Origin of the sequence: Mycobacterium sp. ITM-2016-00318 (assembly GCF_002968285.2) — a bacterium.
GTDB lineage: Bacteria > Actinomycetota > Actinomycetes > Mycobacteriales > Mycobacteriaceae > Mycobacterium.
Map to the genome: position 1 here is coordinate 1,765,637 of NZ_CP134400.1, position 57,671 is coordinate 1,823,307.

43 protein-coding genes and 3 pseudogenes (2 of these 46 running past the window's edge) are annotated in these 57,671 nt (G+C 63.3%); 22 read left to right on the forward strand and 24 right to left on the reverse strand.

Annotation, left to right across the window (positions count from 1 at the left end):
• Together C6A82_RS08565 and C6A82_RS08570 are read left to right on the forward strand one after the other, a co-directional pair.
• Nucleotides 1-552: the final stretch of a rhodanese-like domain-containing protein gene (locus C6A82_RS08565; protein ID WP_311101866.1), read on the forward strand. Its footprint begins 810 nt before the window's first position; only the last 552 of its 1,362 coding nucleotides appear in the window; the start codon falls outside the window, past its left edge; its stop codon occupies nt 550-552.
• A complete protein-coding gene (locus C6A82_RS08570; RefSeq protein ID WP_105345185.1) occupies nt 549-1,814 on the forward strand; it encodes an MFS transporter in 1,266 nt (421 codons plus the stop codon). The genes C6A82_RS08565 and C6A82_RS08570 overlap by 4 nt, the downstream gene beginning before the upstream one ends.
• A 55-nt stretch (nt 1,815-1,869) precedes the next feature.
• Here the strand turns inward: C6A82_RS08570 and C6A82_RS08575 are convergent, their stop codons facing one another.
• Genes C6A82_RS08575 through C6A82_RS08585 form a run of 3 tightly spaced genes read right to left on the reverse strand, consistent with a single transcriptional unit; the run spans nt 1,870 to nt 3,298 of the window.
• Nucleotides 1,870-2,496, reverse strand: coding sequence for a maleylpyruvate isomerase family mycothiol-dependent enzyme (locus tag C6A82_RS08575; protein ID WP_105345186.1), 627 nt, complete (start codon nt 2,494-2,496; stop codon nt 1,870-1,872).
• Nucleotides 2,493-2,981: an SRPBCC family protein gene (locus tag C6A82_RS08580; protein ID WP_105345188.1), complete on the reverse strand. Its 489-nt coding sequence runs from the start codon at nt 2,979-2,981 to the stop codon at nt 2,493-2,495. Before C6A82_RS08580 ends, C6A82_RS08575 begins: the two co-directional genes overlap by 4 nt.
• Entirely contained in the window at nt 2,978-3,298 is a 321-nt protein-coding gene (locus tag C6A82_RS08585) for a helix-turn-helix transcriptional regulator (protein WP_105345190.1), read from the reverse strand. Before C6A82_RS08585 ends, C6A82_RS08580 begins: the two co-directional genes overlap by 4 nt.
• Before the next feature lie 955 nt (nt 3,299-4,253).
• Here C6A82_RS08585 and C6A82_RS08590 point away from each other — a divergent pair.
• Nucleotides 4,254-4,463, forward strand: a complete 210-nt coding sequence (locus C6A82_RS08590) for a hypothetical protein (protein ID WP_105345192.1) — start codon at nt 4,254-4,256, stop codon at nt 4,461-4,463.
• 10 nt (nt 4,464-4,473) lie between these two features.
• On the opposite strand, the gene C6A82_RS08595 is transcribed toward C6A82_RS08590, so the two are convergent.
• Both C6A82_RS08595 and C6A82_RS08600 read right to left on the reverse strand, forming a co-directional pair.
• Nucleotides 4,474-5,229: a GAF and ANTAR domain-containing protein gene (locus C6A82_RS08595; RefSeq protein WP_105345209.1), complete on the reverse strand. Its 756-nt coding sequence runs from the start codon at nt 5,227-5,229 to the stop codon at nt 4,474-4,476.
• 72 nt (nt 5,230-5,301) lie between these two features.
• Nucleotides 5,302-6,009: a GAF and ANTAR domain-containing protein gene (locus tag C6A82_RS08600; RefSeq protein WP_105345193.1), complete on the reverse strand. Its 708-nt coding sequence runs from the start codon at nt 6,007-6,009 to the stop codon at nt 5,302-5,304.
• A gap of 224 nt (nt 6,010-6,233) precedes the next feature.
• Between C6A82_RS08600 and C6A82_RS08605 the strand changes: the two genes are divergently transcribed.
• Nucleotides 6,234-6,638, forward strand: a complete 405-nt coding sequence (locus C6A82_RS08605; RefSeq protein WP_233216920.1) for a helix-turn-helix domain-containing protein — start codon at nt 6,234-6,236, stop codon at nt 6,636-6,638.
• Between the two features lie 48 nt (nt 6,639-6,686).
• On the opposite strand, the gene C6A82_RS08610 is transcribed toward C6A82_RS08605, so the two are convergent.
• Nucleotides 6,687-6,929, reverse strand: a complete 243-nt coding sequence (locus C6A82_RS08610; RefSeq protein ID WP_255419236.1) for a 4-hydroxyphenylacetate 3-hydroxylase C-terminal domain-containing protein — start codon at nt 6,927-6,929, stop codon at nt 6,687-6,689.
• A 366-nt stretch (nt 6,930-7,295) separates the two neighbouring features.
• Here C6A82_RS08610 and C6A82_RS08615 point away from each other — a divergent pair, with 366 nt between their 5' ends.
• Complete coding sequence (locus C6A82_RS08615; RefSeq protein WP_233216921.1) at nt 7,296-7,466, forward strand: hypothetical protein; 171 nt, start codon at nt 7,296-7,298, stop codon at nt 7,464-7,466.
• A gap of 62 nt (nt 7,467-7,528) precedes the next feature.
• On the opposite strand, the gene C6A82_RS08620 is transcribed toward C6A82_RS08615, so the two are convergent.
• On the reverse strand, nt 7,529-8,674 hold the full coding sequence (locus C6A82_RS08620; RefSeq protein ID WP_199193769.1) for an alpha/beta hydrolase: 1,146 nt from the start codon (nt 8,672-8,674) through the stop codon (nt 7,529-7,531).
• A 158-nt stretch (nt 8,675-8,832) separates the two neighbouring features.
• Between C6A82_RS08620 and C6A82_RS08625 the strand changes: the two genes are divergently transcribed.
• From C6A82_RS08625 to C6A82_RS08650, 6 genes are all read left to right on the forward strand, one after another.
• Nucleotides 8,833-9,729: a helix-turn-helix transcriptional regulator gene (locus C6A82_RS08625; protein WP_105345196.1), complete on the forward strand. Its 897-nt coding sequence runs from the start codon at nt 8,833-8,835 to the stop codon at nt 9,727-9,729.
• A 173-nt stretch (nt 9,730-9,902) separates the two neighbouring features.
• Nucleotides 9,903-10,280: a cyclophilin-like fold protein gene (locus C6A82_RS08630; RefSeq protein WP_142405951.1), complete on the forward strand. Its 378-nt coding sequence runs from the start codon at nt 9,903-9,905 to the stop codon at nt 10,278-10,280.
• Nucleotides 10,281-10,335: 55 nt separating this feature from the next.
• Nucleotides 10,336-10,824 carry a cupin domain-containing protein gene (locus C6A82_RS08635; RefSeq protein ID WP_105345198.1) on the forward strand — a complete coding sequence of 163 codons (489 nt, stop codon included), beginning with the start codon at nt 10,336-10,338 and terminating at the stop codon, nt 10,822-10,824.
• A 19-nt stretch (nt 10,825-10,843) separates the two neighbouring features.
• Nucleotides 10,844-11,635 carry a carboxymuconolactone decarboxylase family protein gene (locus C6A82_RS08640; protein ID WP_233216922.1) on the forward strand — a complete coding sequence of 264 codons (792 nt, stop codon included), beginning with the start codon at nt 10,844-10,846 and terminating at the stop codon, nt 11,633-11,635.
• 36 nt (nt 11,636-11,671) lie between these two features.
• The gene (locus C6A82_RS08645; protein ID WP_105345201.1) at nt 11,672-12,715 is read left to right on the forward strand and encodes a zinc-binding dehydrogenase; all 1,044 of its coding nucleotides are present in this window, start codon (nt 11,672-11,674) and stop codon (nt 12,713-12,715) included.
• A 124-nt stretch (nt 12,716-12,839) separates the two neighbouring features.
• Nucleotides 12,840-13,622 carry an SDR family oxidoreductase gene (locus C6A82_RS08650; protein ID WP_105345202.1) on the forward strand — a complete coding sequence of 261 codons (783 nt, stop codon included), beginning with the start codon at nt 12,840-12,842 and terminating at the stop codon, nt 13,620-13,622.
• Nucleotides 13,623-13,777: 155 nt separating this feature from the next.
• Here the strand turns inward: C6A82_RS08650 and C6A82_RS08655 are convergent, their stop codons facing one another.
• Nucleotides 13,778-13,969 carry a hypothetical protein gene (locus C6A82_RS08655; protein WP_142405952.1) on the reverse strand — a complete coding sequence of 64 codons (192 nt, stop codon included), beginning with the start codon at nt 13,967-13,969 and terminating at the stop codon, nt 13,778-13,780.
• A gap of 1,566 nt (nt 13,970-15,535) precedes the next feature.
• Between C6A82_RS08655 and C6A82_RS08660 the strand changes: the two genes are divergently transcribed.
• Complete coding sequence (locus C6A82_RS08660) at nt 15,536-15,814, forward strand: hypothetical protein (protein WP_142405953.1); 279 nt, start codon at nt 15,536-15,538, stop codon at nt 15,812-15,814.
• A 26-nt stretch (nt 15,815-15,840) separates the two neighbouring features.
• A pseudogene (locus tag C6A82_RS08665) lies at nt 15,841-16,186 on the forward strand (nitrilotriacetate monooxygenase); the annotation flags it as partial.
• Between the two features lie 521 nt (nt 16,187-16,707).
• Here C6A82_RS08665 and C6A82_RS08670 read toward each other — a convergent pair.
• The gene (locus C6A82_RS08670) at nt 16,708-16,938 is read right to left on the reverse strand and encodes an MbtH family protein (protein WP_105345207.1); all 231 of its coding nucleotides are present in this window, start codon (nt 16,936-16,938) and stop codon (nt 16,708-16,710) included.
• A gap of 240 nt (nt 16,939-17,178) precedes the next feature.
• Entirely contained in the window at nt 17,179-25,413 is an 8,235-nt protein-coding gene (locus C6A82_RS08675) for a non-ribosomal peptide synthetase (protein ID WP_311101748.1), read from the reverse strand.
• Nucleotides 25,414-25,558: 145 nt separating this feature from the next.
• On the opposite strand from C6A82_RS08675, the gene C6A82_RS08680 reads away from it, so the two are divergent.
• From C6A82_RS08680 to C6A82_RS08690, 3 genes are all read left to right on the forward strand, one after another.
• Nucleotides 25,559-26,344: an ABC transporter ATP-binding protein gene (locus C6A82_RS08680; RefSeq protein WP_105342335.1), complete on the forward strand. Its 786-nt coding sequence runs from the start codon at nt 25,559-25,561 to the stop codon at nt 26,342-26,344.
• The gene (locus C6A82_RS08685) at nt 26,341-28,671 is read left to right on the forward strand and encodes an FtsX-like permease family protein (protein WP_105342337.1); all 2,331 of its coding nucleotides are present in this window, start codon (nt 26,341-26,343) and stop codon (nt 28,669-28,671) included. Before C6A82_RS08680 ends, C6A82_RS08685 begins: the two co-directional genes overlap by 4 nt.
• Nucleotides 28,672-29,485: 814 nt before the next feature.
• Nucleotides 29,486-31,087: a protein kinase family protein gene (locus tag C6A82_RS08690; protein ID WP_311101749.1), complete on the forward strand. Its 1,602-nt coding sequence runs from the start codon at nt 29,486-29,488 to the stop codon at nt 31,085-31,087.
• Between the two features lie 25 nt (nt 31,088-31,112).
• Here C6A82_RS08690 and C6A82_RS08695 read toward each other — a convergent pair.
• Nucleotides 31,113-31,232, reverse strand: a pseudogene (locus tag C6A82_RS08695) (ATP-binding protein); the annotation flags it as partial.
• Nucleotides 31,233-31,247: 15 nt separating this feature from the next.
• Nucleotides 31,248-31,589 (reverse strand): hypothetical protein, encoded by a 342-nt coding sequence (locus tag C6A82_RS08700; protein ID WP_199193584.1) that lies wholly within the window; start codon nt 31,587-31,589, stop codon nt 31,248-31,250.
• Between the two features lie 697 nt (nt 31,590-32,286).
• Between C6A82_RS08700 and C6A82_RS08705 the strand changes: the two genes are divergently transcribed.
• Entirely contained in the window at nt 32,287-34,782 is a 2,496-nt protein-coding gene (locus tag C6A82_RS08705; protein WP_105341790.1) for a cellulase family glycosylhydrolase, read from the forward strand.
• 259 nt (nt 34,783-35,041) lie between these two features.
• Here C6A82_RS08705 and C6A82_RS08710 read toward each other — a convergent pair.
• Together C6A82_RS08710 and fdxA are read right to left on the reverse strand one after the other, a co-directional pair.
• Nucleotides 35,042-35,537 (reverse strand): annotated as a pseudogene (locus C6A82_RS08710) (universal stress protein); the annotation flags it as partial.
• Nucleotides 35,538-35,582: 45 nt separating this feature from the next.
• Nucleotides 35,583-35,936, reverse strand: a complete 354-nt coding sequence (gene fdxA, locus C6A82_RS08715) for a ferredoxin (RefSeq protein ID WP_311101750.1) — start codon at nt 35,934-35,936, stop codon at nt 35,583-35,585.
• A 254-nt stretch (nt 35,937-36,190) separates the two neighbouring features.
• On the opposite strand from fdxA, the gene C6A82_RS08720 reads away from it, so the two are divergent.
• The gene (locus C6A82_RS08720) at nt 36,191-37,183 is read left to right on the forward strand and encodes an Acg family FMN-binding oxidoreductase (protein ID WP_105341965.1); all 993 of its coding nucleotides are present in this window, start codon (nt 36,191-36,193) and stop codon (nt 37,181-37,183) included.
• 405 nt (nt 37,184-37,588) lie between these two features.
• On the opposite strand, the gene dosR is transcribed toward C6A82_RS08720, so the two are convergent.
• Nucleotides 37,589-38,242, reverse strand: a complete 654-nt coding sequence (gene dosR, locus C6A82_RS08725) for a hypoxia response regulator transcription factor DosR/DevR (RefSeq protein ID WP_105341963.1) — start codon at nt 38,240-38,242, stop codon at nt 37,589-37,591.
• Between the two features lie 404 nt (nt 38,243-38,646).
• Between dosR and C6A82_RS08735 the strand changes: the two genes are divergently transcribed.
• Complete coding sequence (locus C6A82_RS08735; RefSeq protein WP_105341967.1) at nt 38,647-40,278, forward strand: GAF domain-containing sensor histidine kinase; 1,632 nt, start codon at nt 38,647-38,649, stop codon at nt 40,276-40,278.
• A gap of 141 nt (nt 40,279-40,419) precedes the next feature.
• Here C6A82_RS08735 and C6A82_RS08740 read toward each other — a convergent pair whose 3' ends face one another.
• Together C6A82_RS08740 and C6A82_RS08745 are read right to left on the reverse strand one after the other, a co-directional pair.
• Nucleotides 40,420-41,640: an alpha/beta hydrolase gene (locus C6A82_RS08740; protein WP_105341961.1), complete on the reverse strand. Its 1,221-nt coding sequence runs from the start codon at nt 41,638-41,640 to the stop codon at nt 40,420-40,422.
• Between the two features lie 175 nt (nt 41,641-41,815).
• Complete coding sequence (locus C6A82_RS08745; RefSeq protein WP_233216983.1) at nt 41,816-42,037, reverse strand: hypothetical protein; 222 nt, start codon at nt 42,035-42,037, stop codon at nt 41,816-41,818.
• A 425-nt stretch (nt 42,038-42,462) separates the two neighbouring features.
• Between C6A82_RS08745 and C6A82_RS08750 the strand changes: the two genes are divergently transcribed.
• Entirely contained in the window at nt 42,463-42,603 is a 141-nt protein-coding gene (locus C6A82_RS08750) for a WS/DGAT domain-containing protein (RefSeq protein WP_311101869.1), read from the forward strand.
• 98 nt (nt 42,604-42,701) lie between these two features.
• Nucleotides 42,702-43,706: a glycosyltransferase family 4 protein gene (locus C6A82_RS08755; RefSeq protein WP_199193813.1), complete on the forward strand. Its 1,005-nt coding sequence runs from the start codon at nt 42,702-42,704 to the stop codon at nt 43,704-43,706.
• Nucleotides 43,707-44,262: 556 nt separating this feature from the next.
• Here the strand turns inward: C6A82_RS08755 and C6A82_RS08760 are convergent.
• The 6 genes from C6A82_RS08760 to C6A82_RS08785 all read right to left on the reverse strand — a co-directional run bounded on the left by C6A82_RS08760 (nt 44,263) and on the right by C6A82_RS08785 (nt 54,766).
• Complete coding sequence (locus C6A82_RS08760; RefSeq protein ID WP_105346152.1) at nt 44,263-44,679, reverse strand: hypothetical protein; 417 nt, start codon at nt 44,677-44,679, stop codon at nt 44,263-44,265.
• Between the two features lie 485 nt (nt 44,680-45,164).
• Entirely contained in the window at nt 45,165-47,621 is a 2,457-nt protein-coding gene (locus tag C6A82_RS08765; protein WP_233216985.1) for an MMPL family transporter, read from the reverse strand.
• A gap of 5 nt (nt 47,622-47,626) precedes the next feature.
• On the reverse strand, nt 47,627-48,319 hold the full coding sequence (locus C6A82_RS08770; RefSeq protein WP_142405979.1) for a thioesterase II family protein: 693 nt from the start codon (nt 48,317-48,319) through the stop codon (nt 47,627-47,629).
• A gap of 4 nt (nt 48,320-48,323) precedes the next feature.
• A complete protein-coding gene (locus C6A82_RS08775; protein WP_105346157.1) occupies nt 48,324-52,541 on the reverse strand; it encodes a type I polyketide synthase in 4,218 nt (1,405 codons plus the stop codon).
• Entirely contained in the window at nt 52,538-54,286 is a 1,749-nt protein-coding gene (locus C6A82_RS08780; protein WP_233216986.1) for a fatty acyl-AMP ligase, read from the reverse strand. Before C6A82_RS08780 ends, C6A82_RS08775 begins: the two co-directional genes overlap by 4 nt.
• 216 nt (nt 54,287-54,502) lie before the next feature.
• A complete protein-coding gene (locus C6A82_RS08785; protein WP_105346158.1) occupies nt 54,503-54,766 on the reverse strand; it encodes an acyl carrier protein in 264 nt (87 codons plus the stop codon).
• A gap of 281 nt (nt 54,767-55,047) precedes the next feature.
• Between C6A82_RS08785 and C6A82_RS08790 the strand changes: the two genes are divergently transcribed.
• Nucleotides 55,048-56,865: a long-chain fatty acid--CoA ligase gene (locus tag C6A82_RS08790; RefSeq protein WP_105346162.1), complete on the forward strand. Its 1,818-nt coding sequence runs from the start codon at nt 55,048-55,050 to the stop codon at nt 56,863-56,865.
• A 19-nt stretch (nt 56,866-56,884) separates the two neighbouring features.
• Here the strand turns inward: C6A82_RS08790 and C6A82_RS08795 are convergent, their stop codons facing one another.
• A protein-coding gene (locus tag C6A82_RS08795; protein WP_105346163.1) for an SDR family oxidoreductase crosses the window boundary here: on the reverse strand, nt 56,885-57,671 show its 3' portion. 65 nt of this gene lie beyond the right edge of the window; the window shows 787 of its 852 coding nt (coding positions 66-852); its start codon lies off the right edge, out of view; the stop codon is at nt 56,885-56,887.

Genomic DNA, 57,671 nt, shown 5'->3' on the forward strand with positions numbered 1-57,671 from the left:
ATCGATGGCCGCCCGTTCGACCGCTTCGCCGTAGCTCATGTGGGTAGGGCGATCTCCATACCATTGCGGCCGGTGTTCGCCTCCTGGCTGGGCTGGCTCGCGCCGGCCGACCGTCCGCTGATCATCGTGCGCGACCCGGATCAAGACCCTGCCGAGATTGCTTGGCAGGCCGCGAAAATCGGCTACGACAACATCATCGGCGAACTCGACGGAGGAATGGCGGCGTGGACCGCAGCGGGTCGCGACACGGCAAGCATCCCGTTGGCCGGGGCCGGACATATCGATGGCCGCCGCGTCCTGGACATCCGCCAGCGATCCGAATACCTCGATGGACATCTGCCCGGCGCGATGCATGTCGAACTCGGCGACATCTCACACCGGGCAGCAGAGATACCCGACGAACCCATGGTGGTCATGTGTGGGCACGGTGAACGTGCCATGGGCGCCGCCAGCCTGCTCGCAGGTACCGGCCACCACGGTCTCGTTGTGCTCGACGGCGGACCCCAGGACTGGGCCGCGGCCACAGGTCGCCACTTGGACACCGGCGGGTGAGCGCGACTGACCGTGAGCCCCGACTCGGGTTGCGCGCCAACCTATCCCAATTCTGTCTGCTCGTCGCAGTCAACGCTCTCGTCGGAGGCATGGTCGGCCAGGAACAAACCGTGCTGCCCCTGCTGGCCAAGCAGGAATTCCACCTGACCGGCTACACGTTCCTGCTCACCTATGTGTTCGCATTCGGCATCACCAAGGCCGCCACCAACTACCTCGCCGGCACCTGGTCAGACCGCTTTGGACGCAAGCCCGTGTTGTTGGTCGGCTGGCTGCTCGCCATTCCGGTTCCGCTGCTGTTGATTTGGGCGCCGTCCTGGGGATGGGTGGTAGCGGCCAATGTGCTCCTAGGCATCAATCAAGGCCTGACCTGGTCAACCACGGTGGTCATGAAAATCGACCTCGTTGGCCCCAGACAGCGGGGCCTCGCCATGGGCTTCAACGAGGCCGCGGGCTACGGCGCCGTTGCGCTGACCGCCGTCTTGGCCGGCTACCTCGCCGCCCACTATGGTCTGCGGCCCGCGCCGTTCCTGCTCGGCCTGTCGTATGCGCTGGTCGCCCTGGGCCTGTGCGCTGTGTTCGTCCGCGAGACCCGCGGTCACGCCCAGCTGGAAGCCACCCGTTACGACAACAGCAGCCCCGACGCCGAGTTGACCAACCGCCAGATCTTCCTGCGCACCAGCTTCACCGAACCGGCACTGTCCTCGGCCAGCCAGGCCGGTCTCGTCAACAACCTCAACTTCGGCCTGTCCTGGGGCCTGTTCCCGATCCTGTTCGCCACCACCGGCATGCCGGTCGACCGCATCGGCATCCTGGTCGCCGTCTACCCCGCGGTGTGGGGGGTCGGGCAACTGGCCACCGGCGCCTTGTCGGACAGGTGGGGCCGTAAGCACCTGATCACCGCTGGGATGCTCATCCAGGCAGTCGGACTTGCGCTCATCGCCACCGGCACCTCGTTCACCTGGTGGCTCGCGGCCACCGCCCTCCTTGGTGCGGGTACCGCGATGGTCTACCCCACCCTGCTTGCGGTCGTTGGCGATGTCGCACACCCGCTGTGGCGGGCACGCTCCGTCGGCGTCTACCGACTGTGGCGTGACAGCGGATATGCAGCTGGTGCCGTGGTCGGCGGCATCACCGCCGACCTGTGGGGGCTGCGCATCGCGATCTGGGCCGCCGCCGCCATTACTGTCGTCTCCGGGCTCACTGTTGCGCTGCGCATGTACGAGACCCACCCTGCTGCAGATAGATTCAAAACCGTTCACTGAAGTGCCAATGGTTGCACCATCCGCCGCCGTCGATGCGCTACGAGGGTGATCGCAGTCAGAGCCGTTCGGCGAGTGTGGCTTGCCCACCGCCCGTCAGTTCGTCGAGGGCCGCGCGGCGGCCAGTCATCGCCATGAGGAGTGCCTCACCCGAACCGACAACTTCAGGTCCGCTGCCATGAGTCCAGTCGACGTCGGTCGCCTGCAGTCTTAACCCGCGGATGCGTTTTCCAGCGCCCAGGCGGGGATTACTAGGTACGAGCGGCAGGATCCGCTGGAGCCGATCAACTGGCACCGTACGCGGGCGGCCGAGGGCGCGGCGGATGTCCTGGTGGTGGATGGTGCCGTCCACAAGGGCGATCATTCCCTTGAACCCGGCGGTAAGCCCCTGGGGATGGAGATGTCTGCGCAAGAAGTCCATCAAGTCGTCCGTTGACAGCGGCGCGAACTCCTTGACTCCCACTTCGTTGGCATGGATGACCCGGCCGTTCGCGAACCGCTCGAGCAGGCCGAGGATGCTTAGCTCCTCGTAGCTGACGACATGGGCGACAACGTCTTTCACTGTCCAGCTGTCGCAGAGGCTGGCGGCGTTCCACTCCTCGGGAGTCAGCGTTTGAAGGAACGAGGCGAGGTCGGATCGCTCTTCATACGCCATGTGCATCAGAGACTTCGTGTCGGCACTCATCGCGACGCCTCCGCCATTGCCAAGTCGACGTAGCGGTGGAGATAGAGCGGCCACCCGGCTTCGCCATCGACTCCGTCGGCGACGGCTTGCCAGCCGACGCCGTGGCGGTCAAGGTGTCGGTGCTCCAACTCGACCCGGGTGCTCTCGGTGGATTCGGCGAGAAATCGCACCTCAACCTCACTCGACCGGGCGGGATCGCTCTCAAGTTGCCAGGTCGGCCCGATGTCCCACGAAAAAACCACCCGAGATGGCGGCTCGTAGACGAGCACTCGCGCCCATTCGCACCGGCTGCCATCGACCCCGACGTCGTAGATGTGGCCTCCTGCACGCGGCTCGAATACGGTTTCGGCGATCGGTACCGCAAGTAGGTTGTGTTCGCGCGGCTTGATGGCGTCGAATCGATCTACGAACAGGGCAAAAGCCCGCTCGATACCAGCGCTAACGACGACGCTTTTCCGTACCGGCTCTACCTTCGACGACGTCACGATTCGCCTCCTTCTTCATTGGCAATCAATTTGTATGCGTCTAGAGCCTTGCTCCAGAACACGTCCAACTCCGCTCTTAACGCCTCAACGCCCTTCGGATTCAGCTGATAGATGCGTCGCGTTCCGGCAGCCCGATCCTCAACCAGACCAGCGCATTTCAATACTTTTAGATGCTGCGAGACTGCAGGCCGACTTATCGGAAGCCCACGGGCCAGCTCGCCCACCGCCATCGGTCCCGCCGCCAAGCGCCTGAAGATCGTTCGTCGGGTGCCATCAGCCAGCGCCGCCCAGGGGTCAGCAACTTGGTAAGTGGTCACGAACGGTAAGTCTACACTTAACTAGACATCGACACGTCAAGCAACCGCCCCTTCGGTCGCATCCTCCCGAGGTCGGCCCGCCTCGGTACTTGCCCATGAGCCGGAGTCTAGGAACGGCCTCGGACAAACCGGCGTGGCCGTGTCCCGCGCTCAGGCTGGCCGTGGTAGCCCGAACGCCCGTTCGGTGTGTCCTAGCCGTGTCCTAAGACTCTCGACCACGGGCAAATACGCACTGGACACATGAGCACGGACCAAGCCCGCCGACGTGGACTTATCCGCACGCAGTAGACGCTGCGCCACAGCCCAGCACACGCTGATTCACACTGGCAGTGTGGGGGTCAGGGGTTCGAGTCCCCTTAGCTCCACTTATTTCCGCAGGGCAGAGCGCTGTTCTATAGGACGAAGTCTACATTCTTGACGACAATAGAGCCGCTACTGACGACAGTAGGCGAATGTCGCGACCCCCACATTGTCGGTTGAGTACTGGACAGTCGGATTCGAATGACCTGGCGACATGGGCCTATGAGTACGGCGGCGGCGCAAACTCAGGTCATCGCTTGGGCCCGCGACATGGTTGATGATTATCGGTACGCAGTCCACGCGACTGGCTAGCACGAGATTGTGCCATCGCGGGGGCATGAGATTATCGGTCGACGTGGGCAGACGTCTGGCTTTGCTTATCCTCAAAGTCAGTAATCGCATCAATTAGCCTGTCTCACAGGCTGTCTCGAGGGCGATAGTTCTGCAGAATGAGACTGAACTAGGACCGCAGCAGGGCCGTTAACCGCTGTGTTAGCCATTTTCGGGCAGCGGGAAGGTCTCCGTCTATTAAGAGCTGGGCGGATACCGCTTAGACGATGCGGGAGGCGGGCAGCATCTGATCGCAGACGACGGTCGATATCGCGTATGCGCGGCGCATCAATGACAGCTGGATCCGCGGCGCGACTCCGACGCCGTGGCGGCTGAGTCCGGCGTGGCTGCAGCCGTGTTGGCCAGATTCTTGGATGCAGGAATCACGGACCAGTCTTCCTGCACGCTGAACCCCGCCGCCTCAGCTCTTGGCGAACTTGTCCTGGTCAACATCGGCAAGAAATTTCACGAGATAAACGGCGTTGATCACTGTTCGGAATGCCTGATGACATCCACCATGTCGAAATCATCGTGACCGCCGCACGTCACGATGGAGGCGCCCCCACCATCTGCGTCATCGCCGCCAGGATGGTCTGGCGGCCCGCGGGTTCGGTGATCAGGCGACGGGACAGCTCGGTCAGGTGCTCGCCGTGGGTTCGCGCGTAGCGGCGCAGCAGCGCGAATGCATCGTCCACCGACATCTCTAGGCGCTGAGAGAGGAAACCTTTGGCCTGATCGACCACGATCCGGCTGGTCAACGCGGCGTTGACCTGAGGGAGCACGGTCGCCGGGGCGGGTGGGCGTTCCAGGATCGCCACGCTGGCAACATGTGCCAGCGTCTGGGCCACCAGCAGATCGGCGTCGTTGAGCTCCCCGACGCTGGTGCCGAACAAGCCCAGGGCACCTAGCACGGTGTTGGCTGCGCGCATCGGCACCGCGTGCACCGAGGGGAAGCCCGCGTCGGTGGCGGCCGCCACGAACCGCGGCCAGCGCGCCGCCTGGGTGTGCACGTCGGCCACCGAGATGGACTGCCCGGTGGCGTAGCAGTCCAGGCAGGGGCCCTGGTCGGACTGCAGCTGGAACAACTCCAGGTCGTGGAGCTTTTCCGAGGTGGCGGCCATCAGTTGCAAACGGCCGCGCGGGGAGGCGAGCAGCAATCCCGCCGCCGCGACATCCAGCAGCTGCGCGCACTGCTCGGTGAGCTCGGTTAGCAGGTCAACAACGTCGTAGTCGTGGAGCAGACTGTCCACCAGCGATACCACCGCGTCCAGGACGCGGGGTTCACGAGGTATCTCGGTCACTATCGGCTCCATTCTGCGCCGGTCACCGCCCGTCGGCAACGGAACTGGTGTCGGGCGTGCGATGACCGCACATCAGTCGGCCTGCAAGCGTAGTCGGCGAGCCAGGATGTCGCGGGCGACATTGGTGGCGCTTCGGCCGGTGACATAGGCGTGCGCGCGCAGCCGCACCAGGGCCACCGTCGGCTCGACCTCAAGCTGGGCCACCAGCATCCCGGTGGCCTGATTTACCTCGGCCCGCGACAACGTGGTCAGCTCGGCCCAGGAATCGCTGTCGGGGTCGCCAACCGCGGCCTGCATATCCTCTGCGAGGAGATCCAGCAGCGGTATCTTTACCAGCTCGGCCGCCACCAGCGCACCGGCCAGCTGCTCGGCATCCAACAGATCGGGGTCGGACCGAAACAGGTCCAAGGCTCCCAGGTATTGGCCGGCTACCACCACCGGCATCGCGTAAACGCCGCGAATCTGATGCGCCAGCATCGCCGTTCCATACGCCGGCCACCGAACAACATCGGGATCGGCCAGATCGGCCACCATCACTGGCGCGCGGTGTGCCACCGAGTCCAGGCAGGGCCCCTCACCCAGGGTGAACTGCAACTCGTCATACGCCCGTGCCGACGCCCCGCTGGCCCCCAGCGTGCCAACGTTGATCCCGTTGAAGACCAACGAAATTGCCGCCGCGTCGATGTCGAACAATTCCACGCAGGCCTCACACAGCCGATCGGCGGCCCTGACGCCCCGCCGGTCGCCGACGGCGGTAAGCAGCTGCTCGTGAATCGCCACCCCTAACCAAGCACGAGGCCGTCAAGGTCAGCCCAGGACCCCCCCGGATGGTGCGGAAGTAGCGTCATCCCACCTTGTCCCATCCCGATCGCACTGACCGCAGAGCGCTGACCACGACCCCAGCAGCCTCGACAATAACCCGTTGTCAACCTCCGCCTCCCTCGAGACGGAAACCGGCACCATGCCGAGGTGATCGACATGCCGACAACGAAGGAAATAACGAGATGACCGCGATGACCAAGCACGACGCCATCAACGCCGCGATGGGCCTCGCGGAGGACGTTGCCGAGGGGCGGCTCGATCCGGCGGTGCTCAAGCAGCAGGCGGTAACCGAGCTGCGTGCACTGTTCGGCACCGTGGTTGGGCCAGATGACCCGGCCTGGGACGTACAGGCCGACGTCGCCCGCCAGGCGATCGCGCTCGGCGCGCTGACTGCTGATGAACTCAGCGAGTGGGCGGCGGTCATGCGTCGCCGCACCGGAGGGACGCTGAGCGGGTCCGGCTTCGACGAGACCCTGCGTTGCATGCGGGAGAAGGGCAACAACGCCACCGACATCGCCAAGATGCTTGGAGTCTCCCGAGCTACGGTGTACCGGTACCTCGCCGGGAACCAGTCGCTTTCGGTGTAGATCCATCGGCGCGGTGGTTGCGCCCAGCCCATCGGCGGAGGGCGAGTGTCATTCAATTCCCGCTAGTCTGAAGACGTAGTTGACGGCTGCAGAGGAGTCGGAGGAGCGTGCAATCTGCATCTTCAATGCTTCCAGAAAACCTTCGGCGTGTGTGGCAAGGACGGCCTGGTATCCGCCGTAGTAGCGGGCGGTGAGGTCGGCGATGAAGTTCAGTATTCGGATCTGTTGCTCTGCCGGACAGCTGCGGAGTAGTACTTTTCGAGAATTGGACGGATACCGGGAGTGTTCCAGTCTTCTTCGCCTGGCCGGTGCCGAGCAACCCGCCGGACAAGTCCATCGGGGTGGCGGTCGCGTCGTGGTAGCCGGCCGCGAAGGCTTGTTTGGCGATGTTGACGGTTAGTGGATCGGGTAGCCACAGTCCGCCGTCCCCTTCTGCAGCGCGCATGGCGGCGAGCTGCGCCATTCTTCGAGACGGTTTCAGCCCCGGGGAAGTGAAGCTGTTGCGGTGTCCCGCGGAGTAGGGCGACACGTACAGCGACAGGCCTTTCGTGTCTATGGGAATGGCAAACGACACTGCGTAATCGGCGTCCTCGGGCCAATCGCCCAAGTGGTAGCACGATAAGTTCATCGGCGTGGGCTGAAAATGATGTGTGAGTCTTGGCTCCGCGCACGGTGATCGAGTCGGCGTCGGTCGACGATGTGGAGGTAGTGGTCCGGGTCGGGCTGCGCGGATGGACTCAGCGCGCGGTGTCCTTTGACATCGATTTGTGCCACGGCGAGCGACAGGTCTTCATCGAGGCAGAAAGACTCGAACACTCGCCGACGTGAGCCGGCGAGCGCCCGAGCCTATCCGTTCTGCTTAACCGGTCGGCCACGACGCGGCTGTGGCATCACCCCTGGTTGTTCAAGCTGTTCTGGAAGAACTTGGCCAACGTGTCGAACGGAATGAGGTCCACCCGGTCGTAGAGGTCGACATGGCCCGCTCCCGGGATCATCACCAGTTGCTTGGGCTCGGCGGCCAATTGGTAAGCCTGCTCGCTGAACTCACGAGAGTGAGCCTGATCGCCGGTGATGAACAGCATGGGGCGTGGGGAGATCGTCTCGATGTCCTCGAACGGGTAGAAGTTCATGAACCGAACGTTGCTGCTCAGCATCGGCTGGGTGCTCGTCGCTGGGCTGTTACCTCTGGCAGTGCGATAGAAGTCGTAGAACTCGCGGTCGATCGGCGTTGACTGGTCGGTGAGCTCAAACGGTGTGCCGCCCACGTATTCGACATCGCCGCCGACGAATTCGACGTCGCGCTGCGCCGCTGCCTGGGCAAGAGTCTCCTGTCGCTGCTCGGGGGTCATCGAGCCGCGCAGTCCATTGCGGTTGGCGCCGCCCATGTCGTACATGCTCACTGTGGCCACGGCCTTGATGCGGGGATCGATCTTGGCGGCACTGATCACGAAACTTCCGCTGCCACAGACGCCGAGCGCACCGATGCGTTCCGCGTCGACGAAGGACTGGGTGCGCAGGTAATCGACCGCGGCGCTGAAGTCTTCGGTGTAGACATCGGGCGCTACCAGATTGCGCGGTTCACCCTCGCTCTCACCCCAGTACGACAAGTCCAGGGACATGGTGACGAAGCCCCGCTCGGCCAGCTTGGCGGCGTAGAGGTTGGCGCTCTGCTCCTTGACCGCGCCCATGGGATGTCCGACGACCATCGCCGGGTTCGTGGTGTTGCGGTCCATGTCGTTGGGTACGAAGAGATTCCCGGTGACGTTCATCTGATACTGGTTCTTGAACGTGACCTTCTGCACGGTGACCTGGTCACTGCTGTAGAAGTTGTCCGCACCGTGGGATGTGTCCCCTGCCGGCAGGCTGGTCCCCGGTTGGGTCGGCGACGGCGTTGCGGTGCTGCGTTCCGCGGGCGCGCATGCCGCGGTGGCCAGCACGCCCAGCGCGGCCGCACCGCCGGCCAGCTTCATCAGTGTGCGACGGCGGCTGCCGTCCCGTCGTGTCCTTGTTTTGGTGGTCTCCAGTGCCGTGTTCATCTGAATTCTCTCCTGAGTGGTTCTTGCGGAAGAACGGCTGCCGTGCCGTTGCAGTCATCTATCAGGCAACACTGCCGGTCGCAGTCGTGGGAGTCCCTGATGAAGGGTGTACCGGTAGTGCATCCCACATCGGCGGCAACCCTCGTACCGTGGTCGATATGGACAACCGTGCCGAGGTCCGCGAATTCTTGATGTCGCGACGGGCGAAGATCACGCCGCAGCAGGCGGGCCTACCCGAGTTCGGCAACCGCCGAGTCCCGGGACTGCGCCGCGGGGAGGTCGCCTCACTGGCCGGCGTCAGCATCGAGTACTACAGCAAGCTCGAACGCGGCGGGCTCGCCGGTGTTTCGGCGTCGATCCTCGATGCCATCGCCCGGGCGCTACAACTCGACGACGCCGAACGGGCCCATCTGTTTCACCTGGCGCACGCCGCCGACGGCACCAGTGCAGGCATGCGCCCACGACGGCGTCCCGCCAAGCGCTGGGCTCCACGGCCCAGTCTGCGATGGGCCCTCGACAAGTTCACCGCCCCGGCCATCGTCCGCAACGGCCGGATGGACTTGTTGGCAGTCAACCATCTTGGCCGCGGGATGCATTCGTCGATGTACGACAGCGATCCCACCCGTCCACCGAACTTCGCGCGTTTCACCTTCCTGCACGAGGATTCGCGCCGCTTCTATCCGCACTGGGAGGAAGCCGCTGACATCTGCGTCGCCATTCTGCGGACCGAGGCAGGCCGTGACCCTCACGACGGCCTGCTTCAGGACCTGGTCGGCGAATTATCCACCCGCAGCCAGGATTTCCGCCGCCGCTGGGGCGCACACAACGTCCGCACCCACGGCGCAGGAGCCAAGTCGTTCCACCACGACGTGGTGGGCGACCTGGAGTTGTTCTACGAAAGCGTCGACATGATCTCCGATCCAGGGTTGACACTGACGCTCTACGTCGCCGAACCCGCCTCGCCGACCGCGCACGCACTTGACCTGCTTGCGTCGTGGACGGCCGAGCAGGTGCCCACCGCAGCCGACGTCGATCACTCATCGAGGCTGATATGAGGCCCTCGTCTCGGGGTCAAGGCCGGCGGCCGACCGCCCTGCGCATCGCCGGCATCGTTCACGTGGCTTGCAGCGCAATGCTGTTGGCTTCGTGCGGCGGGCAAGCGGAACGCGACGACACCCATTCGGCCACGGGCTCTGGCACCGCGTCGGCATGGAGTTCGGCCGCGCCGATGAGCGCGTCACCAAACAGTGCACCGCAGTTTCGCGTCGTGATCGGTGACACCACGCTCACCGGCCGCCTATTCGACAACGCCACCGCCAGAGACTTCGCCTCGCAACTGCCGATGGCACTGACCTTCGCCGACCTGCACGGTGTGGAGAGGGGCGCGCCGCTGCCCCGCAAACTGTCGGTGGAAGGCATGCCCGCCGGCGACGACCCGCAGATCGGCGATCTGGGCTATTGGGCGCCCAGCGGCAACCTGGTGCTCTACTACGGCGACGTCGGCTACTGGACCGGCATCATGCGCATCGGGCGCTTCGACGGCGACATGCAGGCCGTTGCCGCACAGTCCGGCGATTTCGACGCGACCTTCGAGCTCGTTCAGTAGAGCGACCGCACGTGGGGGGCTCGATGACGATGCCGACGACATAAGGACACAGACGATGAGGCAGATCTTGACGACGGCCGCACTGGTAGCAGCTGCGCTGCCACTGAGCCTGTTTGGCTGCGGCTCCGCGGGAGCCGACGGGGAGCGCATGGAGATCTCCCGCGAAAAGACCCGCCCAGCGACGCCGGGGCCTCACGAGACGTTCACCGGGGAGGTCAGCGTCAAGCCGCTCTACGGCACCGTCGACAGGCGCAACAGCAGTGCGGCTGAAGTCACGTTCAGCCCGCGCGCGCGCAGTGCATGGCACACCCATCCCGCCGGTCAGACGTTGGTCGTCACGGCCGGCACCGGTTGGGTTCAGGAGTGGGGACAGGCCAAGCAACAGCTCAATCCGGGCGACGTGGTGTGGACGCCACCGGGTGTCAAGCACTGGCACGGTGCCACGGAATCCACGGCCTTGACCCACATCGCCATCCAGGAACACGTCGACGGAACTGCCGTCAACTGGCTCGAGTATGTCTCCGACGAGCAATACACGAACTAGACAGGGAAAGGACCGAGCGGTGAGATTGCCGAAGTGGACCTTCATGGTCGCGGCGATGACATCGGTCTCGGTGTGGACCGCCGCATGTAGCAGTCCGGATCAACCCGCCGGATCGTCATCAGCGGCCATTGCGGACGTTGCGGCTGTGTCGCCTGCGCTGGATGACTACCGCGACCGGGTCATCGAGGGCGAGTTATGGCAGCGGCCCGGCCTCTCTCCCCGTGACCGCAGCGTCGTCACCGTCGCCGCGCTAATCGCCCGCAACCAATCCATTGACATGGCAGCGCAATTCGAGCGCGCACTGGACAACGGCGTCACTGCGGCCGAACTGTCGGAGATCATCACCCACTTGGCGTTCTACGCCGGATGGCCCAACGCGCTGTCGGCCGTCGCCACCGCCAACGACGTGTTCACCCACCGCGCCATCGACACTGACGACCTGCCCTCGGCCGACGAGCCTCTGCTGCCACTGAATCAGGCCGTCGAAGACCAGCGGCGGACCACCAACGAACAGAACTACGGTGCCGTCGCTCCCGGTGTACTGCAGTACACCACCGACGTCTTGTTCACCGACCTGTGGCTGCGTCCCGGGTTGGCCCCGCGTGACCGCAGTCTCATCACGGTCAGCGCGCTCGTCGCTTCGGGGCAAACCGGGCAGATCACCTTTCACCTCGGCCGCGCCATGGACAGCGGACTCACCCAAGACGAGGCTTCAGAAACGTTGACGCAGTTAGCGTTCTACTCGGGTTGGCCAACCGTATTCTCCGCATTACCCGTCTTCAAAGACGTCTTCGCGACCCGGCCACGCTGACCTCCGAAAGCAAACCACCACGAAAGGGAAATCAGCATGCGCGCGACACTCATGTACGGCGCCGGCGACGTCCGCGTCGAAGACGTCACCGATTCGACAATAAAGCAGCCCACCGATGCACTGGTGCGCATCACCGCGTCCTGTATCTGCGGCAGCGACCTGCACCCGTACTCTTCGATGAACTCCGCCGACGGCCCCGCTCGAATGGGCCACGAATTCATTGGCGTGGTCGAGGACACCGGACCCGAAGTGACGACCGTCAAGAAGGGCGACCTCGTCGTCTCACCGTTCTCGGTGTCGGACAACACCTGTCAGTTCTGCCGTGAAGGCCTGCAGACGGCCTGCAGCGATCCGGCGGCCACCTTCTGGGACAACATCCCCGACGAAGGCGCGCAGGCCGAGGCGATCTGCGTTCCTCTGGCCGACGGCACTCTAGTCAAGCTACCGGTCGCAGCGGACTCGGCTCTCATGCCGTCACTGCTCACCTTGTCCGACGTGTTCGGCACCGGCTACCACGCCGCGGTCATGGGTGGCGTCAAGCAGCACACCCGCGTCGCCGTGATCGGTGACGGCGCCGTGGGCTTGATGGCAGTGCTTTCGGCCAAACGCTTGGGGGCCGAGCAAATCATTCTGATGGGCCGCCATAAGCAGCGCACGGATCTCGGAATCGAGTACGGCGCCACCAACGTCGTCTCCGCTCGGGGCGACGAAGGCATCGCCGAGGTCCGCGAGCTCACCGGGGGTGACGGCGTCCACGTCGTCCTCGAGGCCGTCGGGCATATGCCCGCCTACGAACAGGCCGTCGGAATCGTCCGCGCTGGCGGGGTGATCAGTCGCGTCGGAGTCCCCCAATACGAGGACGCACCAGTCGGATTCGCCAGCCTCTTCGGACGCAACATCCGACTGGCCGGGGGGCCCGCACCGGCCAGGGCCTACATCGAAGAGCTGATCCCCGACATCCTCGACGGCACGATCAACCCGGGCAAGGTCTTCGACGCGACGACCGGCATCGACGGCGTCCCCGCCGGATATCAGGATATGGCCAATCGTAAGAGCCTCAAGGTCCTCGTCAATCCGTGAACCGGCACATCAGGACCAGTCCGCGACCTTAGCGCAACCACCGAACTCTCCTAATGAGTGCGCGCCACCCTATCGGGCCGCCTGTCCGGTGAAGCCATCGAGTAACTAAAGAAGGAAAAAACACATGCCAGAAGTCGACCGCACCTTCGCGGACAAAGTGGCCTTCGTGACCGGAGCCACAAGTGGAATCGGTCGCGCCACCGCATTGGCGTTCGCCAAGGCTGGCGCCGACGTCGTGGTCGCCGACATCAGTGGCGACGGCAACCGGGAGACTGCCGCGCTGATTGAAGCCAACGGAGGCAGCGCGCTTGCGGTGACGTGTGACGTCACCGACTCCGCTGATGTGCAGACTGCGCTGAACCGTACTGTGGAACGCTTCGGGCGCGTGAACTTCGCTTTCAACAATGCCGGTGTGGAACAGCCGAGCGCCACTGCCGCAGAGATCACCGAAGATGAATTCGACCGAGTCGTGCGGATCAATCTGCGGGGCATCTTCCTGTGCCTCAAGTACGAGATTCCCCTGATGCTGGCGAACGGCGGCGGAGCGATCATCAACACGTCTTCGGGCGCGGGAGTGGTCGGCATCGCCGGCCAAGCGGCCTACGCCGCATCAAAACACGCGGTGATCGGATTGACCAAGTCCGCGGCCTTGGACTACGCATCGTCGAATATCCGCATCAATGCGATCTGTCCCGGAATCATCGAAACCCCCATGATGGAGCGGTTCTCCGGCGGAAACGCCGAAGGCCGCCGACGTGTCATCGCGCAAGAACCCATCGGCCGCATGGGCCGACCGGAGGAGATTGCATCGGCGGTGCTGTGGTTGTGCTCAGACGGTGCCGCGTTCACCGTTGGGCACGCGCTGATCGTCGACGGTGGGCAGACGGTCGGCATCTTCACGCCGTAGCTAGCACAGCGCATGTGCCGCAGTGGCTTGCCCAGACGACCATCTTGGAAGTGGGTGTCCAAGCAGCTCCACTCCACGACGGGAGACCTTCGTCAATCAACGATCGCTACAGCGAGTCGTCACACTTTCTCAACCAACCTGCCTGGGCAGTACACCTAGGCCTTGACGGCTATGTTGCTGACGTGCGGGTCGTTGCCGCCACCGAGGTAGATGGCGCGCAGGTCCGGGATGACGGCGCTCACCGGGACGATGTAGTCGACCAGGTTGGCATTGACGATCTGACCGTCACGGGGATCGGTCACCGTGTGCTTCGAGCGGTCGTAGTACTCCATACTCACCCCGGCCAAGTCACGATCAGCGACGCGCGTACGTCTCGGTGTCCCGGCACATGACCAGGACGGCCATGCGCCTTGAGGACCGCCTCGTCCGGCTTACTCGGCCCTTACGGGGTCCCACCAATACAGGTAATGACAGTGCACCCCAAATGGGGATGGCACGAGCGTCACGTCGTCGTTGCACCGTGCGGACACACAACTATGGAATAGGAGCAGCATGAAACTGCATTACATCGCAACACTGTTCGTGACTGGTGCTGCCACTGCGGCGATCGCTGCGGCGCCAAGTGCTACCGCCGCAAGCGCAATCATCAACCCCGACACGGGGGGATCGACCAGCACGAATCAGCGGCCCGGTCACGTGGCGATTCAGGTTGAGCCTCCTACGGTGTCAGATGCGCGTAGTTACGGTCAGTACTCGTCGCCGGCGCCCATCCTCGAGGACTAGGGGATCAACCCTGTTTCCCCGTGCGCGAAATACCAACGGCGGGGCCGAAGCTCCTCGGAGGTGCACGATTCGTCTCGCTACGCGAGACTCGCCGCCGATCGTCACGGCCGGGACGACTGCGGCTCGGTACTCGGCGGGGGCCTCACAGGCCGGATCGTTGGGCGTAAAGGCAACGGCGCGTTACGCGGTTCGACGCTGCAATTCATCAAAGCCGTGAGTCGCCCGGCGATGTGCCGCCGAACTCCGATTACACCTGCCCATCGCAGTGCTACCTCGTTTCGAGGTGTCCGAGGGTGTGAGCGCCTGCATGAACAGAGACTGACGAAGGTCCGCGAGGGCCGTTTGGTTCCGGAGTGAGCTGGGACTCAGGTGGCGTGATTGTGAGGTTCTCGCCCTGCCAGTCCACCGGGAACAGGCTGCGTATTGCCGGGAGGAGAAGCTTCTCGACCACTACGTCGTAGTCGCCCACGATCGCCTGTAAGTCCAAAGTTGGTACGACTGCAACTTCTCGTCCCAGACCTCGTTTACTTATCCTCAGCGATTGGCGATTGGCGACGCGGTCGAGGCGAAGGCTCTTCGCTCGGTAGACCCGGTGAATGGGAGCTGCCACGCGGCGACGCGAGGCTGCACGTCGCTGACAGCTGGAGGAGATTAATGCTGGGAAGGGTAGGAGATTGATGCCATGATTTCTGGCCTTAAGGCCGTTTTGGATCAGGCGGCATTGAACCCGCGGCCTCTGCCGTCTCGTTGTTCTATCTGGGCGTCGAGTCGCATTGGCAGCCGTTGCTGGAGTTCTTGGCTGATGACGCTGTACCGAGAAGATACAAGAATCCCGCGCTGGATCGCCTCGTGTCCCTGAAGATTGCATTGCCAGAACAGCTTCCGAATATTTCAGGCAGCGCGGACGGGACCTTCTTTGGCGCAGGGATGTTATGCCTGTGGAGCGCGAACTATGCCTTCCGTATCCGGCCCTATTGCGCTTCTTGGGCTTTTATCGGCTGCTGGACGAGACAGACTTACTCGCGGGCATCAGCCGACTGGCGGGCTCAGAAAATCAAGATTGCAGGATTCAAGCCGCTAGGACGATAGCCACCTTGTGTGAACGGTGACCCGAGCCATGGATGATGGCTATGACGCTGCAACTGAGCTACGACCCGAGCTCGGAGATACAGGGCTATTCGGCAAGTGCTCTGGGGATAGTGGCAGGGCTACTTGTTGGTGAAGCGGGCACTGATCGCTTGATTGATCTGATGCAGTCTGACGGCCTCATCGCGCCGCTGCTAGCTGTCCGTGGGCTTGCGAAGAGTGAAGCTCGTCTCGCCAGCGGGATTCGCGAACTGCTCGGATCCCTGGCGCGGGAGCATCCATCGAATATGGAGCGACGTGAGGCAGCGGAACTGGTCACATAGCCCGCGCTGGTACCGCGCATCCACGTCTGGACGACAACGTCGTCGACGCCGACGTGCAGGGGATCCGAGGGCTGTTCGACGCCATCCTCGAGGCCAAGGACGGTGCACCGGTGACGGTGCGTGAGGCGGCGCAGATCTACGGTGTGTCGATGGGCGCGCCGGTCGCGGTCGGCACGCCATCGGATGTTTGCCGATCAGATGGCGCAGTACCTCGACGCGGGCGGCTGTAACGGGTTCATGTTGCTCGCCAGCGACACGCCGGGCTGCTTCAACGACGTGACCGAGTTACTGGTACCTGAGTTGCAGCGGCGCGGACGGTATCGCACGCGCTATCCCGGAACCACGCTGCGGGAAAGCCTGCAGGAATACTAATCGCGCGCGACCATCCTCTGCAGCGGGCAACCAATGGACTTAGGGCCAACTCTCCCACACGTGCTCTTGCGACTTTGTGCGACGAGCGATGAGACAGCAGTGCCCAGAGCCGCAGGAATGACGACGGTGCCACGGATTGGACATGACGCGTGTGCGCGTCATGGGCCTTCGGCTATCTTGCGCCTTCCCGGCGATGATGCCAACGGCCGGTGATCGGCCGTTCTACGGCGCCTCGCCGAACCTGCACGAGACGACTGGCGTGCAGGTGTTCGTCGCCAGGCGCGAAGCGGCCACCATGACGGTGCCGAGCGGGTCGCCGGCCATGAACCACGGGTGCTTCATCGACGACAGTTTTTTGACGACAACCGTGACGACAGTTGCGTGCCCAACTACACCAACAACACGTCGTTGCGGCTGCTAAACGGCCTGTTCACGAACCTCTGCCTGGTGCTGGCAGTGTGGGCGTCAGGGTTCCAGTCCCTTAGCTCCACTCCATTTACGAACCTTCCAAGCCCGACGGCTTACTCATCACAAGCCCGGCCCGACGCCGACCTCTCTCGCAGACTCCGCGGGCGTATATCGGTCCAGTTCTCTTCGATGTAGTTCAGACACTCGCCGCGGGCCGCTTCGCCATATAACACCCGCCAGCCGGCTGGAATATCGGCAAACGATGGCCACAGGCTGTGTTGTTCCTCGTCGTTGATCAAGACGTAGAAAGTGCCATCCTCATCATCGAACGGGTTGGTGCTCAACGGTTCTCCATTCCTCCTGGCGGCCCTTGATCGCTCGGACTTCGTCGGTGGTTAACGGCGTCGTCAATATACAAGAGGCCCACCGGGTCGATTGCGCTTCTCGGCAAAGTCAGGATGTGACTGGTTGCCCACTCTTGCCGACGGATGCGGGCGTGCGCGACCACAAACTGTCGCCTTCACTCCGCGCTGAACCGGACGCACGCCGTCATAAGCTGCGACCGGGGTTGCCGAAAAAGACCGTTACAGCAGCCCAAGCAGCTGTAAGTCGGTGACGTACTTGAGGATCACCTCCGGCGTCACGCGCGGAATGTCGTTAATGGGGCCAATCTTTGCTTTCCGCACCGCGGCACGGAATAGGTCCGCTGGACCATAGGATCCCCGCATCGGCTCTGCGATCGACGGCCGTCCAAGTTGCACGGCGATTCCGGCCCAATAGTCCGTGCCGCTGAGGTCCGCCGTGAAGGTTGTGGCAGCCGTCGCCTCGTTGATTGCGAGGCCGATCTTGGCATCCGACACGGTGGTTTGCAGCCAACGATTAGTACCGCCGCTCGGGGAGCACATGGTGGCACTTCCCTGGTTGGCAAACACCTGCACGATCAGCTGGCCGAATTCAAGGGTTACCGTCTGCGATAGCGCCCCTCCCGCCCCCGTCCGGTACGCGGAGTTTGTGATAAGCGAGGCCCAGGAGATGTTCTGATACGAAATTGTGTTTGCAACGACGTAGCCACCGGCGGTCCCGGTGAAACTGACGGTCTGCTGTCCGCCCGGCGCGTTCGCAAGTCCGAATAGTTCCAATGTGCCGTGGGTATAGTCATTGTCCAGATAGACCTGTCCCAACGGTGTCATTGCGTGGCCGCCGTACGTCACGGCCGAGAATTCACAGTTGGATCCCTCGCCCTGCCCGACGACCGCCAATAGGACGTAGGCGCCTGCGGTCGCAGTCTGGGGGAAGCAGAATGGACCTGGCCCCTCGCCCTTGACTCCCGTTCCGACAGTGTCGTAGACAGGGGTGAAAACGGGCCGCAAGTAATCCAGATAGCCCGAATCACGCAACGCCAACACCGGCTGCACCGAGTGCAGGCGCTGGCGATCTGGCAGGGTCCGCAAGGCTGTTTCGAACCGCTTCTCCCACTGCCCAATGTCGTCAATACGCTCGATCGAGTAACCGGCCTCGATCAGCCAATCGACGTACTCGTCGAGGCCGATACCGTCGTCGTGCGGGTTCATGACGTGATAAGTCTCGAATCCGTCGAGCACCTGAGCGCCTAGCGCTGCGACAGCCTCGGCAATGAATTCGACTGGCAGCGCATCGAAGTGGGTACGCTGCCGGTTGCCGTCCGGGTCGGGTGGAAAGAACGAGGCGGGTGCCACACCGGTGGCCATCACGCTCAGCACCATCCGGGTGAACATGTCCGACACGTTGAGCTGCCCCGCATAGGTAGTGTCGGCCAAAATCATGTCGCAGCGAAACACCGCGACCGGTAGTCGGCACGCTTCATGGGCCTCGCGGAGCAGCACTTCGCCGGCCCACTTGCTGTTGCCGTAACCGTTGACGTAGCTGCCGTCGTTGGTGCGGGTAGGGCAGATGACCCGGATGTCGGCATCTTCGGTGAACTCCGATGGTTCAATCTGGTCACCTACATTGCCTGTCGAAACGTAGCTGTAGGCCTTGAGTTTTGTGGTGAGTCCGATCCGGATCAGCTCGGCGGTGCCCGCGACGTTGGGCCCGAACAACGCGCTGTATGGCAGGACGCCGTTGACCATGGCTGCGGAGTCGACGATCAGATCGACGGTGTCAGCCAGCTGCTGCCATGTCTGCTGGTCCAATCCCAGATTGACTTCGGCCTTGTCGCCCGCCAGGACCCGCAGATGATCAGCGGCCAGTTTCTGAAAATGGGCGATTAGTTGCGGGTCACCGCTGTCGAAAGTCTTGTCCAAGCGTTGCCGCGCTTGCTCGTTGGATTCGGCACGCACCAGGCAGATCAACGTGCCGTCGACTTCGTTCATTCGCTCTAACAATTTTAGTGCAAGGTAGCGGCCGAGGAAACCGGTGGCGCCGGTCAGTAAGACCGTACGCACTTCGACGCTCGGGCCGGGTAGTGTCGTTGCAGCGGTGAGGATGTCGGTGTCGATGAACTTGTCTAACCGGAGGTCGTTGGCGTGTACCTCGGCGGCATCGCGGCCGTGCACAGAGCCGAATAGCTCCATTGCGGTGGCATGCGTGCCCAATTGGTGGATCAGGCCTCTCACTGTGGGTGCGTCGAAGAGAGCTCGTACTGGGAGGTCGTAGTCGAGGGTGGTGTTGACGGCGGCGATCAGGCGCATTGTCGAAAGCGAGTCTCCGCCCAGTTCGAAGAACGAATCGTCTACACCGACCCGCTCCACGTCGAGGATGTCGGCATAGATCCCAGCCACAAGTTCCTCGATCGGGCTGCCCGGAGCCCGATAATGGCCCCCGAAGTAGTCCGGCGCCGGTAGGGCGGCAATATCGAGCTTGCCGCTGACCGTCAACGGCCACGCTTCGATCACCACGATCGCCGCCGGCACCATGTAGCCCGGTAACTGTTGAGCCAGTGCGGTGCGCAGTTCGTCGGGATCGACATTCCCGGCGACATACCCCACCAGGCGCTTGTCGCCAGCACGGTCTACCCGGGTGATTACCGCGGCCTGCTCCACCCCATCCAGTGCGGCCAGTGCGGTCTGGATTTCTCCGAGTTCGATGCGGTGCCCACGGATTTTGACCTGCTCATCGGCACGTCCCACGAAGTGCAGCTGCCCGTCGGCATCCCAGGACACTAGATCCCCGGTGCGATACATCCGCTCACCGGGCTTGCCGAACCGGCACGCCACAAACCGCGAGGCGGTCAATCCACTACGGCGCCAATAACCCACGCCCACACCAGATCCGGCGATATAGAGCTCACCGACTACCCCCGGCGGTACCGGACGCAACCACCCATCCAGCACAAACAACCCCGCACCAGCCACCGGCGCCCCGATCGGCGCCGCACCCGAACCCGCCACCAACGGCGCGCTCATCGCCGCGCAGATCGTGGCCTCTGTCGGCCCATAGGCGTTGACCATCAACCGCCCCGGCGCCCACCGATCCACCACCTCGACCGGACACATCTCACCGCCGGCCAGCAGTGCTATTGGTTCCAGTCCCTGCGGGCTGAGCGCGGCCACCGCCGACGGCGTTTGACTCAACACCGTCACTCTCTCGGCGACCAGCAGCGCATGCAGCTCATCCGGCGACCGAACCACCGAATCGGATACCACCACGAGCCGGCCACCCGAAAGCAACGCGCTCCAAATTTCCCACACCGAGAAATCAAACGCCAACGAATGGCACTGTGCCCACACGTGATCCGGCCCCACCAAGTTTGGATCCATCGAGGCCACCAGCCGGGTCAGGCTGCCATGAGTGATCGCCACACCCTTCGGAACCCCGGTCGTCCCTGAGGTGTAAATCAGATACGCGATGTCCTGCGGCGAGGCCTGCGGCCCTCTAAGCTCCGCACCTGAATATCCCTGCGCCGAATCGATATCGATGACATTGACGTCGAACGCGTCCAATCGCGGTCGCAGCGCCGCAGAAGTGATCACCGCGACCGGGGCAGCATCAGCGAGAAGCAACTCCAATCGCGCAGCCGGCGACACCGGGTCGATCGCCACATAGCAGGCCCCGGTCTTAAGCGTTCCCAACATCGCGACAATCGCGGCGAGGGAACGCGCCATTAACAGCCCGACACGCTGTCCCGGGCCCACACCCTGTCCGACCAGCAAGTGCGCCAATCGGTTGGCGGCCTCGTTCAACTCCCGGTAGGTCAGCGACGAATCCTCGAACGACACCGCCACCGCGTCCGGCGCCCGTCCTAGCTGAGCAGCGAACAGCGCCGGAATCGAGAACTCGAACGGTACTGGCTCGTTCAACACCTCCCGGTGACTCCACTCATCTAGGCGTTTGTGCTCTACCTCATCAGTTATGTCGATCGATGACAGCTGTACTTCCGGATCAGCGGTCATCACGGACAGCACTCGCTGGAACCGCCTCACCAATACTTCGATACTGACCGAGTCGAACACATCCGTACGGAACTCCACCGCCCCAACGATTCCGGCCGGCTCACCATCCTCATTCCAGCGTTCGTCCAGCGAAAATGCCAGATCCATGCGAGCGGTGTGGGTTTCCGTCGGCAGGGGGGTGACCTGCAGGTCACCGAGCTGCAAGTTCGCCGCAGAGTTACTGCCCTGTCGGGCGTAGTTCTGCCACCCCAACATCACCTGGAACAGAGGATGATGCGCCAGAGTGCGGGTGGGGTTGAGCCGTTCCACCAAAACCTCAAACGGCACATCCTGATGCTCGTAGGCGGCCAGGCTGCGTCGACGAACCTGTGCCAGCAGCTCGCCAACGGTGGGATCTGCACTGACATCCACCCGCAGTACCAGCGTGTTGACGAAGAATCCGACCACCTCGTCCAACGCAGGATCGGCGCGGCCCGCGATCGGAAAACCTAGCGCTACATCAGAACTCGCACCTATCTGAGATAACAAAACCGCCAAAGCGGCCTGCACCACCATGAAACTGGTCGCATTGTGCTCACGCGCTACTTCAGCGACCTTCTTCTGTAACTCCGCAGGCCAGTCCACCTCCACCCTGGCCCCACGATGATCAGCAACCGCCGGATACGGCCGATCCGTCGGATATGCCAACCGATCCGGCAAATGAGCTAGCGCGTCGACCCAGTACCCGAGCTGCTCAGCCAGTCGGCTACCGGGATCGTCAAGATCTCCCAGAAGGGCGCGCTGCCACAACGTGTAATCGACATACTGCACCGGCAAAGGTGCCCACCCCGGGGCTTGACTTGTGGATCGGCTGGCATACGCAACGCCCAAATCACGCGCCAGTGTCGTGATCGACCAGCCATCGGCAGCGATATGGTGAACCACCGCCACCAACAGATGTTCATCCTCATCAAGACGGAGAAGTGTTGCACGCAGGGGGATCTCGGATGTCAAATCGAAGGCGTGGCTCACTACCCCGCCGACAGCCTCAGTCAACCGCTCGGTCGACCACTCAGCGGCATCGACAACAGCCCAACCGAAATCGGCAGCCTCTACACCGACCACCACCTGTTGGGGGACACCGGCTACCGCAGGGAACACCGTGCGCAAGCTTTCATGCCGGGTCACGACATCGGCCAACGCAGCGCCGAAGGCGTCGACGTCCAGGCGCCCACAAAGCCGCAGCACCACCGGCATGTTGTAGGCGGCGGAGGAGGCTCCCAACAACTGATTCAAAAACCACAAACGTTCCTGAGCGAAGGACAATGGCAGGACCTGCGGCCGCGGCTGCGGCTCCAGCGCCGCCAGTTCCCCCTCACGCCCGGTGATGTGCAGCGCCAACCGGGCAATTGTGGGCGCCTCGAATACCGCGCGCACCGATAGGCGGGCGGCCAGACTCGCGTTGATGGCCGCGACCAACCGCATCGCCGACAATGAGTTTCCTCCGAGATCGAAGAACGAGTCGTTGGCCCCGACCCGACCCACCCCCAACACCTCGGCATAAAGCCCAGCCAGGATTTCCTCGACAGCACCAACTGGAGCGCGATACGAATCGACGTCTTGATACTCAGGTGCCGGCAGAGCGCGGATGTTGAGTTTGCCGTTGACCGTCAACGGCAGTGCGTCAATGACCACGATCGCCGCTGGAACCATGTGGGCTGGCAACTGCTCAGCCAAAGCCGCGCGTGCTATGGCCGAATCTGTTGTGCCACATATGTAACCGACGAGGCGCTTGTCGCCAGCATGATCTTCCCGGGTGATTACTGCGGCCTGCTCCACCCCATCCAGTGCGGCCAGTGCGGTCTGGAGTTCTCCGAGTTCGATGCGGTGCCCACGGATTTTGACCTGCTCATCGGCACGTCCCACGAAGTGCAGCTGCCCGTCGGCATCCCAGGACACTAGATCCCCGGTGCGATACATCCGCTCACCGGGCTTGCCGAACGGGCACGCCACAAACCGCGAGGCGGTCAACCCGCTACGGCGCCAATAACCCACGCCCACGCCAGATCCGGCGATATAGAGCTCACCGACTACCCCCGGCGGTACCGGACGCAACCACCCATCCAGCACAAACAACCCCGCACCAGCCACCGGCGCCCCGATCGGCGCCGCACCCGAACCCGCCACCAACGGCGCGCTCATCGCCGCGCAGATCGTGGCCTCTGTCGGCCCATAGGCGTTGACCATCAACCGCCCCGGCGCCCACCGATCCACCACCTCGACCGGACACGCCTCGCCAGCCACCACCAACGCGACCGACTCCAGCCCCGACGGCGACAACACCCTCACCGCCGACGGCGTCTGAGTCAACACCGTCACTCCCTCGGCGACCAGCAGCGCATGCAGCTCATCCGGCGACCGAACCACCGAATCGGGCACGACCACCAGGCGACCGCCATGCAGAAGAGCGCCGAAGATCTCCCACACCGACGCGTCAAACGCCAACGAATGACATTGTGCCCACACCTGCTGCGGTCCCGCCAAAGCCGGATCCATCGAGGCCACCAACCGGGTCAGGCTGCCGTGAGTGATCGCCACACCCTTCGGCACCCCAGTGGTCCCTGAGGTGTAGATACGGTAAGCGATATCGTCGGGACACGGGCCCGCCAATGGCCAGCTAAGCCAGGTGTCGATCGTGGGATCGCTGACGTCGATGACCCTGCCCTCGAAACCGTCGAGTCGATCGGCTGACTCGGCGGTGGTGATGACCGCGACCGGCGCCGCGTCGCGGAGCATGAACTCAATCCGGGCTGCCGGGTGCGCCGGGTCGATCGGCAGATACGCTGCCCCTGTCTTGAGCACCGCTAACATCGCCACGATCGCTTCAGCGGACCGGGTGAACAACAACGCCACACATTCACCACGGCCAGCCCCATGGTCGGCCAACAACCATGCCAATCGATTCGCTGCGTCATCAAGCTCGCGATAGGTCATTGACCGGCCCGCACAGCGAATCGCGACCGCTTCGGGGGTGCGCGCCGCGTGCTCAGCCACCGATGCCGGAATTGATGCCCGCACCGGTGCCGGCCCAGTCAACACGGCCCGATGACCCCATGCCTGCAGCCGGGCTTCCTCACGGTAGTTGATGACATTCATCGAGGACAATGAGCGACTCGGGTCATCGGTCATCGCCGCCAGCACGCGCTGCAATCGCCCCGCCAAATCCGCCGAGTCAAAACTCGAGAACGGACGCCCAGAGCCCGCGGTGCTCAAAACCTGCTCTTCACCGACTCCAAGGAAATGAAAGCCAAAGTAACTTTGCGGGCCATAACTGGTATAGGTTGCCATTCCCTTTAGACCGCCGAAGTCCAAACTGAGTCTGGTAGGGATGAAATTGAGCATCACCCGATTCGATTCCGGCCTCCGACTGCCAGTGTCACCGTCACCCTCAAGATTCCACACCGGGAAGCGCTGATGTTTCAGCGCCTCGCGGATTCGTGTGTCAGCGTTTTGGCAGAAGTCGGCAACTGAAGCTTTTGGTGACACCGACAAAACGAGCGGCACAACTCCGGCAATCATTCCGGGAAGCAACTTCAATGCTGGATGTAGGCGCCGGCCGACCGGAAAATCGAACACTACCTGCGACCCCTTGGTGCTGAATCCGTGCACCAAAAGAGCGCATGCCGCTGCCGGAACCGACGATCGGCGGATCCCTAGCGCTTTGGACAGCTCCTTCGTGCGGGCGATGACCAATGGGTCCAACTGCACGGGGGCAGACTGCCCGGACGACTCGATCTCGCACTTAGTCCGCGGTGACTGAAAATCCAGTTCATTGTCATTCGGCAGCCTGTTTCTCCAGTACGACTGATCGCGTAGATATTCAATAGACGCGTCGTATTCCAGCTCGCTGCGCACCAAGTCCTGCAGTTTGCCGAAGAAGGCCGCAGGAATGGGATCCCCAGAAACCATTGCAGTGTAAATTGCGGCAATCCGCCGGCCTATCAGCGCCATGCCCGTTCCGTCTGTGATGAGATGGTGGCAGCATGTGAACCAGTAGCATTCATCGGTCCGCGTCTGGAACAACGCAAATTTGAACAGTGGCCCAGTCATCGACATCGGCGTGTGCTTGATCGACGACGCTATCATTTGGGCTTCCTGCGCCGGATGGTCCGAGTGGCGCAGGTCGTAGAAGTCCAGTTCGATATCCGGGTAATCGATTACCCTCTGGAAAACTTGGCCATTCGCCTCGAAGAACGCGGCTCTAGTTGAATCAGCCTCGTGCAGCGCTTGGCAAATCGCCATCTCAAAGAACTGACGGTTTACCAACCCCTCGATTCTCACGAATAGCCCGAGCTGCCATTCGGTCCCAGGTTCGCTGGCTTGGGCAAGCCATATGTCTAATTGCCCTCGCGTCAGGGGGAGCGCGCGATCATCCAATTCCATCATATTTCCCAAAACTTGACGGCTCATCGATCAAAGCGCAACCCTTTGCTAGCCTTCGAAGCAAGCGCTTCGGTCGTATGTTAACTGTTTCGTCAACGACGTTCGGAGAAACGATGTTCGAAGAGGTGGACCGGATGATCGACTCGCTGCCAACATCCGATGCCGGGAATCGATGAGCGCCGAGCACCGCCCGACGGCGAGTGCGTCGCAGGACGAGGGGCGCGTAGCCAAGGCTGCGGCAGATTCGGGGCTTTCCGCGTTGCGGCTTGAGGCGGTGGGGCGAACTTATGGTTCTGGGCAGACAACGGTGAGCGCACTCAACGATGTCGACCTTGACATCCGATCGGGTGAGTTCGTCGTCCTTCTCGGGCCATCTGGTTCGGGCAAGACGACGCTTCTCAATCTGGCCGGCGGTATCGAAGAACCAACCCATGGACGAATCTTGGTGGCAGGCAAAGACATTGCCACATTGAACGCACGGGAGCGGACGGCGTACCGACGAGATCGGGTCGGCTTCGTGTTCCAGTTCTTCAACCTAGTGCCCACCCTGACCGCACTCGAGAATATCGAGATTATCGCCGAACTCGCCGGCGAGGATTCCGCTCGGCGCAGTCGCGAGGCGCTCGTGGAAGTCGGCCTCCCTGACCTCGCCGACCGATTTCCCGGCCAGATGTCCGGCGGTCAGCAACAACGGGTCGCGATTGCCCGTGCGATTGTCAAACAGCCGCCCTTGTTGCTGTGTGACGAACCGACCGGCAGCCTGGATCTGGCCACAGGACGGCAGGTCCTCGCGGTACTGCGAGAGCTGGCCCGGGATGGGCGCCACACCGTCGTCTTGGCGACGCACAATTCGGCGATCGCCGGGATTGCCGATCGGGTGGTGTGGCTGCACTCCGGAACGATTGCCCGTCAGGAGCGGGTAGCCGCCCCCGTGCAGGCGCAGTACCTCGACTGGTGAGCCGCATCTTGCTTCGCAAGGTGCGTCGTGATCTATGGCGGCGGCGCTGGCAATTCCTCGCGGCGGTCGTCGTGCTCGCGATCGGTGTCGGGGTGTTCGTCGCAGCCACAGACGCCTACGCCAACCTGAAGCAATCCTTCGACCGGACGTACGCCGTGCAACTGCTGCCAGACGCCGTGCTCAGCGGCCCCGGCACGTTCGGCCTCCACGAGGCTGCTCGAGCCCTTCCAGGCAACCCGATCGTCGAGCTCCGCCAGCAGGCCGACGTGCCCATCCGCATCAACGGCCGCACCCTGTTCGGCCGCGCGGTCAGCGTGCCAACGGAGACTCAACCCGCGGTATCGAAGTTGGCGCTGCAATCAGGTGATCTTCCCGGCCGTGGGTCGGTGCTTGTGGAAGAGCACCTCAGCGAGTATTACGGTCTGCGCCCGGGCAGCAAGGTCGAACTGCTCGGACCGTCCGGTTGGCGCCGCGTGGTCGTATCCGGGTCTGCTTTGTCGCCCGAGTATTTGTGGCCCGCCCGCTCGCGGGCGGAAACCTTGACCACGCCGGAGTATTTCGGCGTGGTGTTTGTGCCGGCATCCGATATGGCGCAGGTCGCGGCCGAGCCGACGGATCAGTTGTTGGTATACGCACGCGATCGTAACCAAGCGCAGGCATTGCTCACCGCAGCAACGGAATTAGCGCGCTCGTATGGAACGGTGATCATGTCGCGCGACGAGCTACCGTCCTACACTTTCCTCAACGAGGGCGTCGAATCAGTGCGCACGTTCGCGAGGATGCTCCCGTGGGTGTTCCTAGTCGCAGCGGTGGTCGGCACTTATGTGCTCTTGTCGCGGCTCGTTTCCGCGCAGCGAGCGGTGATTGGCACGCTATCAGCCAACGGATTGTCGGGCCGAACAATTATTCGCCACTACCTGTCCTACGGCATGGCGGTCGGTTTTGCAGGTGCCACGGCGGGGCTGATCGGCGGCTATGCTCTCGGCGGCTGGTACACGACCCAATACACTCAGGCGCTCGGACTGCCGCTGCGGGTGACGTCACTGCATCCCAGCAGTCTGATCATCGGGGCCATGGTAGGCGTGGCGTCAGCCGCACTCGCTGCGTGGGCCCCGGCGCGCGCCGCATCTGGAATCAGTCCGGCGCAAGCGATGAGAATCTCGCCGCCCGGCGTACGCGGCTTCGTGAGCGTCGCGGAACGCCTGCTGCCACCACTGCGGCGGATGCCTACACGCTGGCGAATGACGTTGCGCGGCATCACCCGCAACCGCCGCCGGACCATCCTCACCGTTGCCGGGGTGGCGAGTTCAGTGTGCCTGGTGATGGTGTTCGCCGGCATGCGCGACACCGTCAATAGCGTCATCGATCGACAGTACGGAGAGATCGAACGTCAAGACGCTCAAGTCCTCACCGCCGCGGGTGCTGCCGACTCCGTCGCGCGTACTCTGCGTAGCGACCCTCAAGTCGCCGCCGCAGAACTATTCACGCGGTTGGATGTCACGGTGCAGAGCGGGAGGAACCGCTACGACACCCTGCTCATCGGCTTGCCGCGCACAACCCAAATGCACCGCTTCATATCGGCCCGATCTAGCCGCAGCCTTCCCCGCGACGGTGTGCTGCTGGGAGAGGGCTTGCGGACAATCCTCGGCGTGGCCGTAGGGGACCGAATCTCAATCACCGATGTGCGCAAGGGAATCCGCCTTCAGCAACCCGTGGCCGGTTTTGTCGATGAGCCGATGAGCCCAGTGATATACATTGCGGCCGAGCAATTATCCGCCCTCCCGCCGTCGGGCGTCATGCTCAGGATGGTCCCCGGCGTTGACCAGGACGCAAAGCGGCAGGCGGTGACGGTGCTGCCTGGTGTGACCTCTTACTTGTCTACAGACTCGATGTCGGCGGCCGTACGCAAGGCGTTCAAGCTGTATAACGTACTGGTTGCGCTGACCCTGGTGTCCGCCGCTGTGATGGCCGCGGCGCTGCTCTATAACGCGATGTCGGCCAACGTTAGTGAACGTACCGGCGAACTTGCCACATTGCATGCAGTCGGAATGGGCGCCCGGATGCTGGGTCGGTTGGTGGCATTGGAGAACATGATGCTGGCCGTGATCGGTCTGCCGATCGGTCTGATCGCCGGAATGCTGCTCGCTGAGTGGTTCTTGTCCACTTATATAACCCAGGGATATCAATGGCATCTGGCGATGCACTTTTCGACGCCGCTCTTTGTCGTCGTGGGGATCCTGATTGCGGCATTGTTGACCCAGATTCCGACGTTCCGCGTGCTTGGGCGAATGGACGTCGCGACGGTCGTGCGTGAGCGGTCCTTGTGAGTCGCGCTCGGCGCCGCGCAACCAGCACACCGTTGCTTTCGATCGTGGGCTGACCGCCGAGAGACGACGGGGAATCAACGGCCGCCACTGCCGCCGCGACTCGGCGCTGTCCTTCGCACCGCACCTCGGAAGCCGGCAAGCGCGCTCGACGTAACGCCACCACTATTACGTCGCGTAACACCCGAGACGTATCGGCAGGCCAGCGCGCACCTACGTAATAACACCAGGCAACCATCGATGCACTTCAAGGGCTATTTGCACCATAGCGCCGGGGTTCGAGTCCCCTTAGCTCCACGCTTTTTCGCAGGTCAGAGGGCCATATGTAATCGATTGTCTTCACTTGTCGACGGTTTCAACGACAGCAAACAACCCTTTGACGGCAGCGAAGTGGTGTTGCTGCCCCGCACTTTCGGGCAGGTCGGCCATCGGAATCTGAACCCGGCCGTGCGCATACCTTGCCCGATGGCTGGATTCCAGGGAAAGCGGTCGCTGTGGCGTGCCCGGCAGTGATGTTGGCGGCGCCGGCGTTGTCTCCCGCGAAGGTCGGCGTCCTCATTCTGTGGGTTCTCGGCCGGCAACGATCATGACGGTGATCGCGTTTGAATTCTTTGGTCTGCCAGCGTGAGTTGCGGTCGCCGCCGTCGAAACTCATCTGAAGCACGCAGGCGCCAGATGGGCGAGCTCATCCGATGAATCTCACTCGCCAGCGTTTATTCGCAGCTCAGGGCGGGTAATTGCCTGCTCATCAGTCAGCGGTTCAGCGAAGCGTGGCGTACGCATGGGGCCCTCGGAAACCAAAGGTGTGACGATCACAATGACCGACCGTGAGTCGGATGAAAACACGGCGCCGCTACCCGTGGCGGTCAAATCGCGCGGCGACACCGACGCGCCGACCTCACTGGTACCCGGAGCAGTCATCGCCGGGCGATACCGGCTCATGGCGATTGTCGGGGCGGAAGATCATGTGGAGTTCTGGCAGGGTACTGACACCGTGACAGGCAGTCTGGTGGCACTGAGCCTGGTCGACGTCGCCGGTGAACTGCCAGTCGAGCGAGTCAACGAAATTCTTTCCCGAACGTCTCGGCTGCGGGGGTTCGACGTGCGCGGCGTCGCAAGAATCCTCGATGTCATCCAGACCGGCGATCTCGGTGTCGTAGTAGCAGATTGGATTCCCGGCGGTACCCTGCGGGAGGTCGCAGACACCTCCCCGAGCCCGACGGCAGCTGCAGCGGCGTTGGAGTCGCTCATTGTGGCCGCGGAGCTCGCCCGCGATGCCGGAGTGTCGTTGAACATCAGCCACCCGAGTCGCATCCGGATCAGCACCGACGGTCATGCCGTCCTGGCGTACGCCGCCACTATGCCCGAGACAACGCCGCAGGATGATCTCCGTGGGATAGGCGGCATCCTTTACGCACTGCTCATCGGCCGCTGGCCTCCCCAGGAGGCGATGCCCAGCGGCTGGCCGCCGGTCGACCTGGAGGACGCCGGCTGGCCCAAGGAGCCAGCGGCCATCGACCCCAGCATCCCCTTCCTGATCTCCATCGCCGCAGTCGGCCTGCTCCGTCATGAAAGTGGCGTCGGAAGCGCGTCAGAACTACTGAGTCTGCTGCGCCACGGCCGCCCGGCCGTGACACCTGCTAGGCCACAAGATAATTCGCGCCTGCGCATCATGCCGGTGCTGGCTCCTCCGCCTCCTGGCGCTTATGCGACATTCCGCAACGTCGACACCGCCGCGCAGGTTATGCAAGCACGGCGGCAGATGATGAAAACCATCCTCGTGGCGTCTGCGGCGATATTCTTCGTTGCCGTGATGTCACTGGGCTCGACCCTGAATCGTGTGCTCGGTGATTCAGATGACGTTGCTGCGCTGGATGCTGACCGGCTCGGTCTTAGTCCAAGTAGCTCCGCGGCCGCGGCGCCGCCGTCCTCGCCTGACTCAGTGGGCCAGACAGCCGCAGAAGCCTCTATCGTCCCGGTCAAAGCAGTCGTCTTCTCGCCAGGGGGATCGGCTGACAACCCTCAGGATGTGGGCAAGTCCATCGACGGCGATCCCGCCACGGCTTGGTCTACCGACCGGTACTACGACGCGGATCCCTTCCCGAAGTTCAAGCAGGGCCTCGGGCTATTGCTTGAGCTGCCGCAACCTACAGTTCTCAGCTCACTCACCATCGACCTCAGGAGCACCGGCACCTTTGCCGAGATCCGAAGCGCTGCTGACGAAAACCCGAAAACTCTTGCTGACACAACAGAACTGAGCCCACGAACGCTCCTGCAGCCGGGCCCCAACCGCATCGAGCTGAGCACCCAAACTCCGGTCAGTACCGTGCTCGTCTGGATCTCCACTCTCGGCGCCACGGACGGCAACAACCGCACCGAAATCTCAGAGATCACGCTGTCCACGACAGCGCGCGCCTGATCCGCGGACAGCACCGGCCTAACCTGCGCAGCGCCATGATTTCTGAGGCCGCGCCGACGAACGTCGTCTTGCCAGCCCCGAATCCGCCGGAGATGACGATCTTCGCCGGGGCGACGCCCCATGTCTCAGAGTGCTCGTAGGCCACTCAGGGTCCTTGTTCTCAGTCACATCGTTCGTCGATTGTCTTCGAGTCAGCGGCGGTGGCGTGCATCCACAGATAACCTTGAGCCACCAGGTCGCCGACCAGTAATCGCGTCGCACCGAGCTCGATCACCGTTACCACAGGCACCGTGGCGCACAAATAGCGAAGATCGTCGCTCGCGGATGCGGCCAGCGGAGCACTGTTCATCATCGAGGCGGCCATCTCCTCTTCACGATAGGAGTGCAGCCAGCCGGGCATTGAAATGCCAGGCGAAATATCTTCGTCCGGGCTTCGCCGTTGCGCATTCAGATGCGCGGCATCTCCACTGCTCACTCTCGGCTTGAGGATGACGACAAGCATGAGGTCATGGCGTTCTGTCCCAGTTTTCACACTGGACTCTCGGAACGAGCCGACTCCAGCAATACGGACTTGCGAGTAGCTCGGGTCGTGTAGATAGGACCGCATGAAGGCATCGGCGTATGTGGGTCGCGTTGGGGGACTGGCGGTCGCCCTGGGAATCGGGGCCGTGCTCGCCTCTGGCAGTTGGGTGGCGTCGGCAGAAACGGGCGACCCCACCGGCAGCGGCACGCAGGGGCCCACAGCAGGCAATGTCACGAGCGGATCGACCCCAGGCGCGTCGACCAAGCGACCCGGCCCGAGGAGCAAGCCACAGACTCAGCCGGGAAGCGCATCGGCCGAGTCGTCGGTTGCAGGGTCCAGCGCCACGGACTCGACGACCTCCACCGGAACCACGGACGGCGACCCGAGTGTGACCCCGAGCAGCCTCAACCGCTCATTGAAGGCAGGTGACTCTAAGAACGGGTCAGCGTCTCACCGCGGCAACCGAAACCGCGGCGCCGCGTCGAATCGGAGCGACTCTGACCGAAAGTCCGACTCGGGCAGCGCCACTGTCAGAAGCGCAGCCGTCGAATCGTCGACACCGTCCGATCGCGTGAAGACACCGCCATCGAATGGTGCTGGAATGCCCGCCGCACGTCGGGCTCAGTTTGCCGTGGCAGCGAGAGACAGTACGGACCACGTGAACCGAACCCGCTCAATGGCAACGACGGTCGTTGGTGCGGCGCACGACATCGGGCCAGCGAACGCGCCCTCCGCTGCACCTCAGACGATGGCGCCGACCAACGCGGTGACACAGGCGATCACGGCGACCACCGCGTTGCTGGGTCTAGATGGCTTGTCGCCGATCAAACACCCCACCAATCCGTCCGGGTCCGATCCGCTGACGTGGGCGGCGCTAGGCGTGGCCAGCCGTCGGGCGATCGGAGCCGAGTCGAAGCTCGGCGGTCAAGACACCGCCGTGAACGCATTCACGGTCGAGTCGCCCGACGTCGACCGCACCTCACTTGGGACGCCCGCTATCGGCGGCGGCACGGCAACCGATGCACTCGGGGCCGCGCAGCAGGCGTCATCGCCCGCCGCCTTGGTCGGCATCGTCGTGTACGACCCCCTCCATGACGTCACGCAATTGTGGATCGCCAGTCCGATCGGCCAAGCAGTTAACGGGGTCATCAACACCCTGGCCGGCTCCTATGTGATCGGCAACGGTTCGGCAGGTACTGCGGAGCGTCCCGATGGAAGTACCGGTGGTTGGTTGCTGGGCGACGGTGGCGCCGGCTGGAACAGCACGGTGGTGGGTATGGCCGGCGGCGCCGGCGGGACCGCCGGGCTGCTCGGCACTGGCGGACCCGGCGGAACAGGAGGCGCCGGCGCAGCCGGCGGTGCTGGGGGTGGAGGAGGACTCCTGCTGGGCATCGGCGGTCTCGGCGGGGACGGCGGAGCTGGAATCGCCGGCGCGCGCGGAGGTGCAGGCGGTGTCGGTGGCGGTGGACGCGGGCTGCTCTTCGGTCTGGGCGGTGACGGCGGCAACGGTGGTGACGGTGCGGTGGGTGGCATCGGCGGCGACGGCGGTAACGGCTCGATGTTCCTCGGCATCGGCGGCGACGGTGGTGATACCGGCGACAGCGGGATCGGCGGCCCGGCAACCGGCTTGGTCGCGCTCGGTGGCGCAGGCGGCATCGCGGGATTCTTCGGCACCCACGGCGATGTCGGCGCCTTCGGAACCATCGCCGGATTCCCGCCGAACGTCGGCAACATCGAAAAGCTGACGACCACGGGGACCTGGGTCACCAACAGCGATGGGCAAGTCGTCATCATGCACGGGGTCAACGTGGTCTACAAGCTGCCCCCGTATCTCCCTTCAGCAATGGGCTTCAGTGACGACGACGCACAGTTCCTGGCGGACAACGGTTTCAACGTCGTTCGGCTCGGGGTCGATTGGGCTGCGGTAGAGCCCGAGCCGGGTGTCATCGACACCGAATATCTAGCCGGAATCGATCAAACCGTTCAAACTTTGAGCGACCACGGCATCTACACGGTCATCGATATGCACCAAGATCTGTACAGCGCGGAGCTCCACGGCGAGGGCGCACCGGGATGGGCGACCCAGACCGGTGGGCTCCCCAATCCCGACCTGGGTGCACTTGTTGGCCAATTCGCCGTCAACTACTACCTCAGTCCTGCGCAGAACCATGCATGGGACGCGTTCTGGGCGAACTCCGACGCACCCGACGGCGTCGGGCTGCAGAACCACTACGCGCAAAGTTGGCAGGCCATCGCCAATTACTTCGCCGACGATCCCAATGTGATCGGATACAACATCATCAACGAGCCGTGGCCCGGATCGAGTTGGCTCCTTACGATTTTGAACGGTTCCTTCTTCGGCACTCAGCAGCTGACCCCGCTATACAATCAAACGATCGCCGCAATCCGGTCAGTCGACCCGAACACACCCGTGTACATCTCGCCGGCAACTCCCGCGGTCGACGAAATCAGTGCGATACTTCTCGGCCAGCCCGTCGTACTTGGCGCGATCTCCGACCCGAACACGGTCCTCGAGTATCACGGCTACGGCAACCTCGGCGGCATCAGTCTGAGCTCCATCATCGGACCGATCCTCTCGGGTCGCGCCGCCGCCTATGGTGCAGCCCACGATATGCCCGCGTTCTTGGGGGAATTCGGGGCCACCAGCGACGCCTCCTCGCTCTCGGCTGAAGCGCAAGCTGCCGATGCGAGCCAGATCAGTTGGGCGAACTGGGCCTACTCGGGCGTCGGCGAAATCACCAGCGCTGCCAGCCCCAGAGACCAAGCCTTGGTTTACGACCCGTCCCTGCCACCCGTCGGCGACAACGTGAACGCGAGCAACTTGCAGGTGCTGTCCAAGCCATACCCGCAGGTGATCTCCGGAACACCCCAAGGCTGGACGGTCGATGACGACGGCACGTTCAAGTTCAAGTACTCCACCGCAAGGGTCGACGGATCCGGTGACTTCGCGGCCGGCTCGCTCACCACGATCTCAACCCCGGTTGTCCAATACCCCAACGGATATAAGGTCGCTGTTACCGGTGGTCACGTCGTCTCCGCTCCGAATGACCCAAGACTCGTCATCGCATCCGATCCGGGCGCCACCACCGTCACTGTCACTGTCACTGTCACTGGCGTGGCTGCCACACCAGGATCGGTGCTCTCCACATGATGAAGTATCGGCGATGAATTCGGTGTCTGCGCTCGAGAGACATTGATGCGCAACCCTTAGACGGCCACGCTCGGAACGGCACACACTGCGCTTACGCACGGGGCCGGAGAGCCAGCGCGGACAATCGTCGCTATGCGACGCCGCGTTCACGTCAGGGCAGAGGTGTTCACATCGACGACGCGAAGGACGCTACTGAAAGCGAGAACACCGAGCTTGACACCTGGGACGCTGAAGCCGAACCAGACCAGCAGGCATCAGGTCATCTCGAGCGTGCCACGATCACCGGTACGCGGGTCAGCAGCACTACCGCCGCGCTGATCGAGCCCAGTAACATTCCGACGAATCCTCCGCGGCCATGACTGCCGACCACGACGAGTTGAGCAGCCTTCGACAAGTCGACAAGTTCGCGAGCTGGTTCGCTTCGCACAACGACACGGCGCACCGGTACATCGGGATAACGTTCGGTCCACCCAGCCAAACGCTCGGCCAGCACCTCGTCTTCCTTCGCCTTCAGCTCGGGCCACGGGGCACCGCCAAAATCGAAGGCCGAGTCGAAGACGTTCACGTCACTCCAGGCGTGCAACGCCACCAGACCTACGTTCCGGCGTGAGGCCTCCGCAAACGCGATTTCGATTGCCGCTTCCGACGCCGGCGAGCCGTCGATGCCCACAAGCACCGGGGCCTGCGCGTAGATCGACCTCCGACGGGCTGTCGTCATGGATTATCGCGACCGGACAGTGCGCGTGATGGGCGAGCCATGGGGGCATAGGTCACCGATTCGGGATCCGTAGTGCCCTAGGTCAATGATCGGGACGAGGCTTCACCGGCATAGCGGCGACCAACGGCGTATCGACGCCGATACGCCCGATGCCTTCCGCCCCACCCGGCGAGCCCAGCGGCGCGTCGCGCCCGGGCAGCACCGTCTGGAAGAACGCCGCGTTGTCGGCAAGATGCGGGCGGTCGTAGTCGGGAAGATCGGTCTCCCACTCGATCGCCTCCATGCGGCATACCAATCTGCACGCGCCGCAGTCCACACACTCGTCGGGATTGATGTAGAGAGACCGCGCACCTTCGTAGATGCAGTCCGCCGGGCATTCCTGCACACAGGACTTGTCCATCACGTCGACGCAAGCCGAACCGATCACGTAGGTCATGGACTGACTGTCGCAGACCGGCGCAGCGCTGCGGGGGAGTCAAACGGCACCTTCAGGAATGACCTTCGTCCTCTGGGCGCCGTTAGCAGGCGGCCCACAACTTCCACGCTCGAGCTCGTGACCCGACAGTCCTGACCACCAGCCTCGACTGCCCAAGTCACTCGGATCCAGGGTCTTTGTGCCCTCTTGATCTTGGCGCGGTACCGGCAATCTGAAGGTGACTTATCACTGTTCGACTGAAGGTGTAGAGACCAATGAGTGCAAATTTCCCTGACAACCAGACCGTCCTTGCGGCACTGATGCTGGCCGGACGCGCTCCATCAGTGCACAACTCGCAGCCATGGCAGTGGCGGGTCGGAGAGCGAACCCTTCATCTCTACGCCAACCCGGATCTACGGCTGCCCCACACTGACCCGGACGGTCGCGACTGGATGCTCAGCTGCGGGGCGGCGCTGAACCACGGCCAGGTTGCCTTCGCTGCCCTGGGATGGCAGTTCAAGGCTCATCGGTTTCCCAACCCGGATGATCAGAATCATCTGGCGTCCATAGAACTTCATCGTTATGTGGCTACCGAAGTGGACATTGCGTTGGCCGCCGCCATCCCTCGCCGACGTACCGATCGGCGCCATTACAGTGCGTGGCCGGTGCCGCCCCGAGACATCGCGCTGATGGGTGCTCGAGCCGCCCGTGCGGGCGTCATGCTGCGCCGAGTCGATGCGCTGACCAATCTCAAGAGCCAGGTTGCGGAAGCGGCACATCGGCACATCACCGATCCGGACTATTTGACCGAATTGACAACGTGGAGCGGACGCTACGCGTCCACGGCAGGCGTTCCAGCGCGCAGCACTCCCGAAGCCGATTGGGATGCCGCGTTGCCTGCGCGGTCTTTCGCAGGTCCAGTCTTGGCTCAGACGCCGGGCGACGCGACCGCAGATGACAGTGCGGTGGTAGTCGCCCTGGGTACCGCCACCGACGACAAGGTGTCGCAACTTCGCGCCGGCGAAGCGACAAGTTTGGTGTTGTTGACCGCAACGGCCGCCGGCCTGGCGAGCTGCCCGATCACCGAGCCGCTGGAGATTCCGGAAACACGCGCAGCGGTAGGGGCTGACTTATTCGGTGCGGAGGGCTACCCGCAAATGCTGTTACGCATCGGCTGGGCGCCGGTCAACGCCGACCCATTGCCCGGCACACCTAGACGACCGCTGAATGAGTTCGTGAAGCGGCTGGATGGCAACGCGTTTAACTAACGGCAGCATCATCGATGCAGGCGAGGCCAACCTCAATGCTGAGCACCGGCCCCTCGCGACGCTGGGTGATCGGCCAATGGCATCGCTGAGAACTCGACGCATTGCATAGTTTTCGAATTGGGTTCTACCGCGCTCAACCTGCTGCACCATTCGACCGTCCCAGTGATGGTCTGCCGCGCCGACGGTGCTGAAGGATCTGCGAGTCGGAGCTGAGCCAAGGAGCTCACCATGGAGAACTTACCTGATATCGCCCCTGTCGTCATTGGCATCGATCGCTCTAAATCAACTGCACGCGAGGCTATTTGGGCGACCGAGGCCAAGTTGCTATGAAAAGCGGACCGCTCGCCGATGTTCGTCGGCCGCGGGGGGAAGGACTGGAATGGCCGCGATGGCAGACGCGGACGGCTATTGCTCGGAATCTTGCCGATGTGGGCGGTCCAGTTTGGAGATGAATACCGCGGCCTGCGTGCGCCGTTCCATGCCGAGTTTGGCCAGCAATCGCGACACGTAGTTCTTGACGGTCTTTTCCGCGAGGAACATTCTTGCGGCGATCTGCTTGTTGGTCAGGCCCTCGCCGAGAAGATCGAGTAACACGCGTTCCTGCTCGCTGAGGCCTGACAACGGATCCGACTTTTCCGCGGCTCCGCGAAGTTTGGCCATGAGCGCCGCCGCCGCCCGGTTGTCGAGGAGGGAACGGCCCGCCCCGACGTCCTTGATCGCTTGGGCCAGTTCCATCCCCTTGATGTCTTTGACGACGTATCCGCTGGCGCCGGCCAGTATCGCGTCAAGCATCGCCTCGTCGGAGGTGAACGATGTCAACATGAGGCACCGCAAGTCCGGCAGCCGGGACAGCAGGTCTCGGCACAACTCGATGCCGTTCCCGTCGGGCAGCCTCACGTCAAGCACCGCTACGTCGGGTTGGAGAGCCGGTATCCGGGCCATCGCCTGCGCCACCGAACCCGCTTCGCCCACGACCTCGAGCTCGGGATCGGCGGTCAGCAGGTCCATCAGCCCCCGCCGGACGACTTCGTGGTCGTCCACCAGAAAGACTTTCACCATGTGAAGTCCTCCAATCGCCGTCGACCATGCAGGAACTGCTCACAATACGTTCTGCGGTTCGCAGATCAACACCGAACAGTTGGTGCTACGCAGTGCACTACAGCCGGCAGGGCCGAGGAGTTCTGTGATTCCGTGGGCGCGATCATGAGCAACCACGACTAGCTGAATGAACTGTGCCTGATTCGCGAGATAACTGAGTAAGTGGCCGCTAGGCGACGTTTGCGGCGGCTCGATCCGAGCGTCCCAAGCCTCGTACAGTGCCATCGATTTGTGGTCGATTCTTCGTCCGCCGACTCTGTAAGTGACACTATGGAGACGTGATCGACGGGACCGGGTCGGAGTTTGAGCCGGCTACGCAACCACTCCGCGACACCCTCTCGCAGCTGCGGCTTCGTGAGCTGCTCATGGAAGTCCAGGACCGCGTCGAGCAGATCGTCGAGGGCCGTGACCGGCTCGACGGACTCCTTGACGCCATGTTGGTGATCACGTCGGGTCTCGAACTCGACGAGACCCTGCGCACCATCGTGCACACCGCCATCCAATTGGTCGACGCGCGATACGGGGCCCTGGGTGTCCGCGGTCATGATCATGAGCTCGTCGAGTTCATCTACGAGGGCATCGATGAGGCGATGCGCGAAGAAATCGGCCACTTGCCGGAGGGGAGAGGCGTGCTCGGCGTATTGATCGACGATCCCAAGCCCATTCGGCTCGACAACATCGCCCACCATGCCGCATCGGTCGGCTTCCCCGCGCATCATCCCCCGATGAAGACCTTCCTCGGAGTTCCGGTGCGCATCCGCGACGAAGTGTTCGGCAACCTTTACCTGACGGAGAAGGCGGGCGGGCAGCCGTTCAGCGAAGACGACGAGGTGCTCGTCATGGCTCTGGCCGCCGCCGCCGGCATCGCGATCGAAAACGCCCGGCTGTATGAGCAGTCCAAGATCCGTCAGTCGTGGATCGAGGCAACCCGCGACATCGCGACCGAACTGTTGTCCGGCACCGATCCGGCGCGGGTGTTCCGACAGATAGCCGATGAATGCCGGGTTCTCAGCGGCGCTGAGTTGACCTTGGTCGCCGTGCCGCAGGACCCGGAAACGCCGGGGACAGATGAGAACGACCTCATCGTCGCGGCGACCGCGGGCGATGGCCACGGTTCCTCCTTGACGCACATTCCCGTCAATGGGACGGCCGTGGGTGAGGCTTATCTTCAGCGAAAACCGGGGCGGTTCGACGGTATGGAACTCGCGCCGGGGCAGATTACGCGAACCGGGCCGGCCCTGGTCCTGCCGCTGCGCGCGACGGATACGGTGGCCGGCGTGTTGGTTGCGCTTCGCCGAGCAGGAGCGCAACCATTCAGGGCCGACGAACTCGACATGATGGCCGCCTTCGCCGACCAGGCGGCCGTGGCATGGCAGTTGGCGAGTACCCAGCGCCACATGCGCGAGCTCGACGTCTTGACCGACCGCGACCGCATTGCGAGGGATTTGCACGACCATGTAATCCAGCGTCTGTTCGCTGTCGGGCTGGCGTTGCAGGGGACGATTCCGCGCGCACGTGTCCCGGAGGTGCGGGAACGGCTGACCGATTGCGTGGATGATCTTCAAGAGGTCATCCAGGAAATCCGCACCGCGATTTTCGACCTGCACGGTGCCAATTCGGGGATCACAAGGCTGCGTCAACGACTTGACGAAGCCATCGCACAGTTCGCCAACTCGACGATGCGCATGACGGTTCAGTTCACCGGTCCGCTCTCAGTCATCGACGCTGGGCTTGCCGACCACGCGGAAGCTGTTGTGCGCGAAGCAATCAGCAACGCTGTTCGGCACGCAAGAGCCACCACGCTGACCATCAACGTCGTCGTTGACGATGAGCTGCGCATCGAAGTCGTCGACAACGGTTCCGGCATCAAAGGTGACGTCACAGGAAGCGGGCTCACCAATCTACGTCAGCGCGCCGAAGAAGTAGGCGGCTCATTCGCACTTGAGGCTGTGCCGGCGGGCGGGACCAGGTTGAAGTGGTGCGCTCCTCTGCCCTGAACATGCCCGGCCTGATCAGTTCGTGAGTGGCAGACTCCACCGCACGTGCGTTCTGCCTGCCGGCGGAGTGATGAAGTCGCGTGTGCCAAGAAAGCAGCCCGCTCTGACGTTGGGGCGTTGAGCGGGTGACAATCCGTTGCTCTAGACGGCCGCGCCCGCAGCGCTACCCGATTGATTCTGGTGAATCTGATGGAGGAATCGTCCGATGGCGGCGACAACCGCGCCAGTGCGTGCACCGTCGACCAGATCGAAACCATGGCCGACGCCTGGCAGCTCGACATAGCCGACGGTCGCTGCGGACACAGATCGCAGCTTGTCGACGAACGCGCGCGCCTCTCCAACGGGAATGAGGCTGTCACGGCTTCCGTGCACCACGAGAAACGGTGGCGCGGCTTCGTGAATTCGATCCACTGGCGATGCCGCTTCAAACACCTCGGGGTGGCGAACCTGCGAGCGCTTGACGATAGCGCGCTCGAGGAACTGCATGAACCGTGCGCGCTGCACCGTCGAGCGGTCCTGCCAGTCGTAGAGACCGTACAGGCTCACGACGGCATCGACGGATGTGTCAGCGTCAGCGGGTAGTTCGGTTTGCCACCGTGGATCGTTGGCGGTCAGTCCGGCCAGCGTCGCCAAGTGCCCACCTGCCGAACACCCAGCGGCAACAATGAATTCGGGGTCTCCACCGAATTGGGCGACGTTGGCGCGCGCCCACGCGATCGCAGCTTTCACATCGGTCATCTGACGCGGCCAGCGATGTTGCGGGCTGGTCCGGTATTCGAGGGACAAACAGACCCAGCCTCGCCTGACCAGATGGGCCATCAGCGCATGGCCCTGCAGTGTCCGGCTTCCGAAGACCCATGCGCCGCCCGGAATGTAGACGAGCACCGGAGCGGGAGTGCCTGGGTGTTCCTGGCTTCGCCATACGTCGAGTACCTGGCTGGGGTGATCACCGTAGTGCACAGATGACCGATGCACGTAGCGGCGCTGCCCAGCCGCCTTCCACAGGGGAGCGCGCTGCGGATGTGACGGCCACGGATGTGAAAGGTCGTCGGCACTCACGATGCCCTGCAGCGCTTCCGTCAATACCGTCGGTGTCAGGGCGAGTTGTTGACGTCGGAGTTGGTAGCCGCCCGGGTCGAAACGCGCGCTGGCCATCGCCGAGACGATGCCGGGAAGATATGTCCTTCCGCACACACCGAGGGCTGCCATGCCGCTGATTGGCTGAATATGCCGCCCGATCACCGGAGTCGACGCGGATACGGCGCTCAGCGCAATCAAGTAGTCGCCTGGCTTTGCTCGAGTCATCCACCGGAGCTGGGACCGGACGGTGCGAACTGCCTGTCCAGCGTCGACTCGAGGCATCGCTGCAGCGTACGCGCGAGAGACACTGCTGCCTACGGTATCGGCCAAGCCGTAATGAGATTTGCTGCTCCGGTGCCGGTCAAGGTCTTTCTGAGGATGGCGCGTAATCCTTTACAGCTGCGACGGCGCCTTGCGTGTGGCTCGGGGGATCGTGGGGAAGGAACTACGGAATGGATCAGCTGAGCTGGACCGACGACATGATGTTTGCGCGCCGCCGCCCCCTGCCCTCGACGGCAGATCTCATCGGGCGGACAGCGATCAACGGTGTGCGCTCCATCCGCTGCGCGCGGGCAAGGTCCTCATTCCCAGCGCTCTTGGCGCGCTGCGTCACATCACAGAGCTGCCAGGCAAGCTTGCCGGCGGGGTAGCGGCCGCGCTGGCCTCGGGATCGGCTCATACTTTGCGCCGAGCACGCGATTCAACGGCGCGGCCACACCACACCGCGCGTTTGACGCACGCTTTCACGAACTGGCCGATTTCAAGCGGATCAAGGCATGTGTGCCGAATCCGACCCATCAACGACGAACCCTTGCTCCGTCGGAGGGGCGCTTCGCCGTTATCTGAATAGCCACGGAGAGTTGCCCGACGAAACTCTCGTTGCCACATGCCCGGCCTCGATTCGGTCCAGCAGCAAAACCGGTAGTGCGGCAACCGACTGTTCGGCCGGCTGCACGCGCTCGAAACCACGATCGCAGACCCGCTCGAACGACTGGCGGCGATGTCGACGACACCTCCGCGTTTCGCGACGCTGCCGATACCTCCAGCAACACCCGGTTGATGGACCTGGTGGGCACAGTGCCCACCACACTGATCGGAGTCACCATGAAAGCCGCTACGGCAGTGCGTGTTTCGGGCCCTCCGATCGCCAATACTACAGTGAGCAACGTGCCAGGCCCGACCGATCCGATCTACTTCGCGGGCGCTCGCCTTATGCGGGTGACGGAAGCGTCTCGATCGGGGTGACAGCTGATCGCAGTGCGTTCGGATCGATGCTCAACGCGGCACAGTAGCCTAATCACATTCCCATCCAACACGAGGCTGACAGTCCGATCCGAGTTGCTGTGCTCTCGCCGATCGCGTGGAGGACACCGCCTCGGCACTATGGGCCGTGGGAGCAGTTCGCGTCGCTTCTCACCGAGGGTCTGGTGGCAGCCGGCCATCATGTCACCCTGTTCGCCACTGCAGACTCGATCACCGCGGCCAGCCTGCACGCAACGGTGCCGTGTGGCTGGTCTGAGGATGCGACGATCGACGCCAAGGTCGCAGAGTGCCTGCACGTCGCCTCGGTATTCGAGCGCGCCGGCGAGTTCGACATCATTCACAACGGGTTCGACTTCTTGCCGCTCACGTACAGCGATCTCGTCACGACACCGGTGATTACCACGATCCACGGCTTCTCGTCCGATCGGATCATTCCCGTCTACAAGCGCTACGACAGCACCATCGCGTATGTGTCGATAAGCGACTCCGATCGACACCCAAGTTTGCACTATGCCGCCACGATCCACCACGGCATCGACATCGACGAGTTCGCAATCGATCCCAGTCCGGGTGAGCATCTTCTGTTCTTCGGACGGATCCACCCCGACAAGGGAACCGCCCACGCGATCGAGGTCGCCCGACGATGTGGCCGTCGGCTCGACATCGCCGGGATCATCCAGGATGAGCAGTACTTCCGAGACGAGGTCGCGCCGCATGTTGACGGCGAGCAGGTGCGCTACCTCGGCGCTGTCGACGCCTCTATGCGCGCCGAAGTGCTGGCAGGCGCGCATGCACTGCTTCACCTGATCGACTTCGACGAGCCGTTCGGTTACAGCGTCATCGAGGCGATGGCCTGCGGCACACCCGTTATCGCCAACTCGAGAGGCTCGATGGGTGAGCTGATCGCACACGGGGTGACCGGCTTTCTGGTTGACAGCATCGATTCGGCGGTGGCCGCGGTCGCTTCAACCGGCGAGCTTGACCGGCGCACGATCGCCGAATCGGCCTCCGACCGGTTCACAGCCGCCGCCATGATCGACAAATACATCGAGGTATACCGCGACGTCATCAACAACCGGAAATGACACTGTCGCAACAGACTTGGTGGAAGTCTGCTGTGGTCTGCCAGATTTATCCGCGCAGTTTCCGCGGCTGGTCGTTCGACCCGTCCGGCGGTGATGAGCTAGTCAATCTTCACGTATTGCTTCAGGGGTGCTGTCCGGGCTTCGTACCGGTGGGATCGCTTGTCCTGCAGCCCTTTCCCAACTCACACTTAGTCCGGATGAACTCTTGTTCTCATCTTGCGTATGAGTTTCTCCACGCTCTTCTGATGATTTTCGTACGTGCCCAGCTCCCGCGACGGTCCCAACGGATGCTGTAATGCGTACCAAATGCTGTCAAGGCGACTATTCATTTTTCCTGCTCCTATTAGGTATTCACCATAGCATGTTATGGCGCTGACCTGCGATTATCTGGTGCCGGCAAGCCTATAGTGACCCGCCCGCGTGCTCGCTCACGCCGATTTCTGAAGGCATCGTTCGTGCTTTGACCGATCACCCCGCCACCCAAACCACACACGGGCGCCGAGGGTTCCCGCCTAAGCGAGCTGGGATGGCGTCGCGACCCCTCATCTTGCTCGACTCAGACGGTTCGCGCCTCGTCGGCGTACTCGGGATTGGAGAGCTTTTCGGCAAGTTGGTCTAGCTTGGCCTGCAATTGCTGCCTCTGTTCGCCTTCAGCGGGGTTGATGTCACCCTCAGTTTGCCGCTTCAAATGCACTACCTTTTCGACGTACTTGTTGGCAGTTTCAATCGCCGAATCGATCTTTCCGAGCACGTCCTCTGCATCGGCAGGACTTGTGGCTGCCTCAATCTTGTCGGGATGGGTTTCGGTCCCCGTGATGGTGACTGCATGCCCCCGAGCTGTCTGCAGGAAGCAATCCGTCCAGGCGACGGGAGGCAGCGGCAGGATTTGAATCCGGATGATGGCTTGCTGCAGTGTTTCGCCTACGACGATCTCGGGCTTGCCGACTCTGGATATTCCCCATTTTTCTGACATCGCTAGTCCTTTCTTTGGCTCTCTAGTTGTGACCGTGAAGTCCAGCGTGGGACGCGGCCCGCTTCGACCCTTCGCGGGGGATGCATGTGGGGTACCCGATCCGGCCTGATTAGATCGCGTCTTGAGTGATCTAACGCAGGTACCTAGCCAGCGCACATTCGCCTTTCGCGGGGGTTCGATTCCGGGCAACTCGACTGTCGAAGTGCCGCTGATCAGCCGCGCTTCTCCATTGAGCAGATGCCACGATGAGGGCGTGACTGAGCGTGTGATCGACGACCTTGCCGCGAACGCCTCGATCACGCCGGATCGCCTGAAACCCCGACTGGTCGTCCGACCGCTCCGGCGGGATGAGCACAAAAAGTGAGCACGTCCAAGATGACTGGTGGCCGTCACGATCACGTGTGACAACGGCACCAGCACGACGGCGACGGCGTACTTCTGAGTCCCAACGTCGCCGTTAACCCGATCCGCGCCCGAGCCGTGTACTACGGCCCCGGCGGTTTCGGGTTGGTATGCCTTGTCCGCTGACGGCCTTGAATGATCCCGGGCTTTGCGTGCCGGACGGTGTCGGCCTCGGGTGCGCGTATCGACGGGAGTCGCTGCGTTTCCTCGTCTCGATCAGGTGTCGGATGTGCGTGCCGGACGGTGTCGGCGTCCAGTGCGCTTAACGGTGCGAGTCGCCGTGTCTCCTCATCCAGCTGTAGTGACGGCGTTGGGAGCCGGACGGTGTCGGGTTCTGGCGCGCGGATTGGCGAGAGTCGCTCTGTCTCTTCTTCCACGTGACGTGTCGGTGGCGGGCACTCGGTTTCGGTCGTGGCTTCACTGAGTCCGATGCGTGCGTGCAGCCACTTCAGCGGCCGCGGCGCCCACCAGTTGAGGTCGCCTGCGACACGCAGAAATGCGGGTACCACGACACCGCGAATCACGGTGGCGTCGATGACAATGGCCAGCGCGGTACCGATGCCGAACATCTTCATGAAGGACAGCCCGTTGGCGAAGGACAACAACGTAATTGTGAGCAAGAGCGCGGCGCTGCTGATGATCCGGCCTACCCGCCCAAGCCCGACGACGATGGCGTCGTTGTTCGACAGCCCCGCGTCGCGGGCTTCCTTGATCCGGCTGAGCAGGAAGATCTCATAATCGACGGACAGGCTGAACGCGATGCAGCACAACAGGACAACCATGGACAGGTTCAGCGGCGCGGGGGTGACTCCGAGGATCGGGGCCAGGTGTCCGTCCTGGAAGATCCAGACCATTGTGCCGAGGACCGCGCTCAGCATCAGCAGGTTCAGGACGAGCGCCTTTATCGGCACCACGACGCTGCCCGTGAACAGGAACAGCAGCACGAACGTGGCCAGAGCGATCAGCAGAATTGCCACCGGAAGCCGGTCGCCGACTGCGGCGCTGGTGTCGGTGAGTGTGGCGGTCGGACCGCCGACCTCCACCTGGTGGTCATCGATCTCCGCACGGATTGCGAGCACGAGCTGTTGAGCGGCGTCCGACTGCGCGCCTACCGATAGAAAGACCAAACCATAGGCAGCACCATCATTTTCGAACCCTGGCATTGGGCCACTGATGAGCTCGCCGCGTTCGAACGTGCCACCGGGTGCAACCACGCGCACCACATCGTCCATGAGTGACACCGCAGCGGCAAGATCATCGAGCGCGCGGACATCGTTGCGGGCCAACAACGTCACCGCCTGCGACGTGTCGGTCGTGTAGTTGTCGCGCAGCGATTCGGCCACCAACCGTCCATTGGAATCGGACGGTAGCGCTCGTTCGTCGGGCATGGCGAGCTGCACGCCGAGGAAGGGAATGCCGAGCACCAGCAGGACTGCAATCACCGGCACGGCCCACTGCAGCGGCCTTTTCGTCACCGCCTCGGCGCAACGCCGCCAGAACGCCGAGTCTGCAGAGAGAGGAGCCTTTCGGCGGATGACCGAAAGCGAATCTATTCGCTTTCCCAGCAGGGCCAGCAGCGCCGGCAACACGACGATCGCACTGACTGCCGACAGGATCACTACGGCGCTCGCGGTGAGAGCGGTCGACCGAAGGAAGTAGAGGGGGAATACCAGAAGTCCGGACATTGCCAAGGTGACAGTTGCTGCGCTGAAGATGATCGTTCGACCGGCGGTCGTCACGGTCGCGATGATGGCCGACTGATGGTCCTTGCCCTTGTCGCGTTCCTCCCGGAATCGCGACACCATCAGCAGGCCGAAGTCGATGGACAACCCGAGACCGAACGCTGTCGCCACGGTGAGCGCGTGCACCGACACATCGGTGACGCTGACCATGAGCGTCAACACCAGCAGTGTCATGACGATCGACGTGATACCGATGGCAAGAGGCAGGAAGGCGGCGACGAGACTGCCGAAAACGATAATCAGCATGACGAGCAGAATGGGTAGAGCGATGCTCTCGCTGATGACGAGATCGTGTTTGACTCGGTCCTCGATCTCTACCGATACGCCTAGCGGGCCGCCTGCACGCACTTCGATCGCCGGGTCGTCGGTGGGCAGCGCGTCGATGATCCGGATCGCCGTCTTCGTCGCCTCGTCAGTGGTTCCGCCGACATGCACGAGGATGAGACCGGAGCGACCATCGTCACTGCGCAGATCCGTGGCCGGTTCGGAAGTGAACGATCCGACCACCTTCGCCGCGGGTTCGACCTCGACAAGCTGCCGCACTCGATCTGCAGCCGCCGCGACGGCGGGATTCTCGACAGCGCCGTCACGCGCGACGACTTCCAACACCAGGTTGGGTGTCGAGGGGAAGTTCTGGTCGAGGTAGTCAGCGACCTGTGCCGATTCGGAGGCCGGGTCGACGAAACCACCGACGCCAAGCTTCTCGGACACCCCGGCGCCGAAGACGATGCTGACACCGAGTAGAGCTAGGACCGCGATGAGGATCATCTTCGGCTGCCGTACCGTCAGAACGGCCAACCGGCTCAACATTTCTCGCTCACCACCGGCAGTCTGGACAGCATGGGCCGCAGGGTCGCCAACAGCTGAGACGCGTCGCTTAGATAGAAGTGACCACCCCGCAGGATCTGCACGGAGAATTCGCCGGATGTTCGCGACCGCCATTCGTGCAAATCGAACTCGTTCACCAGCGGGTCGTTGCTGCCACCAAAGGCGTGGATCGGGCAGGACAGCACGACCGGTTCGGCTTCCGAATCGGTCATGCACAGGCGCAGGTCGATTCGTGCCGTCGCGACAGCTCGATCGCGCAGGTCGGGCCAATCGGCGAGCTCCGGCGGGATGCCGCCCAAGTCGGACAACAGCGCCGTCAGCTGGTGATCGTCGAGGTGGTCAACCGCTGGTATCGGCGCCGGAAGATGAGGTGGCGCAAAGGACGACACCAGCAGAACGCAAGGTAACTGAGCGTCCGACGCCGCTCGTAGGCACGCCAACCTGTATGCCAGCAGGGCGCCGAAGCTGTGACCGAAGAACACATGCGGATCGTCGAATGCCGATTTCAGTTGGTCATTGACCTCTCCCACGAGATGGCGCAGCGTCGCGAATCGTTCACGGTTGAGGACCTCGACCGGAACTACATCGACGCCCGGTCCGAGCGCCTTGCTCCACGCGTTGAACATCGCCCCGCCACCGCCGGCGTGATGGAAGCAGAACAACCGCACCGTTTCACGCGCCTTCAGAGGCTTCCGTGAGGAGCGCAAGCTCCTCGACAATCGCTTTCACCGTGTATCGGATCTGCTCCTCCGAATGGCAGCTGGTAACGAAGAATCTCAGGCGCGCTTTGTCCTCCGGCACGGCCGGGTAGATGATCGGGTTGGCGTTGATGCCCCGCCCGAGAAGAGCATTGGACAGCTTCAGCGCTGTGGCCGAGCTCCCCACGATGCACGGAATGACCGGTGTGCCCTCGCTGTCGCCGGTGTCGAGGCCGGCCTCGCGGGCAAGCGCCAGGAACAACGCGGATAACTCATTGAGCCGCTGCAGGTGCTCCGGCTCGCTGCGGATCGTGCGGATCGCGGCGAGCGATGCCGCCGCGGTGGGTGGTGGCATGCCCACGCTGTAGACGAAGCCCGGCGTCGTGTACTTGAGGAAGTCGACGAGCTCCCGGCTGCCGCAGACGTATCCGCCGCAGCCGGCCAGCGACTTCGACATCGTGCCGGACCACAGCTCGACGTCGGTTCTGTCGACGCCGAAGTGTTCGCCTATGCCGCCACCGGTTTCGCCGAGCACGCCGATGCTGTGCGCCTCGTCGATCATGAGCAACGCCCGGTGCTTGCGCTTGACCTCGATGAAGGCGGGTAGATCGGGGATGTCACCGTCCTGGCTGTAGATGCCCTCGATGATGATCAGCACCCGGCGGTACTGGTGCCGGATGTTTTCGAGTAGCTCGTCGAGGGCGGCGTGGTCGTTGTGCGGGAACGGCCGGCGGGTGGCCCCGGAGAGCATGCAGCCTTGCATGATGCTGTCGTGAGCGAGGCTGTCGTGGATTACCAGATCGCCCTCGCCGAGCAGGTGCCCGATCACCGTGACGTTGGTGGCGTGGCCGCTGACCAGAGCGATCGCGTCCTCGGTGCCGAGCAGTTTCGCCAGCTCGAGCTCGAGTTCGCGGTGGACCGGCTTCTCTCCAGAGATCGGGCGGGACGCCGAGCACGAGCTGCCCCACCGGCGCACCGCGTCCGACACCGCCTCGGAGACCGCGGGGTGGCCCGACATTCCCAGATAGTTGTAGCTGGAGAAGTTGATCACCTCGGCACCGTCGATGATCGAGGTGTCGCGAGTGACGCCGTCGTTGACTCTGAAATAGGGGTTGTCGACGCCGATCGCCTCGCCGAACGCGAACCGGTCGGCCAGGGCTTTCACCTCTTCGAACTCGCCGATCCGGAACTGCGGGGTGACCGCCGACGCGTTCGGCGCTGTCCCTGGTGAAGATTGATGCGCCTGCCCGCCGGCCATGCTGATCACGTCGGCGACTGTGGTGGTCGCGCCGAACCCCGCTGGGTCGAAAGTCACCCCGGGGAGTTTGCGGCTGAGGCCGCTGAACACGTCGGCCACCATGATGGAGTCGAACCCCAGGTCCCCGACGATAGTCTGGGCCGGCCGCAGTTTGTGTTCCGGGAATCCACTGACCCGCGCAATCTCAGAGCGCACCATAGCGGTCGTGTCCTCGGCCGAATGCGCTTGCGGTTCAGCATCGGCCGGCGTGGCGGCAGCGAGATTGCCCTGCCCGTACGCGGCGAGTACGGCGGCCTGTTCGCGGAACAACGCGATGAGATCGTTCATCGTCGAATCCTTCGTTGGGTCTTTCGCGGTAACCGCCTTCGGGGCAGCACTCAATGTCGCCGGCCGGACGGCTCCGGCGCCCTCCTTGATCCAGAACCGGTTTGCGGTGCTGAACGAGTATCCGCTGAGCCGATGCCCGGTTCGAGCTTCGTTGGGGTAGAGCAAGTTCCACTCCGGGTTCAGACCGTCGCGGTAAAGTGCGGCGACGGTTCCGAGCGGATCGGCAGCGACATTCATTGCAGGCGGGGCGTTTTGGTGCGATCGCGTGATCATCGGGCCGAGCGTGCGCTTGGTCCCGAACTCCACGAGGTGTGTCGGTTCGGCCTGCATCGCTTCGGTTGCTGCGTCGGCGAACCGAACCGTGGCGCGGACGTGGGCAGCCCAGTAGTCCGCGTCCATCGGTTCGTCATCGCCGAGCAATCGGCCGTGCAGCGTGGAGAAGATCGGGTATGCGGGCCGTCGGTAGGAGCACTCCGCGGCCACCGACGCGAATTCCGCCGTCATGGGATCCATGAGTTGTGAGTGGAACGCGTGCGAGACGTTGAGCTTACGCACAGTGAACCCCGACTGTTCAAGGGCGTGTGCGGCGTCGTCGATCGCTTCCATTGCACCAGACAGCACGACCTCGCTCGGGCCGTTCACCGCGGCGAGATCGAGTGGAAAGCCGGCCACTTCATCGACGTGAGCGCGGACTGCCAACATGCCGCCGCCCGCAGGCAACTGCTGCATGAGACGGCCGCGGGCGACTACCAATCGGCAGGCGTCGTCAAAGCTGAACACATCGGCGACGACGGCCGCGGCGTACTCGCCGATGCTGTGCCCGAGCAGCCACGCCGGTTCTGCGCCCAGCCGACGCAGTGCCTGTGCCTGCGCGTATTGCATCGCGAAAATCGCGGGCTGGGCGAACTCCGTGCGATCGACGTGTTCGCCGTTCATGACCTCGCGGATGCGCGCACCCAGGTGCGGCTCCATCGCTTCCTCGACCTCGTCGAGCGCCGCGCAGAAAACCGCGCTGCGCTCGCCGACCGCCGCCATGCCGGGGTATTGCGTGCCTTGGCCGCTGAACAGCCAGCCCGCCGACAGTCCAGCAGCGGTTCCCATTTCGAGGTCGCCCCGCAGCGCCGCGACGGCCTCGGCGCGGTCTCCGACGACGATCGCCAACCGTGACTCGCCGGAGGCCTTCATCCGGTTTGTCGACCAGCACAGCTGCGCCAGTGGAGCGACGTTTTTCTCGAGGTCGCCGGCCAGCTGCAAAGCATTGCGGCGCAACCCCTCTGGGCAATCTGCAGATAACGTGACGATTCCGGGCTCCGACGGTGCGTCCGACGACGGCGCGCGCTCGGCCGACGGGGCGCTGGCGAGGACCATGTGGCAGTTCGTGCCACCGATACCGAAGCTGGAGACTCCGGCATGAACGGATGTCGCCGGCAGTTCCATCGGTTCGGACAGTATCCGCAGTCCACCGTCGGCGAGCCGAAGCTGTTCGTTCTCCGAATCGGCGAAGCGGGACGGCGGCACCACTCGATGGTGCATGCTGAGCGCCACCTTGATAAGGCCTGCGATACCTGCCGCGCCCTCGGTGTGGCCTAAGTTGCCCTTGATCGAGCCGATCGCGCATGGGGTGTCGCGGCGCGAACGGTGAGCGTGCGCAAGTGCTTTCGCCTCGATCATGTCGCCCAGGATGGTCCCTGTGCCGTGTGCTTCGAGGAAGCTGATCTGCTCGGGCGAAATCCCGGCGGTTCGGCATGCGGTGGCGACGACCTGCTGCTGCGCCCAGCGGTTCGGCGCCGTGATGCCGTTGCTGCGGCCGTCGCTGTTGACCGCGCTGCCCTTGATCGTGGCGTAGATCGGCAAGCCCTCGGCATCTGCGTCCGCCAGACGGCGCAGGACGACAACGGCGACTCCCTCGCCACGTCCGATTCCATCAGCCTTGCCGCTGAACGGTTTACAACGGCCGTCCGGAGCCGCCAAGCCCGCCTTCGTATAGAAGACGTTGAGTGCAGGGGTGAGTGTGAGGTTGACGCCGGCTGCGACTGCCTGGTCGCATCCCCTGTTGCGCAGAGCCTCCACGGCCAGATGCGCGGCAACCAGTGACGACGAGCACGCGGTGTCCACCGCGAGGCTCGGACCTGTCAGATCGAGTTGGTAGGAAAGCCGGTTCGCGGTCATGAAATAGCCGTTGCCCGAACCGTCCTGCGCTGTGATCGCGCGGTAGTCACTCATGTGCAGGTGGGCCCACTCGTTGGCCATCACACCCACGAACACCCCGGTATTGGAACCGGCCTGCCCGCGAGGGTCGAGCGTGGCGTTCTCCAGCGCGCGCCACACCGTCTGAAGGAGTAGCCGTTGCTGCGGATCCATCGCCGCCGCCTCGCGCGGCGATATGCCGAAGAAATCGTTGTCGAAGGCATCGGCGTCGCTGATCAACCCGCCGGCCAGATGGTTGATGGCGCCCTCGCGGTGCAATTCGGCCGCGTTCCAGCGCTCGGCCGGGATTTCGTCGATAGCGTCTGCGCCGTCGAGCAGCAGTTTCCACAGGGCGGCGGGATCGTCCGCCTTCGGGAAACGGCAATCCAGGCCCACAATCGCGATGTCGTCGGAGTTCATCGCAGGTGTTCCTGGTGCAGAACGTCGGTGAGTTCGCCGTCGAGGTACGTGGTCCGCATCGATGCCCGCTGCACCTTGCCGCTGGTGGTGAGGTGAATCCCAGCCCGGTTGACGAACACCACGCCGGGGGCGGGGACCTCGAAGGCGCGGGCGACGGCGCCCTTGACTGCGGCGGCGAGCTCGCGAAAGCTCATATCACCGAGCAACTCAGGCTTGACGGCCTGAATCAGGACAAGACGTTCAGCATCGTCGACGTCGACTGGAATCACGCATCCGCGCGAACCGCTCACCGCGGGGTGCACGTCCTGTACGAACTCTTCGATGTCCTGTGGATACAGGTTGCGGCCGTTGATGATCAACAGATCCTTGAGGCGACCGGTGACGTAGAGCTCGTCAGCATGGAGTAGCCCGAGGTCGCCGGTGCGCAGATAAGGATGCTCTCCATCCGAAGTGTGGGCGCGAAACCGTTCGATCGTCTCCGCAGGACGGTTGTGGTAACCGCTTGCCACGCTGGCACTGCGCAGCCAGATCTCGCCGACCCGGTCTTCGGCGAGCGCCTCGAGGGTCTCGGGTTCGACGACTCGCACCTCGACTCCAGGTGCCGGCTCGCCCGAGCTGACCAGGCTGATGGCGCGGTCCTTGGCGGGTAGGTAGCGGTGCTGTTCGAGGGAGTCGGCGTCGGCGTCAAGGTGGCGCGGAACGCCGCGGCTCACGGTGGCCATCAGTGTCACCTCAGCCATGCCGTACCCAGGGCGCATCGCCGACGGCGAAAAGCCGACCGGAGCAAGGACTTCGGTGATTCGCTCGACGGTGCGGCGGCGAACGGGCTCGGCGCCGTTGAGGGCGACTTCCCAAGCAGACAGATCAAGGCCGGCGAGTTGCTCGGGAGTCACTCGCCGCGCGATCAAGTCGTAGGCGAAATTCGGTGCCGCGGTAATGGTTCCGTGGTAATCGCTGAGCGCCTTCAGCAGCCTGACGGGTTGCTTCAGAAACGCCAGCGGCGACATGGTGACGAGGTTGGCTCCGTTGAAGAACGCCAGCAACTGGCCGATGAGGCCCATATCGTGAAAGTGCGGGATCCAGCCGACCAGCACCGACTTGCTGCTTGCCCGGAGGGCTTCAGACATTGCCGTCTCGTTGCTCACCATGTTGCCGTGGGTCACGGCCACGCCCTTCGGGGCTCCGGTCGACCCGGACGTGTACTGAAGAAACGCGACGATGTCGGAGGCGAAACGCGGCATCGTCCACGAGTCCGCATCGGCGAGCGGCGCGTTGTCGATCGCCACGCACTGCAGTGGGCGCTCGAGATCAAATCCCTCGATGCCCGCGGTGAGCAGTCCGCGCAGCTTCTCGGTGGTCAACGCCAGGCTGCTGTCCGCATCGCGAAGTATCCCGGCGACGCGCTTCATGCTCCGCTCATCCATGGGAAGCGGGGTGGGCACAGCGACGACTCCGGCATAAAGGCAGCCGAGGAACGCGCGCCAGAAATCGATACCCGGCTCGAACAGGAGCAGCACCGGACGATCGGTGTCCGGTCGTGAACTGAGCCACGCGGCGACCTCGCGGGCATCACGGTCGAGCTCGCCGAAACTCAGCGCCTCGGGAACGAGACGTCGGCCAGACTCGTTCAGGAACGTGAAACAGCGAGTATCTGCGAATAACTCGAATTGCGACCGCAGCTGCGAAACGAGGTCTTTGGGAGCAACGCAGGGCGTTGCAGTGCTCCCGTTGTCATCCATGGTCATCGCCACTCCTTCGGGTCACCGCCAAGGCGGTCGCCGGAGATGACTACAGCGCGACCTACGAGGCGGACCCTCCGATCACAGCAAAGCTGTGCATTGAGATAGTGACCCCAAAGCCGCGGTTTGACAACCCTGAGTTCCTGGTCAGATGCAAGCGGTGCCCGGGACTGGTCATCGACGTCTTGGCAAATTTCTACCGGGCCAGCGGCCAGGACGCCTTCATGCCACCTGCTCGCGCTCGGCGACGCTGGTGCCGATGAAGTCGGCGATGCGCGACAGGGTGGGGTAGTCGAAGATCATCGTCGGGTCGACCTCGATATCGAAATGCAGTTCGACGTCACCGACGAGGCTGATGGCGTGCACGGAGTCGACGCCCATTTCGGCCAGGGGAACCATGGGGTTGATGGCGGTCGCCGGTACCTCGAGGTATGAAGCGAGTTGCTTGGTGAGCCAGCCGAGGATCGGGCGGCGGTTTGCGTTCATTATGCGCTCCTTCGATGGTCTGTTTGTTCCGTAAGTCGACGAAAGCGCTGACTTCGATCAGGCTTCGCCGGTGCGTGCGGCTTGTGATCAATGGTCGTGGTCACGCGGCGATCCGGTAATCGCAGGGAAGCCAGATTCCACCTCGGAAAGGAGAGGGTTTGCTGTCCGCCAGGCAAGGTGTGAACTCCGCGCCCTTCGAGATGGCATGCTCGTTGTGAACGGCGTGTAGAAGGATCTGAGCCGGGAACACAAGTACCGCCCAGCCGACGCGAAAGACAACGATGTCCATCGATAACAGTGCCCGACCGGCCACGACAACCTCGACGGCCAAGAACCTCGCGACGATGTTTTACGACCGTGTCGAGGCATCCGCCGGCAAGGAAGCGTTCCGAAGACTCGTCGACGGGAAATGGACCTCGCTGACCTGGCGCGAAGCCGCCGAACAGGTGGAAGCACTGGCGGCCGGGCTGCTCGCACTGGGCCTCGAACCCGAGCAGCGGGTCGGCATCGCGTCGAGTACCCGCTATGAGTGGATACTGGCCGACCTGGCGATCATCTGTGCTGGCGGCGCAACCACCACCGTTTATCCGACGACGAACGCCGATGACACCGCCTACATCCTGCGCGACTCGGGATCTCGGTTCGTATTCGCCGAGGACGACGCACAGCTGAACAAGCTGCTGGAACGTCGCGACGACCTGCCTGACCTCGAGAAGGTGGTGCTGTTCGACGGTGCGGGTGACGGAGACTGGGTGCTGTCGCTCGACGACGTCGCGGCGTTGGGCACCCGACACTTGCAGGAGCATCCGAAATCGGTGCGCGAACGCGCCGATGGCATCCCCGCCGAGCAGTTGGCGACGCTGATTTACACATCGGGCACCACCGGCAAGCCGAAGGGCGTACGGCTGTCCCATCGAGCCTGGGTGTACGAAGGCGACGCCATCGCGGGCTTCGGGATCCTCGACGAGGACGACCTGCAACTGCTCTGGTTACCGCTCGCGCACGCGTTCGGCAAGGTGCTGATCTCGGCCCAGCTCGCGTGCGGCTTCGCCAGCGCCATCGACGGCCGGGTGGACAAGATCGTGGAGAACATGGGCACGGTCAAGCCGACGTTCATGGGCGCCGCCCCGCGCATCTTCGAGAAGGCCCACGCCAAGGTCGTCACCTCCCAGAAGGGTGCCAAGGAGAAGTTGTTCAACGCCGCGTTCGCGGTCGGGCGGCAAGTCGACCGCCGGCGGCTGGCGGGCAAGTCGGTGCCGCTGCCGTTGAAGGCCGCGCACGGGTTGTTCGACCGGCTGGTGTTCAGCAAGGTGCGAAACGTGTTCGGCGGCCGGATCAAGTTAATGATCTCCGGCTCGGCGCCGCTGAACCGCGAGATCGGCGAGTGGTTCCACGCCGCAGGGCTGCTGATCCTGGAGGGTTACGGGCTCACCGAGACGTCGGCCGGCGCATTCATCAACCGCTTGGAGAACTACAAGCTGGGCACCGTCGGGCAGGTGTTCGACGGTACCGACACACGTATCAGCGACGACGGCGAGGTGCTGGTCAAGGGCCCCTGTGTGATGGACGGCTATCACAACCTCCCCGACAAGACAGCGGAGACGCTGACCGAAGACGGCTGGCTGCGCACTGGCGACAAGGGTCAGCTCGACGAGGACGGCTTCCTCACGATCACGGGGCGGCTCAAGGAACTGTTCAAGACCTCCGGCGGCAAGTACGTCGCACCGCCGGCGATCGAGAGCAAGTTCATGGCGCTGTGCCCCTACGCGGGCCACATGCTGGTATTCGGCGAGTCACGCAACTTCTGCGTCGCGCTGATCACGCTGGACCCCGACGCGATCAGCGGCTGGGCCAAGGAAAACGGGCTTGGCGATCAGGACTACGCCGACTTGGCGAAGTCAGACCGGGTACGAGACATGATCGGCGAGCACGTGCAGCGACTCAACTCCGAGCTGAACCGGTGGGAGACCATCAAGAAGTGGGAGATCCTCGATCACGACCTGTCCATCGAACGCGGCGAGCTGACTCCTTCGTTGAAGGTGAAGCGGTCGGTGATCGCCGACGAGCAAAAGGATCTGCTCGACTCGTTCTACTCCTGACCCGATCGCGGTTCGACGGTCATGACCCGCCGAATGTCCGCCGGTCCCAGAACATTACGAGCTTGGTGTAGTAGCGGGGGGTGAGCCGAACCAAGGCGTCTACTCCCTTGGCATCCTTGCCGACCAGCACGCGGCTTCGGTTGGCCTGCACTCCGTCGAGGATGATGCGGGCCGCCTGTTGCGGCGACATCTTCAGCAGCTTCTTGTTGTAGGCCTCTGCGCGTTGCCGTTGTTGTTCGGTGATCTCCGCTCCGGTCTTTTCGGCCTCGGTGATCGCGGCTGTGGCGATGTTGGTCTTTATGCCGCCCGGGTGCACCAGCGTCACCTGCACGGGGTGGCCGGCCGCAAGCATCTCCGCACGAAGGGATTCGGTGAATCCCCTGACAGCGAACTTGGTTGTGCAGTACGCACTCATCGATGCCTGTGCCATGATCCCGTTCAGGCTGGAGATGTTGACGACATGCCCGTCGCCGGACTCGATGAGATGCGGCAAGAACTCTTTGGTGCCGTGAATCACGCCCCATAGATTAATGGCGATGATGCGCTCGTAAGTGTCGTAGTCGCAGTCGATGACGGGCGCCGCGCCACCGGCGACGCCGGCGTTGTTGTAGATCTGGTGCACAACGCCGTAATGCGCGACCACTGAAGATGCATAGGCCTGGACGGCGGTACGGTCGCTGACGTCAAGAAGCTCGACGTGCGGCTCGGCATTGAGGGCGGCAAGCCTTTCGGCAGTGCCGTCGAGGCCTTCGTCGTCGACGTCTGAGATCGCGACGCGGGAGCCGCGAAGGGCGAGGCCGATCGCC

Bases quoted from the DNA above. Each gene is read 5' to 3' on its own strand.
- C6A82_RS08775 (WP_105346157.1), bottom strand. From the start codon at position 52,541: ATGAACTCCGACGACATCGCGATTGTGGGCCTGGATTGCCGTTTCCCG.
- C6A82_RS08620 (WP_199193769.1), bottom strand. From the start codon at position 8,674: ATGAACACGGCACTGGAGACCACCAAAACAAGGACACGACGGGACGGC.
- fdxA (WP_311101750.1), bottom strand. From the start codon at position 35,936: ATGACCTACGTGATCGGTTCGGCTTGCGTCGACGTGATGGACAAGTCC.
- C6A82_RS08790 (WP_105346162.1), top strand. From the start codon at position 55,048: ATGTCCATCGATAACAGTGCCCGACCGGCCACGACAACCTCGACGGCC.
- C6A82_RS08625 (WP_105345196.1), top strand. From the start codon at position 8,833: ATGGACAACCGTGCCGAGGTCCGCGAATTCTTGATGTCGCGACGGGCG.
- C6A82_RS08700 (WP_199193584.1), bottom strand. From the start codon at position 31,589: ATGCTTGTCGTCATCCTCAAGCCGAGAGTGAGCAGTGGAGATGCCGCG.
- C6A82_RS08740 (WP_105341961.1), bottom strand. From the start codon at position 41,640: ATGCCTCGAGTCGACGCTGGACAGGCAGTTCGCACCGTCCGGTCCCAG.
- C6A82_RS08750 (WP_311101869.1), top strand. From the start codon at position 42,463: ATGAAAGCCGCTACGGCAGTGCGTGTTTCGGGCCCTCCGATCGCCAAT.
- C6A82_RS08720 (WP_105341965.1), top strand. From the start codon at position 36,191: ATGAGTGCAAATTTCCCTGACAACCAGACCGTCCTTGCGGCACTGATG.
- C6A82_RS08735 (WP_105341967.1), top strand. From the start codon at position 38,647: ATGGAAGTCCAGGACCGCGTCGAGCAGATCGTCGAGGGCCGTGACCGG.
- C6A82_RS08680 (WP_105342335.1), top strand. From the start codon at position 25,559: ATGAGCGCCGAGCACCGCCCGACGGCGAGTGCGTCGCAGGACGAGGGG.
- C6A82_RS08780 (WP_233216986.1), bottom strand. From the start codon at position 54,286: ATGACCATGGATGACAACGGGAGCACTGCAACGCCCTGCGTTGCTCCC.
- C6A82_RS08575 (WP_105345186.1), bottom strand. From the start codon at position 2,496: ATGAGTGCCGACACGAAGTCTCTGATGCACATGGCGTATGAAGAGCGA.
- C6A82_RS08690 (WP_311101749.1), top strand. From the start codon at position 29,486: ATGACCGACCGTGAGTCGGATGAAAACACGGCGCCGCTACCCGTGGCG.
- C6A82_RS08705 (WP_105341790.1), top strand. From the start codon at position 32,287: ATGGCAACGACGGTCGTTGGTGCGGCGCACGACATCGGGCCAGCGAAC.
- C6A82_RS08675 (WP_311101748.1), bottom strand. From the start codon at position 25,413: ATGAGCCGTCAAGTTTTGGGAAATATGATGGAATTGGATGATCGCGCG.
- C6A82_RS08635 (WP_105345198.1), top strand. From the start codon at position 10,336: ATGAGGCAGATCTTGACGACGGCCGCACTGGTAGCAGCTGCGCTGCCA.
- C6A82_RS08605 (WP_233216920.1), top strand. From the start codon at position 6,234: ATGACCGCGATGACCAAGCACGACGCCATCAACGCCGCGATGGGCCTC.
- C6A82_RS08760 (WP_105346152.1), bottom strand. From the start codon at position 44,679: ATGTCAGAAAAATGGGGAATATCCAGAGTCGGCAAGCCCGAGATCGTC.
- C6A82_RS08660 (WP_142405953.1), top strand. From the start codon at position 15,536: ATGACGCTGCAACTGAGCTACGACCCGAGCTCGGAGATACAGGGCTAT.
- C6A82_RS08745 (WP_233216983.1), bottom strand. From the start codon at position 42,037: ATGAGCCGATCCCGAGGCCAGCGCGGCCGCTACCCCGCCGGCAAGCTT.
- dosR (WP_105341963.1), bottom strand. From the start codon at position 38,242: ATGGTGAAAGTCTTTCTGGTGGACGACCACGAAGTCGTCCGGCGGGGG.
- C6A82_RS08630 (WP_142405951.1), top strand. From the start codon at position 9,903: ATGAGCGCGTCACCAAACAGTGCACCGCAGTTTCGCGTCGTGATCGGT.
- C6A82_RS08650 (WP_105345202.1), top strand. From the start codon at position 12,840: ATGCCAGAAGTCGACCGCACCTTCGCGGACAAAGTGGCCTTCGTGACC.
- C6A82_RS08785 (WP_105346158.1), bottom strand. From the start codon at position 54,766: ATGAACGCAAACCGCCGCCCGATCCTCGGCTGGCTCACCAAGCAACTC.
- C6A82_RS08645 (WP_105345201.1), top strand. From the start codon at position 11,672: ATGCGCGCGACACTCATGTACGGCGCCGGCGACGTCCGCGTCGAAGAC.